The organism is Prevotella koreensis (assembly GCF_003977605.1).
Taxonomy (GTDB): Bacteria; Bacteroidota; Bacteroidia; order Bacteroidales; family Bacteroidaceae; genus Prevotella; species Prevotella koreensis.
In genome coordinates this window covers 1250210-1307880 of sequence record NZ_RYYU01000001.1, presented here as the reverse complement: position 1 = coordinate 1307880, position 57671 = coordinate 1250210, and the positions used below count along the sequence as shown (strand labels likewise).

Genomic DNA, 57671 nt, shown 5'->3' with positions numbered 1-57671 from the left:
CGAGCGTGGATTGGCTATCGCTGCAAAGCGTAGCGACCGCGAAACCTCTAACGGTTGTGTGCTCGTGAAGAGTGTTGATGGCTTCGCTGCCACAATAGCACTCAAGTGTGAGACCGACTTCGTGGCTAATGGTGCCGACTTCATCGCCCTCACACAGTCAATCCTCGATGCTGCAATCGCAGCAAAGGCCAAGACCCTTGACGAGGTTAAGGAACTGGCACTCGCTGACGGACAGAAGGTACAGGAGGCTGTGACACAGCGTTCGGGTATCACCGGCGAGAAAATGGAACTCGACGGCTACCTCATCATTGAGGGAGAGAACGTGGAGGTTTACGACCACATGGGCAAGCACACTCTTTGCACAATGGTACAGACCAACAAGACTGCAGTTGAAGCAGGTCACAAGGTTGCAATGCAGGTTGCAGCAATGAAGCCGGTGGCTCTCGACGAGGCAAGCGTTCCACAGAGCATTATCGACGAAGAGTATAAGGTTGCAGTGCAGAAGACCAAGGAAGAGCAGATTGAAAAGGCTGTTGTTGCTGCCATCAAGAAGGCCGGCATCAACCCGAACCTCGTGGATAGCGCAGACCATATCGAGTCTAACATCGCTAAGGGCTGGCTCACTCGCGAAGAGGCTGACAAGGCTACAGAAATCCGCGAGAAGACTGCTGCCGAGAAAGCGGCTAACCTCCCGGAGCAGATGGTAGAGAACATCGCTAAAGGTCGCGTTGCAAAATTCCTGAAAGAGAACTGTCTTGTTGACCAAGAGTTCCAGTTCGGAGACGGTGACAAGGCTACTGTTTCACAGTGGCTCGCTGCTCAGGACAAGGAATTGAAGATTGTTGACTTCAAGCGTTTCACTCTCGTTGCAGACTGATAACAAGGCGTAATGCCGTGACACGAGGTAGTGAGGGGAGACCGAAAGGCAAATGTCCCTATCATGAATCTGTGTCGTAAATAAAAATATCAAAAACCATATCCTGTTTCGTCAAGAAGCATGGATATGGTTTTTGTCGTTTATGGGAATTATCTTAATCCGCGTCACAGGCGGATTGGTGCGTTTGTAGAAAATGAATATAATTGTGTTTAATCCCAATCGGGCATTAGGACGCTAATTTCCGATTTGTGTTAAAATTTCCATTTAAGTGCAGGTTTTAATGTTTTGTTTCGTAACTTTGCATTATAAGGGGCGGTTATTTCTGCTTTTTTTACCCGAATTGGTCATTATAGCCTGCACAGGTTTTGTTTGATTGTAGGTCAGGAAGCGCGATAATTAATATGATATGGGGAAATAGCAGTATGATTACAGATAAGGGTTTAAGTTCTGATAAATTCTCCCGACCCTCACAGTATAACAAGAAGAAAACTCAAAGGAATGAAGATTTTTGCAGTCGGAATGAACTACGCGCAGCACAATAAAGAACTCGATGGCGCGTTATATATACCAGAAGAGCCGGTGATTTTCACCAAGGCAGATTCGGCATTACTGAAAGACGGTAAGCCGTTTTTCGTCCCCGACCACCTCGGACGCGTGGATTACGAAACAGAGTTGGTGGTGCGGATATGTCGATTGGGCAAGGGTATTCCCGAGCGCTTTGCTCATCGATATTACGATGCGGTGACGGTGGGTATTGATTTTACTGCCCGCGACCTTCAACAACGCCTGCGCAAGGCCGGTATGCCGTGGGAACTGTGCAAGGGATTCGACGGTTCTGCAGCGATAGGAGAGTGGATAGAGAAGGAGAAATTCCTTGATGTCCAAGCATTGCATTTCCATCTTGACATAAACGGTAAGACCGTTCAGGAGGGTTGCACGAGCGATATGTTTTTCAAGATAGACCGTTTGGTGAGTTACATCAGTGAGTTCTTCACGCTGAAAACAGGCGATATGATATATACCGGCACGCCTGCCGGAGTAGGAGCGGTGAGCATCGACGATCATCTCATAGGCTATCTCGAAGACAGAAAGGTGCTGGAGTTTAATGTAAAGTAAAAAAACAGGATATATGGACAAAAGAAATATTCCTTTATATATAAGAAGTGGAATGGCGAGTGTCGTGCTTATGCTCGTCATGCTGGTGTCGCACCTGCCGGCATCGGCACAGACGCGCTTCTTCAATCTTACTGCCGACGAGGTAAAGATAGACTCCTTGCTTCCGTATTTCGGGTATAGCAAAAGTTTGGATGACAACCATGCCGACTCCGTATATAGTGTGGAAATTGTATATCCTGAGTTCTTCGACATGTCGCCGGCCGACATCGAAGCCTATAAACTGATTTCCGACGAACTGCCTCCGGCTATGCCGAAAGTGGAGACGAGTATGACTATGGAGCGCAAGAAGGGATTCCTGAAAGTGGGTTTCATGCCGATAGTCTATCGTGACGGAAAATTCCGGAAACTCGTTAGTTTCATGCTTCGCATAACGTCGAAGCCGATTCCGGAAAATATGCATCGTAACATGGTAAAGAGCAATGTGCCAAAGACAGAACGATATGCCGAAAACTCGGTGCTTTCAAAAGGTCGATGGGCAAAGATAAGGGTAAAGGAGAGTGGCGTGCACCAACTAACGGAGTCGGTGATAAAGCGTGCCGGATTCTCTAATATTGACAAGGTAAAGATATACGGATATGGCGGTGCGCTGCAGAATGAGAAACTCGTGGGCGACGAACTCGTGGCTCTCGACGACCTGAAAGAAGTCCCGACCTGCAATGTCAACGGTCGCCGACTGTTCTATGCACAAGGTTCTGTGAGTTGGGACGAGAAGCATAATCGCGTGCGCAATCCTTATTCTGACTATGGTTATTACTTCATAACGCAGTCTGACGATACTCCGCTGACTGTCTCGGAAGAAGAATTCATAAAGGAGAACTATCCCAAGGGTAAGGATTACAACACTCTTCACGAGATAGATAACTACGCGTGGTATCACGGAGGGCGCAACCTGTTTGAAAACTCACCGATAAGAGAAGGCGAGGAAAAGACATACACCATTTCCCGAAAGGGCAAGTCGGAAAAAGGAATGGTGACCGTTGCCGTCTCTGCGAAAATAAATTCGCTGATTGATATAGATGTCAACGGAACTATTGTGAGTAATTTAAAGGTGAAATTGAAGAACTATGACGTTGCCAATTCCAAAGATACCATATTCTATGTAAACAATCTGCGGGACGAGAACAGAGTGAAGATTATTGTGAAAAGTGGAGGACCGGCGCGTCTTGATTATATCGCAGTGCACACGGACGACCCCGCACCTGCTCCCGAACTTGCCACTGCTACGTTCCCGCAGGCGGAATATGTGTATAACATAACAAAACAAAACCTGCATGCCGACCGCAATATCAATATGGTCATAATAGTGCCGGCATCGGGAAAATTGACGGCTCAGGCAGAACGACTTGCCAAATTCCATGAAGAATACGACAAAATGAAGGTTAAGGTGGTGCCCGCAGACGAACTGTATAACGAGTTCTCATCAGGCACTCCGGATGCCAATGCCTATCGCAGATATATGAAAATGCTGTATGACAGGGCGGAGAATGAGGCCGATATGCCACGCTATTTGTTGCTCTTCGGAGACTGTGCGTGGGACAACCGAATGAAAATAACCGAGTTCAAGTCGTTCTCTGTTGATGATTTCCTGCTCTGTTACGAGAGTGAGAACTCGTTCAGTCATACTTATTGTTACATAGACGACGGATTCTTCTGTCTGCTTGACGACGGCGAGGGGGCGAGAATTTTGGACAATGACATGCACGACATCGCAGTGGGACGCATTCCTGCACGTACTGAAAGCGAAGCGAAGACAGTGGTTGACAAGACCATCAACTATATCAAGAATGCCAATGCCGGAGCATGGCAGAATGAGATTATGTTCATGGGAGACGATGGCGACTACAACGTTCACATGGAAGACGCGGATTATGCGGCAAAACTCGGAGAGAAACTACAGCCCGGAATGGTGGTGCGCAGGGTGATGTGGGATTCATATACGCGACAGAGCAACTCCACGGGAGTATCATTCCCCGGTGCCACTGCCGACATATTGCAGCAGGAAAAACGTGGCGCATTAATCATGGATTACAGCGGACACGGTAGCGCAAGACAACTTAGTCATGAGGGAGTGGTGAGACTTAAGGATTTTAAGGATGCCGACAGTCCGAACCTTCCGCTTTGGATTACTGCCTCGTGTGATATAGCTCCATTCGACGGAGTGGAAGAAAATATCGGTGAAGCGTCGATATTCAACCGCAATGGTGGTGGCGTTGCCTTCTACGGAACCACCCGAACGGTGTTTATTCACAGCAACAAGGTGATAAATCTTGCATTTCTTAAATATGCACTCGGATATAAGGACGGTAAACCTAACACCCTCGGCGAGGCGCAAATGATGGCTAAGAACGAATTGATAAGAAACGGTTCGGACAGAAGTGCCAACAAGTTGCAATACTCATTGCTTGGCGACCCGGCTCTCGCTTTGAAACTTCCAACACTCAAGGCAGTGGTGGATAAAATAAACGATGTGGATGTTTCAAATGGTGTTATGCCGGAACTGAAAGCGGGAAGTGTGGCAAAGGTGGAAGGACATATTGAGCGTGCAGGAGTGGAATATGCCGGATTCAACGGACAGGTGACTGCGACCGTGCGTGACAGTAAGGCTCTCGTGGTGTGCAATACAAAAGATGCCAAAACAGGAAAATCATTCCAGTTCTATGACCGGAAGAAGACTTTGTTCAACGGTTCGGACAATGTTGCCAACGGTAAGTTTGCTTTCTCGTTTGCCGTCCCAATGGATATAAACTACACCGGCGGACAGGGACTGATGAATATCTATGCCATAAACAATGAAAAAACAGAGATTGCAAACGGCAGTACGGAGTTGTTCACGCTCGGAGGAACCGAGAATGTGGGCAACGACTCAATCGGCCCGTCTATCTACTGCTATCTCAATTCGCCCTCGTTCACCAATGGCGGCAATGTTAATCAGACTCCGTATTTCGTGGCACAGATAACCGATAAGGACGGAATAAACACCACCGGCAACGGCATTGGCCACGACCTTGAACTCGTTATAGACGGAGAAATGTCGCTGACATTCAATCTTAATGATAACTTCAAATATGATTTCGGGTCATACACATCGGGAAAAACCTATTTCTCGCTGCCCGAACTTTCTGAAGGACAGCATAAACTGAAGTTCCGTGCATGGGATATTCTGAACAATTCGTCCACTGCCGAACTATCATTCAATGTGGTGCGCGGTCTCGAACCGACACTCTACGATATAAGTTGCACAAACAACCCTGCCTCAACTACCACGACATTCATTGTAAACCATGACTACATGGGCAACAAACTTGATGTCGATATAGACATTTTCGATGTCAGTGGTCGTCATCTTTGGACGCACAGCGACACCGGAGTGCCAACATCGGGCACATATACTATGGAGTGGAACCTCACGGTAGAAGGCGGTCAGCGTTTGAAAACGGGAGTATATCTGTACCGTGTGCGTATCAGTGCCGATGGAAGCAGCAAGGTTTCAAAAGCAAAGAAACTTGTGATAATACAATAAAAAACCGATTAAAGAGTTATAATAAATGATGCGCAAGGAAGTGCGTCACAAAATATCATATCAAGATGAACCGGAAAATAAGAATAACAATCATGGCTATGGCAGTTCTTTTGGCCATTAGTGCGAAAGCGCAAGACAAGAAGAACTTCTTCAATCCCGTGAATACCTCTGTGACATCGCAGAGCATTGCACCCGATGCACGTTCTGCCGGAATGGGCGATGTCGGTGCTGCTACAGACCCGGACGTTAACTCGCAGTATTGGAATCCTGCGAAATACCCATTTACCATAAGCCGTGCCGGAGTGGCGTTGAACTACACTCCGTGGCTGCGCAGGCTTGTTGGCGATATGGATTTGGCTTGTCTTGCAGGCTATTATCGCATCGGCGATTATTCTGCCGTGAGTACTTCGCTGCGTTATTTCTCGCTTGGCGAGGTGATGATGGGTTCTGGTGTAAGTCAAGATGACGGCATGACAATCAACCCATACGAGATGTCTTTCGATGTGGCCTATTCGCTTATGCTCAGTGAAAAGTTCTCGATTGCTGCCGGAGTGCGTTGGATATATAGTGACCTTACTTACGACTATAATGAGGATACCGCTCCCGGTTCGGCTTTTGCGGCCGACCTCGCGCTCTATTATCAGAACTATATAAACCTTGGCTCACGCGAGTGCCAGTTGGGCTTGGGTATGAATATAAACAATATCGGTTCGAAAATCAATTTCGGAGGCGACAATCGCAGTGAGTTCATACCGACAAACCTGCGTCTTGGAGGCTCTCTGATGATACCGATTGACGAGTATAACCGCTTCACTGTTTCTGCCGACGCTAACAAGTTGCTCGTTCCTACATATCCGAAGATAAGGGACGGCGAGTCTAAGTCAGACTATGAAGACCGTGTGCTGCGCGAATACTACGACGTTTCATCAATCAGCGGAATCTTCAAGAGTTTCAGCGATGCTCCCGGTGGCGCATCAGAAGAGTTGCAGGAGATACAATGGAGTCTCGGCGCGGAATATATCTACAATGACAAATTTGCACTGCGTGCCGGCTATCACCATGAGAGTGAGAACAAGGGAAACCGCAAGTATTTCACTGTTGGTGCCGGATTCCGCATGAGTGTGTTCTCTCTTGATGCAGGTTATGTGATTGCCACAGCAAAGAGTAACCCTCTCGATCAGACTCTCCGCTTCTCACTAACATTCGATATGGACGGAATAAAGGATTTGTTCCATCGTCGTTAATATTACAAGAAATATGATACGCGTTGGTTTTGGTTACGATGTTCACCGCCTTGTTGAGGGGCGCGACCTATGGCTTGGCGGCATAAAGTTGCCGCACGGCATGGGATTGTTGGGGCATAGCGATGCCGATGTACTGATACATGTAATCTGCGATGCCCTGCTTGGGGCGGCCAACATGCGCGACATAGGCTATCATTGGCCTGATACTGCTGCCGAGACAGACGGTATTGACAGTAAGATACTGCTCCGAGAAACGATGAAACTCATAGCCACAAAGGGTTATCGTTTTGTCAATCTTGATGCAACGATATGCGCGGAACGCCCGAAACTGAATCCTCATGTGCCGGCAATGAAGCAATGTCTTGCGGCAATCATGGAGACAGACGAGGATAATATTTCTATTAAGGCGACAACAACCGAACGCCTTGGTTTCACCGGTCGCGAGGAAGGCATATCTGCTTATGCCACCGTATTGATAGAAAAGGAATAACTACACAATATCTTTTAGTTGTCGTAAAAATATAGACGACACATTAACGGCAGGTGCAAAACCTGCTTTTTTTGCTCCACAAACCAGCCACACACTACACTATTACAAGCAGAAAGACAAATACCAATTAGGTGTTATCACATATTATGCTTGATTGTTAATGCCCGAATACCTATTAGTGATTAATTATTTATTATTAATAAGTAGTTGTTATATTTGTGTAATAACATATAAATCAAAGGTTTGGTATTCAATTATTGTAAGTTTGTATGTATGTTTCCGGGATAAATATACTATTTTTTAAGTATTGTGAGTGTTTCTAATTGATTTTAACTTTGCAGTCGATATTTAAGAAACATATTATTAATCAATTTTAAAATCAAATGAAAAGTAAGTTATTTGCGGCAATCTTGTGCCTTGGAATGTTTATGTTGGTGTCTTGTGGAGACGATGACGATTCGAATAACAAGAAACCGGATCCAAATCCCGGTACCGAAGGAAATGTTACACCGGACAAACTTCCGGTGAAAACCTGTAAGTTTGTTGTTCAGGGAAGAAAGTTCGAAGGATATGACAAGTGGGTCTATGTGAACCTTGAAACCGGTGAAACTGAGACAAAAGACGATGTAAACGCCAAGCAATGGCGACAGTATGGACCGGATGGAACAGAGACAGACGGTTTTGGAAAATATAACGTAATTAAAGAAACCCCTGCCGGAGAGCCTAATGCTCCTGCCAAGTGGCATCTCGCATTCCATATCTATGAGCCAATGACCAATGGTGGAGAGGTTTTCATGTCAGACCTTACAGACCTCAATTCTATAAAGGGACTGCCGGAAAATGTTACTTGGGTGGCTGATAAGAAAGTATGGCTGATTGGAGATATGACCGGTATGATGACTACACCGACAACCATCGGATATATTGCCGGTTGGGCAAATCCGGAAATGTATAAATGGCATTACAAGAAAGGTATGGGTGAATACTTCATCACCATGTCAAAATCAGACCCTTCAAAGGCTCCTGTTTTCTTCATGAAGTTTAAGGATGGCAGTTATGCTTTGATACAATATAAGAGTATGCTTGATGAAACAGGCAAGAAGAAAGAAATTACTTTCGACTATAAGTTCGTAAAGGCCAAGAAATAATCAGGTAAGTATAAATTCCATTTTCCAACTCACCGGTGTGCGACCGGTGGGTTGGAAATGGGTTTGTAGGTATTGGAAAAGACTGTGATATAAATTGAAAAACATTCAGACATCAGATTATAGTGGTATGAATAAATTACTTTTTCTGCTCGTTGCGTTGCTCGTTACAGTTTCTGTTTCTGCCCATTCAAATGATGAAACCTCCAATCCGATGCGATATGAGGTGACCGGCGTGGTTACTGACGAGAGGGGAAATCCGCTTGCAGGGGCATCTATAGTGGTGTCGGGAACCAACATTGCAGTCGGGACAAATGCCAAAGGAGAGTTCCGAATCGGTTTTCAGCAAAACTGTAAATATGTATTGAATATCAGTTATGTGGGATATTCTGTAAGTAAAGTAAATGTCTCGCCCGCCGATGACGCGCCTATCGTTGTGAAGATGAAACCTTCTGACTTGAGCATTGATGAGGTTGTGGTGACAGGAACACAGCATGAAAGACCGCTGAAAGATGTGCCGGTGATAACGAGAGTAATATCTCGCGAAGAGATAGAAAACATAAATCCCACAGACCTTACGGCTCTCTTAGAGCGTACTTTGCCGGGAGTGCAGTTTAGTTACAACGAAATGAGTCAGGCCACAGAAATCACTTATCAGGGCATGGACAGCAAAGCAGTGCTCTTTCTTATTGATGGTGAGCGTATAAGTGGTGAGAGTGGGGCTAATAATATTGACTATAACAGGTTCAATGTTGACAACATTGAAAGGGTTGAAGTGGTGAGAGGAGCCGCCGCAACATTATATGACAGCCGTGCAATAGGAGGTGTTATAAACATCATTACGAAGAAAAATGTGCGGCCGTTAAGCATAAACCTACATGCAAGATATGCCGGTATAAACGGCGAGTCGTATGCCGTTTCGGCAGGAGTGAACAAGAAACGTTTCTCTTCACTTACGACTTATGGATTCAGAAAACGCGATACTTACGAAATAAAAGACAAAGAAGGAAAAGTACAAGACGTGATAAATCCCGACGGAACGGTTACGCAAATAAAGGCAGAACCTGAAAATACGTCTATATACGGATATAGGATTATCGATGTGGGACAAAAGTTTGTATATCGTTTCACCGACCGTCTCAGTCTTGATTTGCGTGGCTCGTATTATGCGAACACGCGTCCGTCACCGGCAACACGCCGCTATCACCAACGATACGAAGACTTTGTTGTGAGCAGTAGGCTGAAATGGTATGTTGATGAACGTCAGAACATCGAGTGCTCTTTCCTGAAAGATGTTTATTTGAAGAATAATGTGTATGACCTTATCACAATGAAAGAAAAGGTTTATCGCAATATTAATGACGTGTTCAGATTGTATTACGCCGGTACTTTCGGACAACACGCTATCAGTGCCGGCATTGATTTCAGTACCGAAAGACTGAAACACTATTTCATGAAAGATACCGGCGACGTGAAAATGAACTGCTTCTCGGCTTGCCTCCAAGAAGACTGGCGCATCAATGACAAGCTTAATGTGGTAATGGGAGTGCGTGGAGACAAGGGATTGCACTACAAGTTTCATCTCACTCCGAAACTTTCGGTGCTTTACAGGCCGATGAGCACCATCACCTTGCGTGCCAACTATTCGCGCGGATACCGCATCCCGAATCTCAAAGAACTTTACCAAGAGTTCAATATGGGTGGAATAGGAATAATGATGTATGGCAATAAAGACCTTAAACCGGAAATAGGAAGTCAGATTTCAGCATCGGTGGAGTATGATTACAAGTTGCTGAATGTTTCCGTTTCGGCCTATCATAATCGCTATAATAATAAAATAGCGTATGAATATATTGATCCGGGAAAGTCGTATAGCATGCGTTATGCAAATGCTTTCAATGTGAAAACGACCGGAATAGAAGCCACGGCAAACTACAAGACAACGTTCGGTTTGTCTCTTTCGGGTGCATACGCTTACGTGTATGATTATGATAAGCGCGACGGATACAATATGTCGTGGCTGCGTCCGCATAGTGCACGCATCAATGTTCAGTACAGAAAGAAGATCGGAAAGACAACTACATCGCTGGCCTTCAATGGTAACTGGGTGTCGAGAATTACGAGATATTCTTATAATAGTAAAGAAAATGTGTACATAAGAACGATTTATGACCCGCGCACGATATGCTCTCTGAACCTGCGTTCGGAACTACCACGAAGCATAAATGTGGGATTTATGATTGAGAACTTGTTCAATTATAAAGATAAAGCGGTGGATTCGGCAGTTCAGTTGCCCAACAACGGTATAATGTTCGTGGCCACACTGGGCATTAATATCTCTGATTTGCTAAAACTATAACAATTATGAAAAAGAAGATAATAATAGCAACTGTCATCGCGCTTCTCTTGGTTTTGGGCACGGTAGCATGGAATGTATGGCTTGGAAGGACTAAGGTCGCATTCGTGAATTACCAAGCGATAACTCTCGGACATATAGCAAAAGCAATAGATAATCCGATGATTAAAATATCGGATGTGAGTCTTGACAATCTCGATGAGTTGGATGATTACGACATCGTATTGATAACCTCAATGGGGTTGAGACTCACCGAAGAGCAGAGAGAACGGATAAAGGAGATTGCAGGGAACGGAACGCCGGTGCTGTGCACGATGGTTACTAATCCGGAAAATGACTTCACGAATATGGATTCGATTACTGCCGATACATTGAAGCAGTATATCGGCAGTGGCGGCAGGGAGAATTATCATAACATGTTGTTATACTTGCGCAAGTATGTTGACAAGAAACTTATCTATGCTCCTACCCCGAAACCGGTTGTTGAGCATATAACGAAGTTGCTTTTCCATACCGACCCCGATAAGAAAGACGACGAAGACGCGCAGTTTGCATCTGTTGCCGAATATCATGAGTTCCTGAAAAAGAAAGGAATATGGAAAGATAATGCTCCGGGAATAATAATAACCGGACAAATGGGAGAACCAAAAGAACTTATCGAAAAACTGGAAGCAACGGGTAATATTGTGTATCCGCTAAACTCTATTCGACAGTTTATTGACGAAAAACATTGCGACAGCATCAATGTATCGGCAGTAATAAATATGGCGCACGGGCGTTTGGGCGATAATATAGTTATGTTCTTGAAAGAGAAGAACGTACCCCTGTTCTCGCCACTCAACGTAAATCGCCTCGTTGAAGATTGGGAAAACGACAAGATGGGAATGAGTGGCGGCTTCTTATCGCAGAGTGTTGTGATGCCGGAAATTGATGGTGCGCTGCGCTCATTCGCACTTTTTGCCCATTATATAGGGGACGATGGTCTGCGTTATGTGAAACCTATTCCGGAGCGATTGGAAACATTCGTTAAGACGGTGAACAACTATATAGGGCTGAAACACAAGCAAAATAAGGAAAAGCGTGTGGCGATTTATTATTATAAAGGTCCGGGACAGAACGCCATGACAGCAGGAGGAATGGAAGTGGGAGCCTCACTTTACAATCTTCTTCTTAAATTGAAGAGTGAGGGTTACGATGTTTCAGGACTTCCAAACTCTGCTCTTGAACTTGTAAATATGATACAGTCGCAAGGTGCTGTGTTCGGAACATACGCAGAAGGGGCTTTTAATGACTTCATGAAGAACGGAAAACCGGAACTCATAGATAAAAAGCAATATGAGAGTTGGATAAAGAAAACAATCCGCCCGGAGAAATATAAAGAAGTGGTTAATGCCTTCGGAGAATTTCCGGGAGAATATATGAGTACGCCGGATGGCAAACTTGGAATAGCAAGATTGCGCTTTGGAAACGTGGTATTGCTCCCTCAGAACTCTGCGGGAAAAGGTGACGACTCTTTCAAGATAGCACATGGTACGGATGCCGCACCTCCACACACTTACATCGCATCGTATCTGTGGGTGCAATATGGATTCAATGCCGATGTCCTCATCCACTTCGGAACTCACGGAAGTCTTGAGTTTACGCCAAAGAAACAAGTGGCTTTGGGTGCAGAAGACTGGCCCGACCGACTCGTAGGAGCAATTCCTCATTTCTATCTATATACCATTGGAAATGTGGGAGAGGGACTGATTGCCAAGCGTCGTTCGTATGCCGGACTGCAGTCTTATCTCACTCCGCCATTTATGGAAAGCCAATTGCGCGGTACTTATAAGGAACTGGAAGACAAGATAAAGATATATAATGACAAGGTAGGTAAGAATTTGCCCGGAACAGAGAAGGCTTCGCTCGACGTGAAAGCACTCGCCATAAAACTCGGAATACATCGAGACCTTGGTCTTGATAGTGTAAAAGGCAAGCCATATAGCGCCGATGACATAATGAGAATAGAGAACTTCGCTGAAGAACTCGCAATGGAGAAGGTGACAGGGCAACTCTATACCTTGGGAATACCTTACGAACCGGCACGAATAGAGAGCAGTGTATATGCCATGAGCACAGACCCTATCGCTTATTCTTTGTTCGCTTTAGACAAGTTGAAAGGCCGTGCCGACAACGGTTTGCTAAAACATAAGCCGCTTTTCACACAGCGTTATGTAGTTCCGGCGAGAGGTATGGTGGCTCGATTGCTCTCCAATAATCGCCCTGTGACAGACGAGATGCTGTGTCAAATGACCGGAATATCAAAGCAGGAACTCGAAAAGGCGCACGAAATATATCGTTCGCTCACAGAACCAAATAGTTATATGGGGATGGGTATGGGTAATGGCTCGTCAAGTAGCGGTATGCCGAAAGGAGCGGGTATGAAGTCGGGCAATATGCCGAAAGCAATGACTGATGCCATGAAATCCATCTCTAAGAAAGGCTCTCCGAAAGGAGGAATGCCACCGGCTATGATGAAAGCAATGAGTTCTTCGGGCAAGATGAAAGGACAAATGCCTATGGGTATGATGGACAAAAAACAGGAACAGAAATCTTATTCGAAGCAAGACAAGGAGTTTTCGTACGCCGTAATGGAGGTGGAACGCACAATAAAGAATGTTGGAACATATAAGAAAAACCTACTCGAAAGTCCGATAATCGAGTTAGAAAGTATCATCAACGCGATGAACGGCGGTTATACCATGCCGTCACCGGGTGGCGACCCGATAGCAAATCCGAACACTATTCCCACCGGTCGTAATCTTTTTGGCATAAACGCAGAGGCCACACCAAGCGAAATGGCATGGGAAAAAGGTAAGGAACTGGCAGAGAATACTATCGAAATGTATCGCAAGCGTCACAACGACAGCATTCCGCGAAAGGTTAGTTACACGCTTTGGAGCGGCGAGTTTGTAGAGACAGAGGGTGCCACAATAGCACAGATACTTTACATGTTGGGAGTTGAGCCGATAAGAGATGCTTTCGGTCGTGTGTCAGATATCAAACTGATACCATCCAAGGAATTGGGTAGGCCGCGCATAGATGTTGTTGTGCAGACATCGGGACAGTTGAGAGACCTTGCCGCCTCGCGCCTATTCCTAATCAACAGAGCGGTGGAAATGGCTGCCGAAGCAAAGGACGACAAGTATGAAAACCAAGTTTCTGAAGGTTTGAAAGAGTCTGAACGCTTGCTTATCGACAAAGGAGTGTCGCCCAAGGAGGCACGTCAGTTCGCTTCCCGACGCGTGTTCGGTGGCGTTAACGGCAACTATGGAACCGGTATTCAGGCAATGGTGATGAGCAGCGACAGATGGGAGAAACGCTCGGAGGTTGCAGATACTTATATAAATAATATGGGTGCGTTCTATGGAGATGCCGATAATTGGGAGTCGTTCAAGCAATATGCTTTTGAGGCCGCATTGACACGAACCGATGTTGTCATACAGCCAAGGCAGAGCAACACATGGGGCGCTTTGAGTCTTGACCATGTTTATGAGTTCATGGGTGGACTGAATCTCGCAGTAAACCAAGTTACCGGAAAAGACCCTGATGCTTATCTTAGCGATTATCGCAATCATAACAATATGCGAATGCAGGAAGTTAAGGAGGCGATAGGAGTAGAAAGCCGCTCCACAATATTCAATCCTTTCTATATAAAAGAGAAGATGAAAGGCGGGGCAAGCGCAGCGGGTGGCTTTGCAGAGATAGTGCAGAACACTTACGGATGGGAGGTTATGAAACCTAATGCCATAGATAACGAGTTCTGGGATGAGTTGTTTGATGTTTATATCAATGACAAACATAATCTCGGAGTGAAAGACTTCTTCGAGCAGAAGAATCCCGCCGCAATCGAAGAAATAACCGCGGTGATGCTTGAAAGTGCGCGTAAGGGAATGTGGAAAGCCGGGAACGAAAAGGTCAGAGCATTGTCACAGTTACATATTGAACTTGTTAACAAGCACAAACCCTCATGCTCCGGATTTGTTTGTGATAATGTAAAACTGCGCGATTTCATTGCCGAAAACTCTTCAGACAAGACTTCTTCTAAATTATATAAGGATAATATAGAGAAGATAAGAGAAGGACAAGTGAATGGAAAGCAGGGCATGAAGATGAAGAAAGAGACTCTTGGCGATGATGCCGACAACGATAAGAGTGTGCTCAGCAACGTTGTTGTCAGTGTGGTTGCAGTGGTTGTGATTCTGGCATTGGTACTGATAGTGCGTCGAAGCCGCAGACAAAGAGAGACCGAAGACAATCACAAATAATGGAGTCTGTTGTATCTATATTGATGATTTTGGTTTGTTTCAATTTCGTATTGAAACAAACCTTGGTCGCACGAACCACAATGTTTGTGTCTGTTGTTGTGCTGTCGCTCTTCGTTGCACTTGTTTGGAATGTGGCAATAGAGCAATCTAAGACACAGATAAGTGCATGGTTGGCCGACAGTGCTTTGATGCTCGACATCGCTGTGGTGCTGAGTGTTGATGTCATTGTGCAACTTGCATATTGCATTTTTGTTATTCGTGTGCCGCAATACAGATTGGCAAAACGTCGAACACGTATCGTCGGAACTCTCCTTACCATGTTTCCAGGGGTGGCAATCTTCCCTATCGTGTTCGGCATTCTTGTCGAAGCAATATTCACTCTCACCGGAACTTCATTCCAACTCATTGCTTACGGCATGTCGGCCATAATACTTTTGCTCGTTCCTACCGCAGTCTTGTTGTTGCGGAAATTTGTCGGCGAGCGTGAAGTGCGTATCGAAATGCTCTTCCTTTCAGAAGTACTTGTGGCAATGTTCGGCATACTTGCCACTGTTAATGGCAATGTCAAGAACAGCCATTCTAATGACATCGACTGGCTTGCACTGGCCGGATTTTTTCTGTTATTTATAATACTTGCGTCCGTGGGCTTTGCTTCTCATACATTTAAAAACAAAAAGAGAATAAAAAAAAGAGAACAACAGTGATGCTTTGGCAGTCAATATCGGTATCCGATTATATGGCATCGCCTGCCGAAAGGCGGTTCTCATAAATATTGAACATAAAATAAAACGTAAAAATGACATACATATCAGATTTCTTATTTTGGATTTCAACGGGATTGTTAGTGCCCGTAATAATTCTGCTGTTGATTTTCTTTGGGCGTTCATTGGTGCTTATCGGTACGTTCTTCGGTCGCTATATCAATGTTAGAAAGATGCAATACGTAGTGAAAAAAGAATTTGAAACGCTCTCAATCGACAATATTGAAGGTCTTGAAGAACGTCTGCCGAAGAATGACTCCTCGCTTCTGATGGTTTATGCACATCGCATATTGGAGGTAAAAGACAGTAGGGCGAACGTCGAAAGACTGCTGGCACAGTATGAAGTTGAGGCCGACAAGGATATGGGAGTTTCAAAAACACTCTCAAAACTTGGTCCGGTGCTCGGATTGATGGGTACACTGATTCCTATGGGACCTGCTCTTGTAGGTCTGTCAACCGGTGATATTGCTTCAATGGCTTATAACATGCAGGTGGCTTTTGCCACCACTGTGGTAGGTCTTTTCTCCGGAGCGGTGGGAGTGGTGACGCTACAGGTGAAACGGCGTTGGTATATGCAAGACATTATTCAACTTGAGTTCTTGTCGGAGTTGTTGAACAATAAAAACGCAAAAGTATGAGAAAGCGCAGACTCTTATCCGCCAATGAGGACGTTGACCCAATGAGTGTGGTTTCCAATCTCTTTGATGTGGCTATGGTGTTTGCCGTCGCCCTGATGGTTGCTTTGGTAACGCGATACAGCATGACGGAGATGTTCAGCACGGCAAATTTCACAATGGTGAAGAACCCGGGCAAGGAAAACATGGAGATAATAACCAAGAAAGGGCAAAAAATAGAGAGATATACGCCCCAGAAAGACCAAAGTAAAACCTCCGGAACGAGTGGAAAAAAAGTGGGAATAGCATACGAACTCGAAAACGGAGAGATAATTTATGTGCCCGAATGATACAGGGATAAGGGCTTGTATGTAATGAAATAAAGAAGAGATGTGTTTGCTTTGACAGGCATTTATATTTCTATGCGTAATGGACATTGGGTAGGCTTGAATTACCAGCCTACCCAATGTCCATTAATAATATTAGAGAGATTCTCTGCTTACCCAATGTCCATTATACCAGAAAGTACTATTTGCAGGGACAGTAGAGCCAAGATTTCTCGCTTTTATGTTTTTTGCGGACACCAATAATTCCCATAAAAGAAACGCGCTACAATTCTCAACGAACTGTAGCGCATAAAAATATGTTTAACTAAAAAAACCTTTCTGAATGGAAAGGTAACCTCACGGCTCCCTTTGTCATCCTAAACAATCATGAAAAACTTACCTAAATCTAATAACTAAAAACCTAAATTTTTACTACTAACCTAAACAATCTATTAACCTTTTGATGTTGCAAAGGTATGAAGTTTGTGAGATACGTGCAACAAATATATTCATGATATACCTTTTTTCGTGCTTTTCTTGAGGTAAATCAATGTGTTGTGTGCGAAAACAATAGGCAAAATGCTGTTTTTATTTTGTGTTTACGCAAATAAGGAGTATCTTTGTTGTCTGCTAAAAATGCGCCTGCAAGGGTGGGTTACTGTTATGAAGATATTGATAGTGAACACAAGCGATGTGAGCGGTGGTGCCTCAGTGGCTGCCCGCCGACTTGTCGAGGCTCTCAACAATAACGGTGTTGAGGCGCGAATGCTTGTGCGTGAAAGACTCTCCGATTGTTCTTTCGTGACACTGATGCCCGGAAAATGGCAGCAGAAATGGAATTTTCTTTGGGAGCGGTTGCGTATTTTTACGTCAAATCTTTTCTCTCGGAAGAACCTGTTCACGGTCTCTATTGCCAATACCGGTCAAGACATCACTTGCACAAAGGAGTTTCGTGATGCCGACATAATACATCTGCATTGGATTAATCAGGGTATGCTCTCGCTCCGCAACGTTGAGAAAATTCTGCACAGTGGCAAGCCGGTGGTGTGGACTATGCACGACATGTGGCAACTTACTGCAATCTGTCATTATGCACACGAATGTGACAGGTTCACCGCGCAATGTGGCAAATGTCCTTTCTTGCGCTTCAAGCATGAGACGGATTTGTCGCGAAAGGTGTTCCTTATGAAGCAGAAAATGCTCTCCGGAGCCACCGTGCGCTTTGTTGCCGTCAGCACATGGCTACATCGTGAGGCACAACGGAGTTCGCTGCTTGGCGGTCGTGACATCAGTGTCGTTCCGAATGTGTTGTCCCTGTCACGCTTCCGTCTTTTCCCACGCGATGAGTCACGTCGCATCCTTGGCATCAGTCATAAATATGTAGTGATGTTCGGAGCGGCGCGAATAGATAATGATATTAAAGGTTTTCGTTTTCTTCGCGAGGCGTTTCAGTATATTATTGATAAAGGTTTACTGCCCAAAGAAGATCTCTGTTTGATGCTTTTCGGAGGCATAAAAGATGATTCTTTGCTGCATGATTTTCCCGTACATTATTTATATAATGGTTATGTTAAGGGCGATGACACTCTGTCGATGATGTATTCCGCTGCCAACTGTGTCGTTTCATCGTCGCTTTACGAAACATTCGGGCAGACCCTCATCGAGGCATTGGCATGCGGTTGTCTTCCGGTAACGTTTGACAACAGCGGCCAGACCGACATAGTGCGACATCGCGAGAATGGTTATCTCGCACGGTGGAAAGACCCGAAAAGCCTTGCCGAGGGAATAACATGGGCCGCGCTCGACGGAGTTACCGACCGCATGGAATTGCGCCGTGATGTTATGGAACGCTATTCCGAGAGAGTGGTGGCACGTCAGTATATGGATATTTATAAATCAATGAAGTAGGCCTTGAAGATGATTAAATTCAGCATAATTACCATAACATATAATGCCGAGGCGGTGTTGGAACGCACGCTCGAAAGTGTTGCTGCACAGACTTATCCGGAAATAGAGCATATAATAGTGGATGGAGCGTCAAAGGATAGCACCCTTACCATCGCAGAGGAGTATCGCAGGCAGTCGGACGCAGCCCGCAACGGTCATCATGTTCTTATCAAGTCAGAACCTGATAAAGGCATTTACGATGCCATGAACAAGGGATTGGACTATGCATCGGGCACATATATCGTTTTCATGAATGCCGGAGATTCCTTTGCGTCGCCATCAACGCTCGCCGATATTGTTGAAAAGGCGTGCCTCGACGTTATAGAAAAAGAGGGACGCTCACTGCCGGCGGTGCTTTACGGAGATACCGATATATATGATGCCGATGGTAAATTCCTGTGCCACCGACATCTTTCCGCGCCCGAAAAACTATCGTGGCGCTCGTTCCGCAACGGTATGTTGGTGTGTCATCAGGCTTTCTATGCTCGTACCGATATTGCAAAATGTATCAAATATAACCTGAAATACCGCTATTCGTCAGACGTAAACTGGTGTATATGTGTGATGAAAGAGGCAGAACGCTGTTCTCTGTCAATGACTAATGTGCATCAGGTGGTGGCGCATTATCTGCAAGAAGGACAGACAACAATGCACCGTAAAGCCTCTCTGAAAGAGCGATTTGCTATAATGTGCCGTCATTACGGAATGTTCTCTACATTAATTATGCACCTGCTATTTGTCTTCCGCGCTTTGAAAAGAAAATTCTTCGGTTAAAGAAACAACCCCATTGCTTTCCTGAAAGATGTCCTATTGCTGACCAATTTCGCCGATTTTGCCGACCAATTTCGCCCAATTTGCTGACCAATTTCGCCCAAATTGGTTTTAGTATTAATATCAATGGGGTTGCTTGAAAGGAATGTTTTTCGGGTTAAATGATATTAGATTGGACGTAAATACATTTCTTGAAATTTTGTTATTAGGCAAAGTTGCAGTAATTTTGCGGCTGAAATGGCGATGATAAGGATATTACGTGTTATATCGAGACTGCTTGGCGCGGTGATGATACCCATAAGGAAGAACTTGGTTTTCTTCGTTATGATGTATATTCTCGGTGCAGTGTGTATATGCCGTACTTCCGGAGCGCAGAGGAGCACAGGTATTCGAGTTCTGGTGGCACGAACTGCTGGTGGATATATATGTCGTTTGCGTGGTGCTTTCTTTCATTCCCGAAAAAATAAGACGGTGGGTAAGAACGGCGTTTTATGTTGCGGCATACGCTGTTGCCATTGTCGATGTATATTGTTTTGTGAAGTTCGACTCCACGCTGACCCCTACCATGCTACTGCTTGTTGGCGAGACAAACGGTGGGGAGGCTGCCGAATTCCTGCGTTCCTATATTCAGCCTTCTGTTTTGTTCGGTCGGCTTGGTCGGGTTTTCCTTGTCTTGTTGTTGCATATCACTACGGCGGTGTTGCTGTCTGTATTTAAAGAAAGGAAAGAGAAGATGCTCGGCAGACTGCAACTGCTGTGGCGCGGAATCTGCATAAGGCGTTCGCCACTGTTTTATGTTTATCCTTTGTTGTCGCTGTCGCTTATCGTACTTATGGTCTATTCTTTCACATCATGCATGGAAAACAAGCGGGCAGAATTGCGACTTATGACATTTGAAAGCATCGGTGAGGTGGAACATGAACTCACGGAGAAGACCTGTGCCAATTTATACCAACCGTTATACAGGCTCGTTTTCAGCATATATGCCAACAAACTTGCGTCGCAGCAACTGACAAGGCTTATTAAAGGTATTGATGAGGTTAGTGTAGATAGTTGCGATTTCACCTCGCCGAACATCGTACTTGTTATTGGCGAGAGTTATAACCGTCACCACGCACAACTTTACGGGTATGAAAAAAAGACCACTCCGAGACAGGTGCGACGTGAGCGGAGAGGCGAACTGATAAAGATGAAAGATGCCGTTTCGCCTTGGAATCTGACGAGTTATGTCTTCAAGCATCTCTTCTCAATGTATGCCGTGGGCGATAAGGGCGACTGGTGCGACTATCCGCTTTTCCCGGAACTGTTCCGTCGTGCCGGCTATCATGTTACTTTCATTACCAATCAGTACCTGCCAAAGGCAAAGGAGGCGGTCTATGACTTCAGCGGCGGATTCTTCTTGAACGACGAAACGCTGAGTAAGGAAATGTTCGACACGCGCAATACGCGGCTGTATGCTTTTGATGATGGTGTCGTTTCAGAATATGACAATCTGAAGAAGGCCGATAAAGAACATAACCTCATTATCCTTCACCTTATGGGTCAGCATGTGAGATATGCTTCGCGAGTGTCCGAAAAGCAGAAACATTTCCGTAAGGAAGATTATCAACGTAAGGGTTTCTCAAATAAGGAACGTCAAATTATGGCCGATTATGACAATGCGGTGCTCTATAACGACTCCATAATGGATGAGGTGTTGAAACGATTTGAGGACAAGGATGCCGTGGTGATATACGTACCCGACCACGGAGAAGAATGTTATGGAGGTGATGTGCACTTCTTCGGACGCATGCACAGCACCGAAATAAATGCCCGATTGGCTCGCGAAGAGTTTGATATACCGATGTGGTTCTGGTGTTCGCGGAATTTCAGGAAGAATCATCCTGAAATTGTTAAATCCTTAAATTGCGCAGCGAAGAAACGGTATATGACTGACGCACTGCCCCATTCGCTCCTTTCTTTGGCTGGAATACATACTCGATGGTATCGCTCTCGCCTTGATGTGTTGAGGGAAGAGTATGACGAGAAGCGTCCAAGGTTGCTGAAGCATACCACCGACTATGACAAACTGTGCAAGGAAAGCGGTAAGTGACAGTGGCATTTTTTTGAAACAATAAGCAATAATGGATATAAGAAACAACTGTTTGCGCGGAATAGCGATACTCGGTATCATGCTTCATAACTACTGCCACTGGCTTGGTTTTGCGGTAAAGGAGAACGAGTACACGTTCGATGCGTCCAAGCCAATGCAATTCTGGGAGAAACTTACATCGTTCGATCCGGATATTTTCATACACTTCTTTTCATTCTTAGGACATTACGGTGTGCCGATTTTCCTTTTTGTTAGCGGCTACGGACTCGTTAAGAAGTATGAAGGAGCGGCCGTGGGGGATACTTTTAGTGCTCAGCCTCCAACGCAAAATGCTCTGCACATCCCTTTCATGCGCTATCATTTCCTTAAACTTTTTCGTTTGATGGTGGTGGGATATATTGTTTTTGTGGCGGTATATTTTCTGCGTAATGACGACGGTGGGGTAATATATTCTTTCGACAAGGTGCTTGCACAGTTGGGAATGGTGGTTAATTTTGTTTTCAAGCATCCTGATAAAATTATAAAGCCGGGGCCGTATTGGTATTTCGGTCTTATGCTTCAACTTTACGCTCTTTACATTATATTATATCATCGCAGTCGTTCATGGAAGACGCTCGTTGTCACGGTAGTGGCGTGCTGGGCACTGCAATGGGGGGCTAATGCTGTGGATGAGGGATTGCTTAATTATCTGCGTTACAACTTTTTCGGTGCTGTAATGCCGTTTGCTATGGGCATTGCATACGCCCGATGGGGGCGTGAACTGCCTCGTATGGGCTATTTTGCGTTGGCTTTGGTGTCGTCTTTCGTGGTGCTATACGGTGGTTTTTGGTTTCAAGGGTGGCTATGGGTACCGGCGTTTGTAGTTATCGGTGCCGTCAGTACGGTGCGACTGCTCCCCACCAGGCTGCTCAATGCCTTTGCATGGGTAGGTTCGCTCTCGGCGACAATTTTCGTCACGCACCCCATTGCACGCGAAATCATCATCGGGCATTACCGCCGTAGCGAGATATATTCAGGTCTTGTGATTTATGTCTTTACAGCCTTCGCAATGGCTATGTTGCTGCGCTATTTGTTGAAATATATCCCTAAACCAAAGATTTGATAACTTGTATTCGTGTGTCAGTTTGCCTGTGAAATTCTCTCCATGTGCAAAGTTTGGTCGCAATATTCAACCACTGCCGGACGGTGAGTTATGAAAATTACCGTTTTGTCATGTTTGTCGAGTATGTTTCTCAGTAATTGTCGCTCGGTATCAGGGTCGAGTGCGCTTGTTGCTTCATCGAAAAGCATTATGCTTCCACGGCGAAGCAATGCCCGCGCGATGGCAATTCTCTGAGCCTGTCCTTCGCTGAGTCCCCCTCCACTCTCACTGCACACCGTGTCAAGGCCTTTCGGCAGCGAGAAAACAAAGTCGGCACATGACTGTCGCAAAGCACTATTCATATCTTCTTCTGTCGCTTCCACTCGTCCTAATCGGAGGTTCTCTCTTATCGTTCCGCTCAACAATGTATTCCCCTGCGGCACATACACGAAGTTGCATCTTATCAATGGCGACAGTATGTGCTTATTTCCCTTATTATATATGTATGCGTTGCCGGATGTCGGTCGTATCAATGCAAGAATCATTCGTATAAGAGTAGTCTTTCCGGCACCGGTTTCTCCGAGTATCGCGGTGCATGAACCCGGATAGAAATCGAATGTGAGATTCTTTACAACGTCACGTTCTTCGGTGGTATAAGCATACGAAACATTGTCAAGAAGCACGCCGCAAGCCCCCTTCATCTCTATCGGATTGCCCTGTTCTTCGAGAGGATTTTCTTCTAATTCCATGAGTCGTTCGGCTGCGGTGAACACACTGACGAATGCCGGAACGAGTTTCGTAAGCGAGCGGGCAGGCCCTTGAATCTTGGCCACCAATTGCAGGAAAGCCGTCATTCCACCGAAAGAGAGTGTGTTGTTATACATTCTCAAGGCACTCCAAAGGAATGCGATGAGGTAGCCCAGTGCGAACCCGAAATTAAGTATAAGGTTCGAGAAAACCGAGAATTTGGTACGTTTCACAACGTTCTGGCGCAGTTCGCTTTGTGTGTTCTCCAGTCTGTCCACCATCATCGAGTCGCTCTCGAGTGTCTTTATGAGCATTCTGTTCTGTATTGTCTCTTGCAGAATACTTTGTACTTTAGAGTCGCTGTCTCGCACATTGCGCGTCATTTTCCTCATCCTCTTTATGTAAATCTTGCTTACGAGAATGAATATCGGTAGCATTGCGATAATCAGTATTGCCAGCAACTTGTCCATAGAGAAGAGGTAGAAGAATGCACCTAAGAACATAGCGAGTACCGAAAGCGTGTTGGGAATTGTCTCGGTGAGAAATACCACAACGTTATTTACATCGCCTTCGAGCCTGTTTATCACGTCGCCGCTATGGAAATGCTCCTTGCCATGCCATTCCGAGCGCAGTATTCGGTCGAGCATACGTTGCTGCATACGGTTCTGTGCGCGTATTCCGAGGATATTCCTCACCCAAACACTTGCTATGTGGATAACGAAATCGAAGAGAATCAAGATTCCCATAATGGCCACTGCCAAATATGGTGAGCCTTCAATGCTGTGCGAGGCAACATCGATGGCGTGCTGTACGGCCCACACCTGTGCAAGACTGACACCCACTCCGAGTAGTCCGAGCGAAGCGTTCAACACAGCCTGCAGCCTGTTTCCGCGCCATGCCTGCCACAACCAGCGCATTATATCACGCGCCGGGTAACGATTATCCTCAATCTTCAGCAGTTCCTTTATCCTCATGGTAGTTTCTTATCGATAATTAATAAATGAAAACAGACAAGTGAATAACAGTTCAAAACCGTCCCTCTCTCAACGCTCATCGCTCCGCTCGGCTCCGATAGGAGACGCTTTCGAAGCAAAGCGAAGAAAGAACGTTCAACACTCAACGCTCAACCTATTATCCCTTCCCCACATCATCTTCTCTCTCAATGTAGAGTAATAGTTCCTACCTGTGAGGCGCATGATTTTGATGGAATGAGGTGCTCGGCGGATGTTTATCGTTACGCTTTCGGCGCATTTCTCCGAGCGACCGTCTATTGCAATGAGGAATTTGTGCGACCGACTTTTTACCGAGAGGCTTATCTCTGCATTGTCCGGAATCACTATCGGGCGTACGTTGAGACTATGCGGAGCAACAGGTGTCAGGCAGAGAACGCCCGACATGGGTGCCATTACCGGCCCTCCGCTTGAAAGAGAATAGGCCGTTGAGCCGGTAGGAGTCGATACTATCAGTCCGTCTGCTTGATATGTTGTGAGGAACTCTCCGTTTATTGATGCCGTTATAGAGATCATCGAGGCATTGTCACGCTTCAGAACGGCGATGTCGTTAAGTGCGAACGGACTGCCTGTGATTTTCTTTTTCGCGGTCGTTGCCTCAATCACGGCATGCTCTTCGATGTAGAAATCGTTGTTAAAAATTGCTTCGACGGTATTCTCTATCTCTGCTGCGGTGGTGTCTGCGAGGAATCCTAATCTCCCCGTATTCACTCCGATTATGGGCAGTTCGCGTGCTCCTACGCAGTTGGCAGCCTTAAGTAGGGTACCATCTCCACCCATAGATACCACAAAATCGGCATCCAAGCAATCGGACTCGAACACCTCCACGCCGTTTAGTTCAAGTCTGCTGCCGAGTGAAAGATACCTGTGATACTCTTTTTCAATGCTCACTTTTCCGCCACGGCGTGCCACACAATCAAGGAAATCGCCTACCGCCACACTGCTTTTTGGCTGATAGGTGCTGCCGAAGAGTGCAAATCGAAACTGTCGTTGTTGCATATTTTCTGTTGTCTTTTTAAACTTTCGCGGTCATCCTTTTGCCGTGTTGCAATTTTTTTGTATCTTTGCGGTTGGTTATTCCGCCACGGCGTGCGGTTGCCAACTACTTGCAAAGGTAGTGGTTTTTAATTGAAATAAGATAATTCTGACAGTAAAATTGATTCTTATGGCAAAAGTTTTTCAGTTTATGGCAAATGGTTTCGAGGATATCGAGGCTCTTATCCCTGTTGACGTGTTGCGTCGCGGAGGTGTTGATATAAAGACAGTCAGCATAACAGACACAGATGTCGTGGAGTCGGCACATGGCGTGAAGATGCACGCTGATCTCACTTTCAAGGAGGCCGAGTCGATGTTGGATGAGGCCGACCTGCTGATGTTGCCGGGCGGTATGCCCGGGGCGACAAACCTTAACGAGCACGAAGGACTGAAAGCGGCTCTTCTCAGACAAGCAGAGAAGGGAAAGATGATTTCCGCAATCTGTGCCGCACCGTTGGTTCTTGGTGGTCTCGGATTGCTTCGCGGACGGCGTGCCACCTGCTATCCGGGTTTCGAACAGACCCTGACAGGTGCGGAATACACCGCCGAACTCTTCACTATTGACGGAAATATAACCACCGGTGAAGGCCCAGCCGCAGCCCTTCCATACGCATACTCGTTGCTCGAACAACTCACCGATAGTGCCACTTCGCTTGCCGTGGCAGATGGCATGCGCTATATACATCTTATGGAATAGTTTTGATTGCCAGACGAATTCGCATATCAATGACGTGAAGGTTATTGCTCGCCCGGTTTTTTACAAGAGGGTATTCATAATCGAACACGTTTTTGATGGAGTTGTGTTGTTGATTTTATAATCGTTTATGAAGAAATTCTTTTCTATATTGCTGTTGCTCATGGTGTTTTTGCCATGCGTTGCTCAAGAGCCGGCAGCAATAGACATTACATCCGTAACGGATGCTAATGCCAAACCTTTTCATGGTGATGGGATTGATGATGTATTGGAATATACACCCTTCGCCGCCGTTATTGCGCTGAAAGCATTCGGCGTGGAGAGTAAAAGCGAGTGGGGTAGGTTGGCTGTAAATACCGCCGCCTCGTTCGTGTTCACTGCCGGCACTTGCTATGCTATGAAGCACACGATACATAATATGCGCCCCGACCGTACCGACAATCACTCTTTTCCATCAGGACACGCTGCCTTTGCATTTGCCGGAGCAACTCTGATGGCAAAGGAGTATGGGCACGTGTCGCCGTGGATTACCGTCGGAGGATATGCCGTTGCCACTTTTACTGCTGTTGACAGGGTGCGCCGTAACCGGCATAATTGGGGCGATGTCGTTGTCGGTGCAGCCGTCGGAGTTGCTGCTGCTGAGGCCGGTTACTATCTTGGTGGTCTGATATTGCCCGGCCATAAGAATTATTCTTTGTCGGTTTCGCCAGTAGGAATGAATTTGGTGGTGAAACTTTAGGACGTATTGGCAATGTCATACGCGTCACGTTGGCTTCTGTGCCGGTAGGCATTTGTGGGTACGTTGTCGCTTGAGATTTACCTCATACGCCTATATTTCCTTATTGTATATGTTCGGAAACACGGCCTTGGTCATCTGCTCACGCTGCTCTTCACCATTACCGTGTAGCTTATACTTGCTTTCATATTGCATCATGTCATTGCATTTCTCACCCGTTTCCTGCCAAGGTGATGCATCGTAAGCCTGCTATGCACTACTAAACCACCTCGAAAACCACTTTTTTACGTCTTATTTTGCCTTATTGTAACAAAAAAATGTATCTTTGCACAGAATTAAATAACGCGTATGAAGGAAATCCTCCTGCTCATAAGGCCGAAGCAATGGCTGAAGAATGTGTTTGTGTTGCTGCCCGTTTTCTTTGGCGGAGCACTTGCCGACAGCAATATTCTGCTGCAGGCTTTAGCCACATTCGCGGCTTATAGTTTCGTTGCTTCATCGGTATATTGCTTCAACGACATCATTGATGTAGAGGCCGATAGGCAGCACTCCACGAAGTGTCGCCGTCCCATAGCGTCAGGCCGCATCTCAATAACCAAGGCCTATCTGCTCATGGCATTTATGCTTGTCGTTGGAATGGCGATGATGGTGTTTGTCGGAGATAGTTGGTATAAGGTAGCATTGGTACTGACGGGCTATTATATGCTCAATCTTTTCTATTGTGTCCGCCTGAAACATTATGCCGTGATAGACGTTTGCGTGGTGGCTTTCGGATTCGTATTGCGTCTGCTTGCAGGCAGTCTTGCCACGGGTATTCCGCTCAGCAAGTGGATAGTGATGATGACTTTCCTGCTCACCCTCTTCCTTTCGTTCGCCAAGCGGCGCGATGATGTGGTAAGAATGGAACAGACCGGCATAGCACCGCGCAAGAACACCAGTCGCTATAACCTCACTTTCATCAACCAAGCCATAACCATACTTGCCTCGGTGACGATTGTGTGCTATATAATGTACACCGTTTCACCGGAGGTGGTGGCTCGCACCGGCAGTCAGTATATTTATCTTACCACGGTATTCGTGTTGCTCGGACTGTTACGATACATCCAGATAACCGTCGTTGATAAACGCAGCGAAGACCCGACGAAGATAATATTCACCGACCGATTCTTACAACTTGTGGTGCTGGCATGGGCTGTGATGTTCTTCATCACAATATATGTACTCTGAGGATTATGGAGATTTGTGCTTTCGACTTCGACGGAACGCTGACCAAAGGCGACTCACTGCTCGGCATGATACGTCACCGCTGCGGTTTTCTTGGGCTCTTCGGAGTGCTCCTTCTGCACGCTCCGCTGTTGCTGATGATGAAGGTCGGGCTTTATCATAATTGGAAAGTGAAGCAGAAAGTGTTCCGTATGTGCTTCGGCGGAATGACACTCGCAGCCTTCGACGACCTTTGTCGCGACTATGCCGAAACACACATGGGCATGATGAAAGTCGATGGAATGCGGTGCATTGACGATGCCCTGCAACGCGGAAGCAAGGTTGTAATTATCAGTGCGAGCATAGACAACTGGGTGCGACCGTTCTTTCGCCACCGTGATGGCATAGAGATAGCCGGCACAAAGGTTGAGGTGGTCGGCGGAAAACTCACCGGACGCTTCCTGACAGCCAACTGCTACGGCCAAGAGAAAGTGTCGCGTCTGCTGCAACTCTATCCCGACCGCGATACCTATAAACTCGTGGCCTACGGCGATAGTCGTGGCGACAAGGAACTGCTGGCATTCGCCGACGAGGGATATTACAAGGTGTTCTGCGGGAAGTAACAACGATTCTGAAGCCATAAAAGTAGGAAAGAAAATATAAACGACAATGAAGAAATATCTGAGAATGTTGAAAATAAAGAAAGAGGAGATGCCGCTCGTTGGCATACTCGTCCTCCTTTTCACCACGCTCAACACCCTTGTGGTGCGCCGTTTCTGGTCTCAGTTCTCTCCGTTGAACAAAGAATATTGGGACTTGTTTATTCAGAAGTTCGACATTTCGGGCTTCGACCCCATCACCTATTCCGTGCTTTCTAATTGGGACACGCGCTATCAGGTCTATCGCCATCCGTTGCTTGCTTTCTTTGCGTGGCTCCCCTCGCAACTCAATCAGTGGCTGATGAGCGTTCTGGGCATGAATCCTGTGCAGATAATAGTGGCAGTAGGCCTTGTTATATGCCTTGTGTATAGTGCCGTATTCTTGTTCCGCATCTTCCGTGAGATAATCGAACTGAAACCTTTCGACTCCACATTGCTGTCGATTCTGGTATTCTCTTTTGCCTATATAACACTCGCTTACATCTGCCCCGACCACTTCGCACTGTCGATGATGTGTCTTGTCATCACGCTATATGTTGCTGGAAAGAAGATGAAAGGGGGTCGGGAGTTCAAGATATGGCAGACCATCTTGCTGTTCATCATTACCGCCGGAATCACGCTAAGCAACGGACTGAAAACTTACATCGCCGCTTTTTTTACAAAGAAATGGCGTTTCTTCCGACCCACATACTTTCTTCTTGCGGTGGTATTACCTACCGTTGCGATATGGTTTTTTGCCAAGTGGGAGTTCCGGTACTATGTTTTCCCACGCATGCAGAAACGCAATCAAATCAAAGCAATAAATGCTGCGAATGCCGAGCGAAAGGCATATCGGATGTTCTGCGACACCACCTCGATAAACGACACTGTGCGTCGGCGTGCCGTATTTGACTCAATTCAGGCTGTGAAAGAAAAAGAACGGAAGGAAAAAGAAGCCAAAAAACCAATTTTTGCACACTCCGGCAAACCTATGGGTAACGGTGCTTTCACCCAATGGACAGACATTTCCACGTCGCGTTGGGACTCCGGCGTGGAGAATCTTTTCGGCGAATCGATGCAGTTGCACAGGCAACATCTGCTCGAAGACACCCTGCGCAAGCGTCCGGTTATAATTCGTTATGACAGTGTGCTGAACTATATCGTGGAAGTCTTGACCATACTTCTTTTCGTCATCGGAATATGGTGCGGCCGGCGTAGCAAGTTCCTATGGCTGTGTCTTGCCTTTGTTGTTCCGGACATCGCCATTCATTTAGGTCTGGGATTCGGCCTCAACGAGGTGTATATCATGTCGGCTCATTGGCTTTTCGTGTTCCCCGTGATACTCGGTTTCGCTTTCAAAACGATGCAGGGGCGCTATCTCATGTCGCTGCGTGTCATCACTGCGTTGCTGACGGTCTATCTCTTCGTTTATAACCTTTGGCTTTTGGTCGGTTTTCTTATATCCGGCTGAATAATATTATAGTTTGTTTATGGAGTCACTGAAAGAGAAAACCGCAAAAGGATTGTTCTGGGGAGCGATGAACAACACTGTGCAACAGTTGTTTGGATTTGCTTTCGGCATCGTAACTCTGCGCCTGTTGTCACCGCAAGACAACGGTATGATGGCCATTATAGCAGTTTTCTCACAGGTCGCTACGGTGCTTCAAGACAGTGGTTTTCGCTCGGCATTGGTTAATATAAAAGAGCCCTCCCACCGCGATTACAACGCTGTTTTCTGGTTCAATATCATCGTTGCGGTGATTATGTATTTCGTGTTGTTTTTCACAGCACCTCTCATAGCAGACTATTATCATACTCCCGAACTTACATGGTTCAGTCGTTACGCATTCCTTAGCATAATCCTTGCGGGCTTTAACACGGCTCAGTCGGCTTGGCTTTTCAAGAATCTGCGTGCAAAACAGCAGGCCAAGGCGGCCATGACAGCGGTGTTGTTATCGGGCATAGTGTGCATTGTTATGGCGTGGCAGGGTTATGCCTACTGGTCGCTTGCCACACAGGGACTCGTGTTCATCGGTGTATATATGCTCATGAACTGGCACTACAGTCCGTGGCGACCATCGTTAAGTTTCGATTTCAGACCGATACGCAGCATGTTTCGTTTCTCCGTGAAGATGCTCCTGACCACCATTGTGGAGCGCGTCAATGTCAATATAATGAACATTCTGCTGGGTCGTTATTTCTCCAAGCATGATGTCGGCATTTATAACACGGCCTACAACTGGAGTCAGAAAGGCTCGTCGCTCGTGCAGGGTATGGTGGCACAGGTGGCGCAACCGGTGTTCTCCGACCTCCAAGACGACCGTGAGAGACAGTTGCGCGTGCTCCGTAAGATGATGCGTTTTGCCGCTTTCGTGTCGTTTCCGCTCATGTTCGGTCTGTCGCTCGTGGCAGAAGAGTTCATCGTTGTCGCCATAACGGCAAAGTGGTTGGGCAGTGCCATGTTGTTGCGTGTGCTCTCCATTGCCGCCGCTTTCAGTCCGTTGAGCACCGTTCTTTCGCAATATATTGTCAGTCGTGGGCGCAGTGGCATCTATCTTGCCTGCACTGCGGCACTCTGTGTCATGCTTGTCGGCATGATGATAGGGCTTCATTCTCGCGGCATCGAAGTCATGGTATGGGCATATACCGTTCTTTTCGTTCTTTGGTTCTTCGTGTGGCATTTCTTTGCGAGTCGTCTTTCGGGCTATAGCCTGTTTGATATGCTTGCCGATACCATGCCCTTCCTTCTTGCCGCCCTACTTGTAATGCTACTCACGGGCTGGACTACGGCATCGGTCGGGACACTATGGCTTCGTCTTGTGTTGCGCATAATCATCTCCGCCTCCCTCTATTTCGCCCTAATGAAACTGCTTCGTGTGAAGATGCTCGACGAGTGTATAGAGTTTGTAAAACGCAAGATAGGACGAAAATAAAGATTAATATGCCTACAAAGCAAATAAAAGATGTCATGAAGCGATAGAGTGAATATGAGATGGAGAAATAGCACTCTAATAGCCAATTAGGGCTAAAGACATTCAAAATAATTCCCCACTCCAACGTTAATGACAAACCACCAAATCCCGTTTCCTTATCTCCCTTCCTACAATAAGCCTCCTTTTGAAGACCAATTTGGGCGAAATTGCTGACCAAAATGGGCGAATTTGCAAACCAATTTCGCCCATTTTGCTGTGCATAAGAAAACATGTAGGCTTCGGGTGTAGAAAATTTACAAAAGAGAACTACATATGTGAGAAGCATAATATATAATTTAATTATGAACTTATCTATATATGAAATTAAACAAGAGGCTATTTATGTCCAGTAAACATTCGTCGTGTATAAAAGTTAAGAGGAGGATGTGTCAAAACTTCATTTGAATAAACATGAACTTATAAATTGAAACCTGCTCGCTTTTAAAGGCAAAGAAATGGGCCATATCTGCACTCGAATACCGAGTTTGATATGGTTCTTTTATTTTTAAAGTTACTATTTGTGACTTTGGCCTGTCTTTATTTTTGTTTTGACATATCATCCCCTATTTTGTTACTTTTGTTTTACCAATAAAACTTCAATAATGTAGGTAAAAGTAGACAATCACAATGGATATCTGTCCATAATCAGATATAATATTGCTCGATAGGTAAAGAAGCACTTTCCGAATTGGTGGTGAGATATGATTTTGTGAAAAAACTTGAAACTCATCGAATAAGTCCTATGCAAGTTTCATGAATCGCTCGATAATCTTACCCCCAGATACGTATATCTCTAGGACAAGGGGAGAGAATCAAGAAAATAAGAGGAACAATAAAACAAAATTCAATCAACAAAAGAATTTTTGATAATAAAAGAATAAAATATCAGAATAAATAACTAAATTTGCAGTTGAGCACTTTAGTTTTACAACGTACATTTAAAAGACTATGATATTAGAAGAAACCAAGGAAAGGTTGGAACTCTTCCGCGAAATGCAACTGTTTCCAATAGCAAGAGAGTTGGATTTTGAGAATTGGCTTGAAAATTTCACTAACGATGAAGATCGCGAAATTGCAGCCCATGTCTTAAAGTTCTTTATTTACTTGCCTGATAGTATGGTGAACCAATTATTAAGAACAGTGGTTGGAAAATGTGGTTATTATTTTTCGAATAATGATCAGGCTTGGACTCATGATAGTTTTAAGAATTATTGCTGTTATAGTTTCATTCAAGGCGAAGAGAAAGATGATATCACAGATAGCGGGTATATCTTCACACGTAAGTTGCGTGATGAATTGAATATACCAAACAGTCGAATTGTAGGTTTTGAAAAATTATATGAGGTGCTCGAAGAAGAAACGACTCCACAGAATGTAATACTAGTAGATGACTTTGTTGGTTCAGGTGCCCAAACTGATACAGCTTGGAACAGTCATCATTTCGGTAAATTTGACCAAACCTTACGTGAGCTTGTAACTTCTTCCCATCATCGTATAGTCTATGCCCCACTAGTTGCCAATGAAGTTGGTTTAAAAAGAATTGCTTCTAAATGTTTGGGACTTCATATGGAGTATATCTACAAATTGACTCCAGAATATAACCTTCTTAATCCAAATGGAGTATGCTGGAATGGGGACAAAGCAAAATATGATAAGTTCAAAAATTTACTTTTTCACGTAGCAAAAGAAGAGGGAATTCCTATCACAGAAGGGAAACATGTAAATGATATGTTTGGCTTTGGATGTCAAGGCTTAGCTTTGGCTTTTTCTCATGGTATTCCTGATGCATGTCCAGCATTTTTCTATTGGGATACAGACACATGGAAACCATTAAAGAAACGTTCATACCACAGATAAATAATAAAGTTATGACACAGGATCAAAAAATAGCAAAACTCGATGAACTCTTTGGTAGTTTCAGAGCAGAATGGCTGAACGAGAAGATATTCCGATTTTTTACGGCTCCCAGCTATTTCACTGCATTAAAAAGCAATCGCCCATGTGTGCTGATTGGTGGTCGTGGTACAGGTAAAACAACTGTATTGCGAGGTTTGTCATATCAAGGTCAGTATGCTTTGAATGAATATGATATGGAGAGGTTTGATGAAACCCCTTATATTGGCATTTACTTCCGTTGTGATACAAACCACATGCACGCTTTTAGCGGTAAAGGTATTTCCAAAGAAGAATGGGTAAAAATATTTGCTCATTATTTCAATCTAATATTCACAGCTGAGGTTCTTTATTTTCTCGATTGGCATCAAAAACAGTGCCCTGGAGATGAGCTACTCTCTGATTATGCTTGTCGATTGGTAGCAGTCTCGTTACATTTGGGCAATGACGTACATGATTTTAAAAATCTCTTCGAAACACTTGAGGAGGCTATGTACGGATTCCAGGCAGAAGTGAATAATATTGCCGATGGCAATATGCCCAGGCTCTCGATGGCTGGTGATCCCATAAAAATCATCACAGAACAAGCACTCAATTTGCGTCAGTTCCAAGGAAAATCGTTCTATCTATTGGTGGATGAATACGAAAATTTGCTTGATGAACAGCAGCAGATAGTAAATACCTTATTGAAACATACGCCCGAATCATACACCATAAAAATTGGTGTTCGTGAGATGGGATGGCGCGTGCGCTATACGCTTAACGAGCAAGAGTTAGTTAATGATCCTGCTGATTATGTGAAGTTTAACATTGTAGATGAATTTACAGGTGATAATTCTGAAAAATTTGTTTCGTTTGCCAGTGAGGTATGTCAATTGCGCATCAAGGAATTGCTTGAAGAAGAAACTGATGACTATAAGATAGAGGATGCTCTGATTAATTTGTCCAATGAGGACGAAGCCCTCAAACTAGATGTAGGGTCTCATAAGTATTATAAGGATGTATGTGAATACGAACAGGCAAATGAGATTGATTTGGGCATAACACCACTCTATAAATTCTTTCTTGCTTATTGGGCATATACGCATAATGATCTTTTGGAAACAGCTATCAAGGATTATCAGAACCAGAAAGTAGTTTGGAATACCAGGTATGATAACTATCGTTACAGTCTGCTATTTAAGATCCGATCAGGTAGAGGTATGGGGGGGATTCAGAAATTCTATTCAGGATGGACCACTTTTGTAAAGTTGGCAAACGGTAATATTCGCTACTTAATGGAACTCGTTTATCGTTCTTATTATCTATACTTACAATCAAATGGAGATATCAAAGAACCAATACCAGCCGAGATACAAACTAAGGCTGCTCGAAATGTGGGATGGAAGAACCTAACCGAACTGGAGGGAACATGGCAGAATGGTGCTCAGCTTGCAAGGATGGTACAATCTATTGGAACCATCTTTTCGCACATGGCCAAGGAAGGTGACAATATAGCACCAGAAATTGTTCAGTTTGAGATAGAAGGTGAGCGCTCAGAGCGTACAGAAGAGCTGCTTTCAGCAGGTGTCATGAATCTAGCACTTGTGCGAATGGCTGCAAATAAGCAGACTGGTAGAGGCAGTGTGAAGGATTTCATGTATATGTTGCATCCTATGTTTGCCCCATTCTTTATTTACAGTTTCCGCAAGAAGCGCAAGATGGCTATTACCGATGCAGAATTTCTTGAATGTATTGACAATCAGAAAGATGCTGTTGCCAATATTTTGTCAAAGAAAAATATTAAGCTACATTCGGAGAAAGAAGACCCTATACAGTTGACTTTAGATTTTAATGACGATGATCAATAAAGACTATTTATATACCAGGGTGTGGGAAAATCCTAATACGGAGAACCTTGAGCCCGGCTCTCTATATCTGTTTGCCTACGATCCTGAGGACAGAAGTAGATTCTGTGCCAGTACGTTGCAGGCAAACAATCCTGATACTACTTTTGTGGAGTTAGAGATTGATGACCAAGACCAAATGAAGGATATGGCTAGAGATCAAATGGTGTCACTAAGCAGTCCAAAGGAGATAGGTGACTACTTAAAGCAGTACGCTCCAACTGTAATCTATATTGAAGTTACAGGAATGAGCTGTAGGCTAGTGGCACCTGTGATGTTGCGCGCCATCTTAAGTGATATGCAAGTTTGTATTGTATATAGTGAGCCTCAGCAATATCTTTTGAATGAGTTTAAAAAAGTGGGTATCAATGAAGATCTTTCAGAAGTATGTGGAGGTGTAAACCCTTTGCCGGGATTTGCAAAGGTGTTACCACATAGAGAAGATCCTCTCTTTGTGGCGATGCTTGGATTCGAAGGTGGCCGTTTGACTTATCTTATAACAACGCAGCAGCCTACAGCTGAAAGGATACGTCCAGTGATTGGAATGCCTGGGTATAGAATAGACTATCCGTTTGAAAGTTATTGGGGTAACCGTAATTCATTACGTACTACTAAAGCTTGGGAACGTGTGGAATATGCTGAGGCAAACTCAATTGTAGACAGCTATATGACATTGAAGAAGATTTCTGCCGATAATAGAAATCCAGAGATGGTGATTGCACCTATTGGCACGAAACCTCATGCTATTGGTGCTATTCTGTATGCAATTAAGAATCCACTTAAGGTTGAATTACTGTATGATAACCCTAAACGTAGTTTAAGTCGCACTGATGGTGTTGGTCGTATATTGTGCTGCGACGTGACTAAATTGTTTAAAGAGAATTAGTATGTCGGGACCAGATTCTTTTTACACCCCTTCGTTGCTCGCAGATAAATTGATCAGCCTCATTACAGCAAGTCAAGTGAAACGAACTATTGATTTCTGTGTTGGCAATGGAAATTTGCTGAAAGCTGTGGCACGAAGGTATGGTGATATCGAGTTATATGGCACAGATATTTCTGATGATGCTATTAATAAGTTGAAGAGCGACAATCCTGCATGGCAACTAGAGCAATGTGATTTTCGTGATATCGAATGGTTGGAGCGTGTGCATTTTCTGAAAGACAAGAAATTTGATTTAATAGTAATGAATCCTCCGTTTACCTGTAAGGGGAGTATCATCGAGCATATTGAGTTTGAAGGTGAAGAATTTAAAGTGAGCACAGCGATGCTCTTTTTGATGCGAGCTTTGCGTTATCTTGATGAGATAGGTGGAGTGTATGCTATCTTGCCGATAAGTTGCGTATATTCAGAAAAAGATAGCAAGGCATGGAAGTATTTGAAAACTCACTATAATGCATGCATATTAGATAAGTCGGAAAAAGTATATTTTAGCAAGAGTAAAGTGACTCAGGCAGATGCTTCCGTTTCTTGTACGCCTAATATTGTTATGGTATATGTGGGCAATTATGCCGTAAATGGAATTAAAGAGGAGCATTATGCAGATTTCTCATCTTTGCCAGTTTATGATATTATTCGTGGATGCGTGCGTATGCAGAACCCAGCTTACTCTCACAACACAAAAGCAGTTAAATTAATTCATACCACTAATATTAAAATGGGCAAGTTGGTAAATATCAAGAAGGTGTTGCCTGGTACGTCACGACAAGTGAATGGTTGCGGAGTAATAATTCCACGAGTATGCAACCCTAACCCTATGAAGATTACATTGCTTGATGGTACAAGCAAATATTTGCTTTCTGATTGTGTAATTGTACTTCGAACAGCAACCATGGCAGAAGCTGAACAAGTGCGTCAACATATCCTTAATCATTGGAAAGAGTTCGTGAAAATATACAGAGGTACAGGTGCCCAATATACAACTTTGGCAAGAGCTAAGGCTTTGTTTTTGAGCGGTGATGTTAATGTTAACTGTTAAATGAATCAATATGGAAACGGATAAAGTTAAAGATATCGTATAAAGACCGTTTACTAGAACTGACCTTTCTACTGTAGTCAGCATAAAGGTTGGAATAGAAGTAACCAGTTTCAATATACATAGAACCCTATACTATATATTTATTTTTTCATATTCAAAAGAAATTATTGCTGTCCGGTAAAACTTTTTCTCCCAATCTGTGTAAGAGGAATTGCCTTTAATACTACATTATTTGACCTTAAATCCAAGAACAAAATCATTATCTTATAAAAACAAGCACTTTTATAATGCTTACGATTTATAACTGGAATACAAGCCCCATAGAGCTAAAAACGTCTGTATTGCCCTTAGACAAAGGAATTGCAAACTTTCAATTCGCTTTTACCGGACAGCAATAAAAAGAAATAAATATTGATTCCAGATTAATAGCATTTCTTTTATCGTGCTTGTCAACTTATTTTAATTCCGTCAACAAATATAATTTTCATCCTTCACAACTCTTGGTGAGTTAAAATAGGGAGTGCGATTAAACTATATCTGTTAGAAATCGTCATAAAAAAGATATTGAGATTTCCGCAGTGATGTGCCTAAGAAAATAGACCGCAATTTCCTGCCGGGCCTCCATTTGATGTGTGTTGATGAGGTGGTAGGTGAATGTAATAAGTAAATCGCTCGTCATTGTCAATGCCAATAAATTAAAGGCCTTTGGAGGCTTAATGCGTAAAGGAAAGATGATAAAAATAATTATATGAGCAATTATAAGGGAAAACTACAGCAACTGCTTTATCTGATTACCTGTGTCTTGTTGGTTATGGCAGTCAGTATCCGTAGAGACGGTAAGGTGGTGGGACGAGAACTGAAGCAACAACAGGAGGTTTCGTCTAAGACGGATACGATGGTTGTCCTTGATGATGGAACGGTGCGGTTGAATACTACTGAGTTGGGGAAAGACATCATCGGCTACGCAGGCACCGTGCCTTTGGAGATTACGTTGAAAGATGGTAAGGTGAAGAATATCAAGGCTCTGGAAAATTCAGAAACTCCGGAATTCTTTGAGGAGGCATCGGTACTTCTTCCTAAGTGGAATGGATATACCATAGAAGATGCTCAGAAGATGAAGGTGGACGACGTGTCAGGTGCAACGTTCACCTCGAATGCCATTATCGGAAATGTACAGCGCGGACTTCAGTATGCAGCAAAGAATCCTGTAAAGAGTTCAATATGGTCAGATTTTGATTTTTCTGTCAAGGCAATAGCAGGGCTGATTGTGGTGCTTTTAGCCTCAATCTTGCCCCTTTTTGTTAAGAACAAACGGTATAGGATAAGTCAGCAAATCCTTAATGTAATTGTGCTTGGCTTTTGGTGTGGCACGTTCCTGAACTACACATCGATAATCAGTTACATGTCAAACGGCATGAACGTGATGACGCTCATCGTGCCGGTAATTATGCTTATAACGGCTTTCGTGTATCCACTCTTTGGCAAGAAATCATATTACTGTACGCATGTGTGTCCGCTCGGTTCGTTGCAAGAACTTGCAGGGAAATGCGTTGGATATAAAGTCAAGATGAAGCCAACTACTATCAAACGCTTGGATATGTTTCGTCAGATACTTTGGGCGATACTCATGTTATGTTTGTGGACAGGTGTTTGGTTCGACTGGATTGATTACGAACCGTTCTCAGCCTTTGTATTCAAGTCGGCCTCATGGGTTGTCATTGCCATTGCTCTCGTCTTCGTGGCACTCTCCACGGTGGTTATGCGGCCTTACTGCCGCTTTGTCTGCCCGACAGGTTCGCTCTTTAAATATAGTCAACTTTCAAATTCAAAAAACAAAAAATAAAAGATATGAAGACTTCAATGATTCTCAATGTAGTACTCGCTATTGCACTTGTGTTTCTCTGCTATATGCTTGCAGTAAATGGGAATGACAAAGGTAAGGATGTGGAAACCTCTGAGGTGGTGCTCAACAATATTCTTAACCGCACATCTGTCCGCTCCTATCAGGACAAGCCTGTTGAAAAGGAGAAGATAGAAAAGTTGCTACGTGCAGGAATGGCAGCCCCTACTGCAGTAAACAAACAGCCGTGGCATTTTATTGTTGTTACGGATAAGAATCAGTTGCAGAAACTTTCTGAGGCCAATCCTTACGCCGAAATGGCTGCCAAGGCTCCGCTGGCTATCGTGGTCTGTGGCGACATGGACAAGGCACTTGAGGGTGAAGCGCGTGAGTTCTGGGTTCAAGACTGCTCGGCAGCCACGGAGAACATTCTTTTGGCAGCAACAGGAATGGAACTGGGCGCCGTGTGGACCGGCACCTATCCTTCAAAAGAACGGTGCGCTGCTGTGGCTAAGGTGCTCGGATTGCCGGAGTCATTAATTCCGCTGAATACCATCGTTATAGGCTATCCTGATAAAGAGGTAACTCCTAAGGATAAATGGAAGAAGGAAAATATCTCATACAATATGTACGGGGAAGAGTAATTAGAGAAGAATATAAACTCTAACACCGGCTCATAGTGCCCTTACCGTTCTTGGCAAGACCGGCAAAGACCTTGCCGGAAACACCGTCTTACATTGTGACATACAGGAATCATCGTAATATCAATGAACGTTATGACAATACACTTGCCGAAGGCATAGAGTTTCCTTGAGCGAAATGAAAAACTTTGTCCTTGGTAATCATCGCTTAGTCGTTTTGTAAGTTATTGATTCTTAACTATAAAGTTGCAAAAAACTAACGAGATTACCAATTGTTATAAGGACTTTCTTAACCCGAACTCACGTATTGTTAATACAATCAGTTGTATTCCACTATTCGGCAACGAACGATTCATTCGAAGAGAGTACTCTGAATGAAAATATCTTGACTAATCTTTCCATACGCATTCGATTTAGAATTGTTGATTAGTATAATAGCAAAGTCAACCGTCATTTCATTAGCCTCTTGTAAAAATCTTCTTTGTAGATATTACTGACACCGATTTCATATTTTCCGATGAATACGTCGTTGGTGTCGAACGATTCTATTTTCTCTAAGTTCACAACATAGGATTTGTTGATGCGGAAGAAAACAGACGGAGGCAGAAGTTCATGGATAGTACGCAAGTACATCTTGGTAATGATGCGTCGATTTTCTGTTTGTATGATGACATAATCCTTTAAGCCTTCTATAAAGAGGATGTCGTCATATCTGATTTTGAAATATCTACGCTCTGATTTCACGAAGAAGAAATCCACATCTGCCTCCACACTTTCTTTCTCTGCATTGATGAGTAGGGTGTGATAGGCAGAAACCTTTTCCATTGCTTTACGGAAACGTTCTTCCTCGATGGGTTTGACGAGGTAATCGGTAGCGTTTACCTCATAGCTGTCCAATGCGTATTCTGAATAGGCTGTGGTAAAAACGACAAGTGTTTGTTGTGGGATTTTACGGGCAAAATCAAGCCCGTTTGTCCCAGGCATCTCGATATCAAGGAATATTAAATCCACAGGATTATCTTTTATGTATTCAGTCGCAGATTCTGCAGACTCAAAATTGCCGACAAGTTCCAGCATTGGACTCTTGCGTACCAACCTTTCCAATCCTTCTCGGGCGATAGGTTCATCATCGACGATAATACATTTTATAGGTTCACACATAAGCATACAGTATATTTATTTTCTTCTTCCGTAATGGATAAGGTATAAGACTTTCCGAATAGCAATTCTAGTCTCCGTTTGATGTTTTTCAACCCCAAACCTCCGTAATGATTCGATGTACGAGAAGCGGCCTTGGTGTTTTCGCACTGGAAGTGCAGTTGGTTTTCGGATGCGGTAAACGTGATGTGTATGTTTGTCTTTCCTTTGACTTCAACACTATGCTTGACTGCGTTTTCTACAAAGGGAATAAACAGTAATGGATATATAGATATATCTTCCACCACGCCCTCTGTCTTGATTTCGTAATACAAGTTTCCACGACGTGTACTTTCCAGTTCCAAATAGTCATGCAAGAAGGAAATTTCATTCCGTATCAGAACTTTTTCTTGCGAGGATTCGGACAACTGATAGCCCAACAAATTTTCAAGCCGGGAAAGAATGGCATATGCCAGTTGTGGTTCTTGCTCTGCTTTAATGTTGGCATTATTGAGCGTGTTGAAAAGAAAGTGCGGATTTATCTGGCTTTTCAGTTGTTGCAATTCTGCTTCTGCCGTCGTCTTTTCCAATTCCGATACTCGACGGCTGTTTTCAGCCCAGCAACGAAACAGTGGTACTACTGAAGTAGAGGCTATCGTCAATCCCAACAATAACATATTTCCCGCGATATTGAAACAAAGAGAGGTCAGCCTGTAACTTTTGGGAACATCGTACAGGGTGTTTTGCACCAGTATGATAAAAAGCATCAACAGAAATACGCACAAACCAATGAAAGCGAAATATCCTGACAACTTATTACGCAACAGGAAACGAGGAACCAGCAGGCGGGCGTTGGTATATACGGTGCAGGTGAAGACAATGAAATATGCCATCCATTCGTAAAACCTTGCATTCGTGAGCCGTCCATGTACACTGCCAGTGTTATAGACCATTTCCATTGTCAAGACAACTATAATGCAAAGTAAAAGCAGGTTTCCCATTCTATGGAATCCTCCTGTTTGGATTTGTGTTCCAATCTTTTTATTTATCTCTTTCAATAATGCCATTCGATTCTTTATGTTTATTAATTCCCAAAAACTTTATCGGAAAATTTCTTGGAAAGTTTAGGAACTTTTCAAACTCGTTTTGTGTGAAGCGTTTTCTGGTCTTCTTGAGATGGTAAAAATGCGCTTACCCGTTTTGGGAGGATTGCTATTGTTTGTACAGGTACAGACAAGCGTGTCAGCGCATATTTCAATCTCAATTTCCATTCGGTCTTTTCCCGGTGAATTGAATAGATGTTCTTCTACAAACGATAGTAACGTCAATGGAGGAATAAAACAAATACCAGTCCTCATTTGGCAAGAGAGTGTGAAATCGGTGAGAGTCCCGCACTTCTTTTCCAAATTCAGGTAGTCTTTAAGGATTTTGATTTCGGAATTGAGTGGTACAACCGGATTGCTGCAATCGTATAGGCGATAGCGTACAATCCGGCTCAGTGTCAATAATAGCGGAGATACTTCCGGAGGTTCGGTCAGGCATAGTTCAGTTGCTTTTTTCAATTTAGCCAAAAGAAATTCCGATCCGATATTGTTTCTCAAATTTTCCAACTCAACGGTTAGCCTGCGAGTTCCGATTTGTTCCTCCATCTCAGTCATTTGAATCCAATGTTTATAAAAGACGATTACAGTAATACTCGTCACCGACAATGTCAGTACCGAGAAATCGGAGAAGAAATCGACTGCTTTATTGCGTCCGTCAGAAAAAAAAGAATATGGACCGAAAGGTATTTGATACTTAAAATGAATGTAATACTCCAAGCCGATATTCGCTATCACGAATGTGAATATTGCAGCGAGCAAGACAGTTGCATATTGCACATACCTTTCTTGTTGTAGCAATTTAGGAATGAAGATGTACATATTCAGATATATCAGCAACAGATAAGCTACTATATGCGCAAATATAATACCACAAACATTTCCGCCTCGAATCTGTTCTCCATAGGTAATAAAAATATGGTTTGTGGAGATAATGCCGATGGAGATGATAAGCAGGAAATGGCGAGTCCATCTGTATTTCTTCTCCATAAGAAAATCATATAATACGCTTTGTTTCTTTCTCTCTTGCATTTATATACTATTACTTTTTTGCCAAGTCTTCCATTATTTCAAAACACAATGCGTCTACATTTTTCGCATGAGGATGCAGAAAAGAAACATTGGAAAGAATAATGACTCCACTCTTTTCATTCATATCGAATACCATAGAGGAAGAAAAACCGCCCGTACCACCATTGTGCCAATATAAATCGTTTCCGTTATCTGCCTTTACGATATGCCATCCAAGTGCTACGCTAAGTTTGTCGTTTACTTTGAAAGTCGGTTTTCTTGTCATTGCAAGTTCTTTGTTGCCCATATCAAATTGAGCCTCTAAAAAACATGCCATATCGTTTGCAGAAGAAAGAATGCCACCGGCTCCTAAAAACACATCCGAATCCCATATCCAATTGCCGATAGGAACACCTGTGAGGCTTATTCCTTTGACAAGACCGGTTTCTACTAATCTTGCATCTGTATATGAATTATTCATTTTGTACTTTTTGAAGATTTTATTGGAAACGAGTTCCGTGAAACTGCATTTTTCCATTTGACATAACGTATATCCCAACAAACCTGTTCCCAAATTTGAATACAGATATTCTTTCCTATCGGAAGAACAACATAATTGCAACTGATTTCTGAGGTAATACTCTAATTCAGAGTCGCTGTATTTCTGAAAAGGATTTTCCCGCTCTGCTTTTGTACTGTCTGCCAGAAACTCTGAAAGTTGCAAATTGGAGGGATTTTCTCCCAATCCGGATGTATGATTTGACAGGCTTTCAAAAGTTATCCGCACATCATCCTTGAACGTATAAGGGTAAAATTTGTTTATGTCGTCTGTCTGTTTAATCTTCCTTTCAAGTATTGCATCGGCAAGTAATGTCGCCGTAAAAACTTTTGAAATCGAGCCAATCTCAAAAACCTTATCTTTGTTCTCAATATTTTTAATCGTGTCATTTTGCTTTATCATTCCATAAAAATGGGATATCCCATTTTTTATGAGCACGATGGATAGTTGAGTTTCATTAGACAAATCCTTTGTCTTTTCAAATATTTTTCGCGTCAGGTTTTCTCTCAAACCAGTTAAATCATTTACGACATTCTGTGAAAAAGTTATTCCATGTCCAAACAGGGTTATCAAAAGGAATAGCGCGATTTTTATTGTCATATAATCTTATAATGTATTAAACGTTATACTTGAGCATTTATTATAATCCGTATCGGATACCTATTGAAAAATAGGGAGATACACCGAAATGTGGGTAGTTGTCTTTGCTGCTGAAGAAAGCCTTCAATGTCCGTGAACGAAAATAAGTTTCTCTTGATGCGACAATTCCTCCGACAATAGGGATAGAAATATATTGCCCAATTCTGAACTCTGGTTGAATACCTATATAACCATACTGCATCACGAAATACTTCTTACTGCAGTCTTTCTCAACTGCAGCCATAAGTCCTTTGGATTCCGCATGTATTCCCAAATTGAAACTCTTGCTAAGTTGTGTACTGATTTCTGCCTCGAATGTATTATACATGGATAATTTGAATTTGTATTTTCCCTCTATTTTCCAATCCAGATATAAGGACGGAAAAATCATTGGATACCCCAGCGCATTATTCAACGCGATACCGGCTCCCCAGTCCAAATTCTTGTTTGCGTGTCTGATAAATAATACACCTCCCTGACCGAGAAATGAACTGCCTGACAATTTATTCAGATTAGAGGTGTACACTCCTGCTCCTAAAATGGCAAGTATAGACCATTTCTCATTAAGTGGTCGCAGATGCATAACTCCCATTTGAGCATTCATAAGTTCTTTCTCTGTAAAATCCGATGGCATTTCTTTATTTTTCATGGAAGCGTATGTACCACCCAAAGCAACAATCCAAGCCGTCAGTCTCCCGTTTTCATTCTTTCTTACATATAAAGGAAGTCTCGCTGAGCCTTCAAAGGCTTGCAAGTTTCCTTCACCACCGATTTTATTACCATTCTCATCTTTATATACAGACGGAGCAATATATTCTGACTTTAATTGAATCTGGGCAAACACATTCGCTCTTGCCGAAAGTAGGAATAGCATAAAAGTACACACTCTGAGCATTTTTTGTTCCATAATAGTCTTATTTCGACACGAAGATATGGTATAAAACAATCAGGTTTCAAGAAAATAGACAAATTGTAGGTTTTCAACATACAAAATGGGATATTTGAATATACTAACATTTTTTCTTCATACTTAGTTCCTACATCCGTGTTTGCTATAATACACAATTAGTGGAGGAGAAAGTGTCTTCTTCTCAAAAAGTTTGCTGATTATACATTTTCGGAAGAACTTTGCCTATGGAGAAGGATTACAAAATGATAGCATTGTTAATGGAGTCAGAAACTATACTTTACTTTTAACCACGCTTCTGAGTTCTTACCATACATGGCAAACTTTCCTTTGTCGGCATGGAAATAGTCGTAGCCGGCGGTGAGTTCTATATCGTCGTTGAGAGAATAGGAAGCGGAAAGTCGGTTGAAAATACCGCCGTTTGCCACATCGATGTAGGCAAAGGTGGAGAGTTTCAGTGTGTTGTGCAGCAGTTCTTTCGAGAGCCTTGCTGTGGCAAGTCCGGCATTGCGATAGACGGAGAGCACTGCGAGATTGCCCGATGTGTATTTATGGCAATACTGCACGCTGATGTTCCAGTCGTTACCCGGATACCAGTCTACTCCTGCAAGGGCGTTGAGGGTGTTGCGTCGCACGGCATTCTGCCCCAAACCACTTCCTTGTGCCTCGCCTATGTACTCGGCAACTTCGGCACGGAGGACAAACTGACCGATGGGCAATGAACAATCGGCACCCAACATCGTCATACGGCGGTACTGTCCGTTGATGTGAAGCGTCCTTCCATCGTCCGAAAGGGCAGGACAAAGGACTGGCAGTTTGTTCCACGTCCGCAAGGCACTCACGGAGAAGTCTATTCCGCTGAGATTGACGGTTACTCGTCCGCCAAACTCCATATTCCTGATTTTCTTCTCCGGTTTGCCGCTTTCCAAGTCGGTGGTGTAGGGTAGTGGCGCAGATGGCAGGCGTATCGCCCACGGATTGCGCTCGTCTGTCGGCAACACAAAGAAGTCAACCACAGGATTGCATACTGCTTCAAGGGTAACCGGACCTGTAGTGTATTTTGCGCGCAACCCATTGACGGGCATGCGAATGTCGTCGTAGTCTTGTGCGAGGAACTCGGTATAGTCGAACGGCGACACGCAATCGGTAACGCGCAGTGCATCCGCCACGCCCCATACGACAATCTGCCGCCCCACGCGCAGGTCGAAGTTGCCCTTTACATAAGATAGATAAGCCTCGCGCAATTCCAATCCCGTGCGTTCTTTCAATATTCCGTTGTAGGTAGCGTTCAGGGATAGGAAGAGCGAAGCCGCCCCTTTCTCGAGTTTCAGTTCTCCCCGCGCCCGAGTCCGCGAAGCCATCCAGTCCGCACGTCCTTCCGTCCTGACGGCATGGTAGGTATCAAGAAAACCTTTTACCTGCACCTGCAAAGCGGTGTTATCGTCCGATGCTTCTAACACTTTCTGCAGAGTGCATTCGGAACTGACGGTGTCGCTATCGGTTGGTAATGTATTATCAATTTGGGCTGCTGCCTGCGCCGAGAGTATCGGCACAAGCAATAGCATACATAATCGCATCGGTTTCATATCAGAGTCCTTTCTCCAATTGGGAAACGGTGAAAAAATTAGGCGATACCTTTACGTTGAATTTCTGATTGTACATACGGATAATGGTCTTGTGTCCCGTCTGTACATTCTCCATCTGCATAAAGTGCATCGTCCAGAAGCCCTGCACTTTCTCTATGTCGGAAATAGTGAGCCTACGGTGCAGTTTGTTCAGCTTGTCGTAGTATTCCGCCTTTACCGCCATCAGGCAGTCCTGCCGAATCCATGTAACCCGACGTGCATAAATTTCATCCTTGTCATTAGGCACCGACTCTATCACCCAACATTTGTGGCCGCCCAACATTTCTTCACGCAGAAGCGTATGCTTCTCTTCGTCCACGCTACGAGTGCTCATATCGTTGTAGGTAAAGTCGCTGCCCATGAAGTAATCGGTTTTCGACGACTTTCCGCTGATGCGCCTCGTCTTTTTCATTGCCGGAAGATAAAGCCACTTATCGTCCGTCTTGGCGGTATTGTCGTAGTCCCAAGTGAGAAATCCCGTACCCTTCACGTCGCCGGGATAGGTGAAGAACATGATTTTCTTCGTATCATTGCCTATGTCCATTGCCCACGATTCGAGTTTTCTCACACGCTTATGACCGCTCTTCTGTATGAGCGTCATTTCGATGGTGGCAGAACGTGTGTCACCGTCTGCACGGTTTCTTACTTTCTGCATGATGTCTCTGCCCGACAGCCCTGCTGCCTGCGTGCCGCAAACCGCCAGCATGGAGATGAGCAGCAATGTGAAATGTTTTGTTTTCATATCGTTTTGTTTTTTTTATAGTGATTATCGTTACTGAGGAAGTTCGTTTGCCGTTCCAGAGGAAGTCCGTTTGTCGTTGCCGAACACACGGAGATACTTGAAAAGAATGGGCGTGAGGAAGAGGTCTGCCAGCAGCGCCGACATCATACCGGCAACAGCCAGAATGCCCCAATTGCGCATCTGTGTGCCATCTGAGAAGACGAAGCCTGTAAACGTAGCCGATATGACGACTGTGGACATGACGATGGCGAGCCCTTCGGTGCGGAAGGTTCGGTTGATGGCTTCTGCATAATTGCCGCATCTGTCGTATGCCACATGGCTGTGGTTGATGAAGTGAATGGTATCATCGACGGCAATACCCAAGACCATCGGAATGAGCGAAGCAGTCATCATATCGAGCGGATAGCCCAGCCACCCCATCATACCGCCCACTATGATGGCAGGGGCAATGTTCGGTATCATACCTACAAGCCCCACTTTCCAGTTGCCGAAGACAAGCACGAGTATAACGCCTATTACCAATACCGACAACAGCATCGACCACATCTGCCCGCGCTCCACATACTGCTGCATCACGGTGAACTGTGGTATGCTGCCTACCACCGAGACGTGTGCGCCGGGAAAGAGTTTGCGTGCCTCCGCCTCCAAGTCATTCATTTCCTTTTCCGCCTCGTTGGAGTTGTAGTCTTTCATCTCCAACTGCAACCGCAGCCGCTTGTAGTCGTAGTCCATCCAGTATTCCGACTCCGTACCGCCCGCATTCTCATAGAGCAACAGCAACTGCGCCACCATATCAGCATTGTCGGGAATACGGTAGAACTGCTGCTTGTTGCCGTTGAGCGTGCAGTTCATATCCTTCACGATGTCGGTGATGGAATTGTGGCGTTTCGTCAGTCTGTAGCCGCCAGCAATCTCCGCCAGTCGGTCGAGTTTCTGCAAATTCTCCGGCTTCTTGGCATCGTTGTCGTGCGGCAAGGTAATCATAAGGTCGTAGGAATATATCGAACCGAGGTCGGTTTCGCAGAGGTCGAGGAATTTCTTGACGTAGGGAATCTTCCGTCCCATCGTCTTTTCGATGTCGAACGCCGGTTCGATGAAGAAGAGTCCGATACCGCAGAAGATGGTCAGCACAACCGACGACGCGACAATGGAACGATGGTTGCGCATCACAAAACTGCCGAACAGTTCGAATCGTTTTCCGATATATCCTTCAAAACTCTTCGACATATCGGTGGCAGGCTTGCGATCCTTGCCGAACGACAACAGAATGGGGGTGAGCAGCAGGCAGGTGAGCAGCACGGCAAGCAGACAGAGCGAGGTGTTGATGCCGATGGCTCGCATCGGTACTATCTTCATTGACAGAAACGTCATCATGGCAGCCACGGTGGTAAGCCCCGACAGTAACACTCCCCAACCGGTTTCGCCTACGGCTTCCTTGATTGATTCCCTGCGCTTGCCTGTTTCTACGAACTGCGTCTTGAAGAAATTGTACAGGTGAATGTTGTAGGCGATGGAGCAGGCAAAAGTCAATATCACGGCAATCATTGTCGTGGTCATGTCGATGTAGATGCCCGTCCAGCCGATGATGCCGAAACTGATGAGCAGTCCGAACACGGATGTGAGCAGTGGTGCAACCACGCCACGCAGCGAACGGGTTACGATAATCATCACAACGATGGAGATGATGAAGGCAAAGAGGAACAGCCGCCCCAGTTCGCTTTTGAGATAAACGAATTTCTCGTAGCCCAGATAGGGCATTCCCGCGGCATTGGGCGACAGTTCGGCATATTTCGCCTTCCCGATGATGTGTCCCGCTTCTTTGCCCGTAATCATGTCGGGCGCAATGTCGCTCGTCTTTTTCCACACGCTCTCTTCGGGGAACGGGCGCAGTTTCACCATAATCCACGTCATCGTACCGTCGTGCGACACCATCTTCTTTGCCAAATACGGTTTGCTGTATGCTTTCTGCCGGATTACATTCAGCGAAGCGGCATCAGAGGGTATTTCGTCGGGAACGATCTGTTCGATGGTCATACCCTCCTCCGTGCCTGCGGCAAACTCAATGTCGGTGAGCGACGTCACCTTGTCGGCATACGACAGACTGTCTTTCAGTTCGTTGCTCAGTTCGCGAATGAGCGTCAGGCTGCGTTGGGAGAAGATGTCCTTGTTCTTCACCAGCACCGCCACATAGTAGTCGTTGCCGAAGATAGACTTGAATTCATTGGTCTTGAGCAGCATCGGGTCGTCGCCCACGAAATAGTCGTCGAACGAGGTTTTCATCACGATGCGCTTCGCCCCCACAAACGAGAAGGCGACGATGACTGCGAACAACACGCCGACCACAAGACGGTGGCAGAGTATCCGGTCTGCCAACTGCTTGAACTTACTGTTGATTTTTACGATTTTCATTGTTGTTTTATCTTTATTGTTATTATTATCTCTGATCTGTTACCGGGAACCTTTAAGACTCATGGCATTGAACACGTTTGTCCAACCCATTGGACACGCCAGTCCAACTCATTGGACAAACGTGTCCAAGCCGCACGGTCACCATACACGTCGTAAGCCATATACTGTTGCTGTTTTCCATAATCCTTCGTGAGCGATTGTTGTAGATGTTTCTTCATTACTGTTTTTTCTGTTGCAGACGAACCATGCGGGCGAACTCGCCGTTACGAGCCAACAGTTCGTCGGGCGTGCCCTGTTCGCTGACCGTGCCGCCACTAAGCACCACTATGTGGTCGGCATTGCGAACGGTGCGCATACGGTGTGCGATGATGATGACAGTCTTGTTGCGCACCAGTTCGGAGATGCCCGCTTGTATTTTCGTCTCGTTCTCGGCATCAAGGCTTGCGGTGGCTTCGTCGAGAAGTATGATTGGGGCATTCTTCAGCAGGGCGCGGGCAATAGAGATGCGCTGCCGTTCGCCACCCGAAAGGGTTTCGCCGTTTTCGCCTATGACGGTATCGTAGCCTTGCGGCATTCGGCTGATGAAGTTGTCGCACTGCGCCATTCGGGCAACGTGGCGCACTTCCTCGTCTGTGGCGTCGCGTTTGCCGATGCGTATATTATCGGCTATGGAGGCATTGAACAGCAATACGTCCTGAAAGACGATGGAATAGTGTTTCAGCAGCGTTTCGGGATCAATCTTCGAGATGTCGTTCCCTCCCACAAGAATTTGTCCGTCATCGATGTCCCAAAAGCGTGCGGCAAGTTTGGCAGTAGTGCTTTTGCCTCCACCCGACGGTCCTACGAGTGCGGTAACGGTGCCTTGACGTGCGGTGAACGATACATTGTGCAGCACTTGCTTCTCGGTTTCGTATGCAAAACTTACGTTGCGGAACTCGATGTCATGGTTTTCGATTTGTACGTCTGCACGTCCCTCCTGCGTAGGCATGCTTTCTATTTCCTTCATGCGGTTGATGCGCACGTCGAGGAAAGAGAGCAGTGCAATGTAGTTGCACACTTCGATAATGGGATTGTAGACCATTGCTGATGCCAAGAGGTAAGCCAAGTAGGTGAATACCGACACTTCGCCCTGCTGCAACAGCCACGCTCCCACCAATATAACGGTGGGCATGCCGAGTTTGAGCAACATTCCGGCGAGGTTGAGGAAGGCACCTGCCACGAGTTCGCCGCGCACAAGTTCGCGTTCGTAGCCCTTCAGCCGCTTGTCGAAGCTGCGGCAGTATGCCTGTTCGCCACTGTACGACCTTATTTCCTGCATACATTCCAGTCCTTCCTGTATCTGTTCGGTTACGCCACGCTTCACTTTATAGTGCTGAACGAAGGCTTTGTGGAGCTGACGGCGCGACAGCAGCAGTACGGTTACGGCGAGCGGAACGACCCAAAAGAGAGCTAAAGCCAAGTGCCAGTTGTAGGAGAACATACCCACGGCGATGATGACGACGCTCAGAGCCGACGCAAACAGTTGGGGAACAGCGTGCGAGAAGGTTTGCTCGAGCATCGTGCAGTCTTCCATCACGGTAGAGGTGAGGTCGGAAAGGTTGCGCTCGCCGAAGAAAGCGAGGGGCAGTCGACGCAGTTTTTCTGCCACTCCGATGCGGCGTTGCGCACTCTCGTTGTAGACGGTGGTGTAGGTGCTGTCGTACTGTCGGAGGGCTATGAAGAACATAAGCACCGCCAAGAGCAAAGCCACAAGCACATAGAACCACAGCGTGTGCGGCTCGGTGGAGGGCTTGGCGTCGATGTACTCCATGAGGAAGAAGAACAAATAGGTGGGCGGCAGCATCAATGCGAGGTTCATCAATGTAGAGAAGGCGATGCCTTTCCGCAAGTCTTTCGCTCCTTTTTCGGTGAGGGCGAACCGTTGTTGAAGATATTTTATCATAGTCTTGTATCCTTTCTGTTTAGGTTTAGGTTTATAGTTTCCATGCCACCGACTTTTGGTATTCGTTCCACATCTTATAATATAATGTGGCTTGCTCCATGAGTTGTCGGTGGGTGCCCTGTTCGGCTATTCTGCCCTTGTCCACCACGACAATGTTGTCGGCATCCTGCACGGTGGTCAGTCGGTGGGCTATCATGAGCACGGTTTTCCCGCAAGTAAGGTGGGCAAATGCCTGCCTGATAAGGTGCTCGTTTTCGGGGTCGGCAAAGGCTGTAGCCTCGTCGAGCACCACGATGGGCGCATCTTTCAGAATGGCACGGGCAAGCACTATGCGCTGCTGCTCGCCGCCAGAGAGGTATGTTCCCTCCGCTCCTATCACGGTGTTCAGCCCCTGTGGCAGCCGCTCGATGATTTCCCGACTCTGCGAGAGGTCTACGGCACGGTTCACCTGCTCGATGGTCGCATCGGGATTGCCGTAGCGTATGTTCTCCAAGATGGAGGTCTTGAACAGTCGGGTGTTCTGAAACACGAACGACACGTTGCGCATCAGCGTTGCCTTATCCATGTGCCGAACGTCCACACCGCCTATTTTCAAACTGCCTTCGCGTACGTCCCAGAAGCGTGGAATGAGCCTTGCGATGGTTGTCTTGCCGCTTCCGGACGCTCCCACCAGCGCAACGGTCTTGCCTTGCGGTATGTCGAGGTCGATGTGGCTTATGGCATCGTGCTCCGCCGCTTCGTATCGGAACGACACATTGCGCAGGCTGACGTCGAAGGCTGCCGCTTTCTCGGGCTCGGAACTCTCTGAAAGCGGCGGCGTGGCGGTGAGTTTCTCCAATCGGTCTACCGCTTCGTTTGCCAGAAAGAGGTTCTGACTGAGGTGCATGGCTTTCATTACGTTGGCTGCGATGATGGGTGCGATGAGCACATACAGCACCATATCGGAAACGATGATGGCCGTTTCGCCGCCGTGCCCTATCAGTATGATGCCCGTAGGCACAAGCAGAAAGGCGAAAGCATTGATGGCTATGGTGTAGGCAGACATGGGCGTGCGCCACAAAAGGGTGTACCTGATGACGAGGTCGCGGTAGTTGATGATGCTGTCGTGAAAGCGTTTGAACGAGAACACCGTCTGTTGGAAGACCTTCACAACGGGTATTCCGCGCACGTATTCCACAGCTTCGGCACTCATTTTCTCCTGTGCGTCGAGGTACATACGCTGGAAATCGTTGTTCTTAGGGTTCATCATGTAACCCATGATGCCGAAGGCGCACACTATCGGCACCATTGCGGCAATGCCCAACTGCCAATCTACGGCAAGCAGAAGGACTATAATGCCTATCGGAGCCACCACGCTGCCTGCCACATCGGGCAGTATGTGTGCCACGAAAGTGTGGGTCTGGCTCGAATCTTCGTCTATTATCTTGCGCATGCGCCCCGTGTTCTGCGTGTCGAAAAAGCCCAATGGAACACGCATCAGTCGTTCCATGGCAGTGCGCCGCATATTGGTTTCGATGCGGAAAGCGGAAAGATGCGAGAGCATGAGGGCGGCAAAATAGAGCAAAACATTCGCCATCGACACCGCGAACGCCGCAATGGCATAGTCCCATACGGGCGTATCGGCAAGGTTTCCGTCGGCAGTGAGCAGCGTGCGCACCACCAACCACAGGAAAATAAAGGGTACGAGCGACAGCAGTCCGTTCACTGCCGACAGCACAACCGAGCAGGGCAGCAACGGCTTGCGCCCTCCCATGTAATGTCCTAAGCGTTTCAGAATTCTAATCATCTTCTTATATATATATTAAAAGGTTATTGTTTCTAAGGTTTCATCAGTTCTCTCCACCCTGCCATACTGTAAGCGGCATACTGCTCGAGTGCACGGTTCACCTCGCTTTCGTCGTAGTCCTCGTGCTCCACAAGTTCGCAGAAGATGTTTACCCACATGGAACTCGCAATATGCAGGAAGAAGGGCGATATGTCGATGTTGATGTGCGGATAGCGCACTTTCATCAGTCGCAGGTATTCCATGCCTGCTCTCAACTGGTGTTCTGCTATTCTTTCCTTGTACCCCGCAAGCGATGTGCCTTCGGCATTGAACAGCAACAAGCGAAGTTCGGGACGGTAAAGCCTCACCATTCTCTTCATTTCACCGATGTATTCGTTCTGATAATCGAATGTGTCGAACACCTCAATGCATAGGTGTCGCTCCTCGTTGTGCGACAAGATGTAGCGGTTCAACTCGTCGAGCAGCGGTTGCAGCACAGCACAAAACAACTCGTTCTTGCTGCGGAAGTAGTTATACACGTTACCCACGGCAATGCCCGCACGCCGCGCCACCGTGCGGATAGACGTGCTGCGTGCGCCGTGAGCGATGAATTCCTCGCGTGCTACGGCAACGATACGCTGCCGAATGTCGTCTTTTAGTTTCTGCATACGCCTATGAATATGTTAAATAATGAACCAAGTTCTGTTTTGTTCATAAAAAAATCGCACCGTTCAAGGAAAGAACGGTGCGTTTTACTGAATGGGACTTTGTTTCCATATAATATATGACTTTTATTTTTAATCATACGCTGAAATTTATTTAGTTGTTGCAAAAATACTAAGGATGTCACAATTGCACAATACCCAAAAATTAGTATTTTACGCGAGTGCAGGATAATCTCCCTCAAAAATACTCCTGACTGTATCGTTTTTTCCACATATTATGGTAATGCTTCCGGAATCCGCCTGGCAATTTCCGCAGATTACGAATTCTTATGATGAGTCCTTTTTCCGAACTCACGTATAAGTGACATGATCTTGATACAGATGCCAATGAGATAGCCTTCCCGGTGCAAAACAGGCGAGATTGCTCTGCAAATTGGGCGAAATTGCTGACCAAAACAGGCGAAATTAGTTTGCAAAATCGCCCATTTTGCTGTGCATAAGAAAAAATATCTTATTGCAACTAATGGCGTAATGGACATTTGGTAGGCTGAAAACATCTCGAATGTCCATTACCCTGACAACTACTACAAAGGGGGAATGCTGTGAAAGAGAAAGGATTGAGATGTAGTAGTTTCTTCGGATTTATGGTAATATGCTGTAACTACAAATGCCTTACTTCTTCCACTGCCTTTTAAACCCAATTGGTCATTAGAACGCATTTACTTAGATTTGCTTTTGATGTAGTGCTTCCTTACTGCTTTAGTCCGCTTGCCGACATCTGCGCAGCCATTACATCTCGCCGTAGTCCGCTACGCCTTCGATGAAACGTCAGCACGTCTGCTCAACAATCGAACAAAATCAGTCAAGGACTATAATGACTGCATTCTATGTTTCCCACCAAATAAAATCTTGTTTTTAACGTTACTTTTGGGTTTATTATTTTCGTAACTATTTTCCTTTCATCTTCTTCATGACTGCCGCCATTTCGCGGGTGCATTGTCTTATGTTGTAAACCTTTTCGGCAAGTTTTCTTCCTCGCTCTCCCATTCTTTTGGCCTCTTCCGGGTTCTCGGCAATGAAACGTATGGCGCGTTCCCAGCCCGCCACATCGCCATAGTCTATGAGTAGTCCGCAACCTTCGGCCTCAATGTCCATCGGCATTTGCGGGTTTCGCGAGCATATTATGGGTATTCCGAGTGCGAGTGCTTCAACCACAGTGGTCAGTCCCACGGTATAGTTGGTGGGTTGGCAGCATATCACTACGCATGCCGAGCGGTTCACCTCTGCTGTAAGTTTGTCTATCATAAGGCGATTGTTGAAAGTCACCATTATGTTTTCTCGGCGTTCTATGCTGCCGATTATTTTTTCATAGTCGTTGCCAAGATATTTTGTTATTGAGAATATGCGCAACGGAAGGGCTGTGTTGTTGAATGCACTGATAAGGGTAGGCATGTCGCGGCGTTCCATTCCCGACGATATAAATCCGCTACGCTGTTCCCGATGCTCGCGCATGAAACGGTCGTAGTAGTCGATGTCGGCTCCCCAGTGCGCCACACTAATCCTTTCCGGACGGCATTTCACCGAGCGTTCCGACATTTTCGCTATTGTTTTGGAAAACATGAAAAGATGGTCGATACCGCGGTAATACAGTCGCGAAACATATTCTCGCAACAGTCCGCGTGCTTTGGTTATCGGTTGGTGATGCCAAATACAGATGGGGTGGCGGTATATGCCAATTGCACGGAGCATGATGAGCAGTTCGAGACCTCTGTGGGACGAACCGTAAAGCACGTCATATTGTTCGCGACAGCGCATCACCTGCCATGCCACGCGCACCATGCGGCGCAGTCTGTTGTTCTCCTGCCGGTGCTTGTGCATCACTGTTTCTATGCCGTTTTCTGCAAAACACGTTGCGCCATACAGCAAATGAGAGGGGTATCGCCCGCATTTCCATTCGTTTATGATGTGCTCTGCGTCTTGAGTGTGGTAGTAGTATATCCGCATTTTGTCGTTTACAATCTCCATCCGAAGGTCTGATATTCACATGAATATCTTTATTCAGAATGACATGTTTCATCACTTTGCTGCAAAAATAACATAATTTTATGGAACGGCAAAGCGAATAATGAAAATAAAAACTTAACTTTGCATCTTGTATGAACAGGACTTATAATACCGGAGAAACCGACGAGAGCCTGCGCAGTGAATATAACCCGGAAGGCTCAACGATGCGTAAGGCACAGATGCGCATGCTCGACATGCTGTTGTATCTGCAAGAAGCGGGACGCAAGTGTGGTGCTCGTCCGCGCCTTGACGGTGGTTCGGTGCTTGGCAGTCTGCGTCATGGCGGGTTCATTCCGTGGGACGATGATGCCGACGTGGTGGTGAGTAGGGAAGACTACAAGAAGATTGTGGATTATCTTGAGCAGCACCCCCACCCGCAATATGTGGTGCAAACCAACCGTACCGACAAGGGTTATTATAAGGAATGGGCCACGTTGCGCGACCTGAACAGCGAGTATGTCTCGCTGGAACCGGTGGGAAGTCGCGACTGGAGGTCGCATCAGGCCTTGAGATACAAGGGCTTGCATATCGACATCTTCCCTTACGAACCTTATGTTATACCATGGATGCAGCGGTTGGCGGCAAAACTTTCGTGTGTGGTGAACTTCGATTTGGCAGGCCGTTATCCCATGTTGGCACAAGGAGGTTATATGTTCCTTCACAACATTGTGTTCCCGGTGTTCCGTATTACGGGAAGAATATTCGGCTCTCGCGACTGCTTCATGCACTCATACGGCGCGTGGTTCTACGAACAAAATCCGCGTGACGCGATGCTTCCGCTGAAGCCTATCGTATTTGAGGGGCACACATTCGACGGACCGGCAGACCCGGAAAAACTCTGTAGGATAGCATACGGCAACTATATGGAACTGCCGCCACGCGACAAAAGGAACAGACATAACACGGAGATAAAAATATGGTAGTGAGGCGGAGAATGCCGCTCTTCATACCACAAACCGAAAAAAAAAGGAAAAAGACCATGAACATCGCAGCAATATTCGCAGGCGGCTCGGGTGTCAGGATGCACACGAAATCGCGCCCAAAGCAGTTTCTTGAACTCAACGGAAAGCCGATAATAATATATACGCTTGAACTTTTCGATAATCATCCGGAGGTGGATGCCAT

At 45.3% G+C, this 57671-nt stretch carries 44 protein-coding genes and 1 pseudogene (2 of these 45 running past the window's edge); 29 read left to right on the top strand and 16 right to left on the bottom strand.

Going from position 1 to position 57671, the window contains the following annotated elements; translation table 11 throughout:
- From tsf to EHV08_RS05515, 15 genes are all read left to right on the top strand, one after another.
- Window positions 1-877, top strand: partial view of a translation elongation factor Ts gene (gene tsf / locus EHV08_RS05585; RefSeq protein WP_126678437.1) — the 3' portion only. It extends 122 nt beyond the left edge of the window; only the last 877 of its 999 coding nucleotides appear in the window; the start codon falls outside the window, past its left edge; the stop codon is at window positions 875-877.
- A 498-nt stretch (window positions 878-1375) separates the two neighbouring features.
- Entirely contained in the window at window positions 1376-1993 is a 618-nt protein-coding gene (locus tag EHV08_RS05580) for a fumarylacetoacetate hydrolase family protein (RefSeq protein WP_126678436.1), read from the top strand.
- 52 nt (window positions 1994-2045) lie between these two features.
- Window positions 2046-5573: a type IX secretion system sortase PorU gene (porU, locus tag EHV08_RS05575; protein WP_126679430.1), complete on the top strand. Its 3528-nt coding sequence runs from the start codon at window positions 2046-2048 to the stop codon at window positions 5571-5573.
- Window positions 5574-5638: 65 nt separating this feature from the next.
- Window positions 5639-6817 (top strand): type IX secretion system outer membrane channel protein PorV, encoded by a 1179-nt coding sequence (gene porV / locus EHV08_RS05570; protein WP_126678435.1) that lies wholly within the window; start codon window positions 5639-5641, stop codon window positions 6815-6817.
- A 13-nt stretch (window positions 6818-6830) separates the two neighbouring features.
- A complete protein-coding gene (gene ispF / locus EHV08_RS05565) occupies window positions 6831-7307 on the top strand; it encodes a 2-C-methyl-D-erythritol 2,4-cyclodiphosphate synthase (protein WP_126678434.1) in 477 nt (158 codons plus the stop codon).
- Window positions 7308-7690: 383 nt separating this feature from the next.
- Window positions 7691-8455 (top strand): HmuY family protein, encoded by a 765-nt coding sequence (locus EHV08_RS05560; protein WP_126678433.1) that lies wholly within the window; start codon window positions 7691-7693, stop codon window positions 8453-8455.
- Window positions 8456-8582: 127 nt separating this feature from the next.
- Window positions 8583-10811 carry a TonB-dependent receptor gene (locus EHV08_RS05555; protein ID WP_126678432.1) on the top strand — a complete coding sequence of 743 codons (2229 nt, stop codon included), beginning with the start codon at window positions 8583-8585 and terminating at the stop codon, window positions 10809-10811.
- Between the two features lie 5 nt (window positions 10812-10816).
- Window positions 10817-15115, top strand: coding sequence for a cobaltochelatase subunit CobN (locus tag EHV08_RS05550; RefSeq protein WP_126678431.1), 4299 nt, complete (start codon window positions 10817-10819; stop codon window positions 15113-15115).
- 50 nt (window positions 15116-15165) lie between these two features.
- Window positions 15166-15819 carry a hypothetical protein gene (locus EHV08_RS05545; RefSeq protein WP_126678430.1) on the top strand — a complete coding sequence of 218 codons (654 nt, stop codon included), beginning with the start codon at window positions 15166-15168 and terminating at the stop codon, window positions 15817-15819.
- Window positions 15820-15911: 92 nt separating this feature from the next.
- Window positions 15912-16514 (top strand): MotA/TolQ/ExbB proton channel family protein, encoded by a 603-nt coding sequence (locus EHV08_RS05540; RefSeq protein ID WP_126678429.1) that lies wholly within the window; start codon window positions 15912-15914, stop codon window positions 16512-16514.
- Window positions 16511-16840, top strand: a complete 330-nt coding sequence (locus tag EHV08_RS05535) for a DUF2149 domain-containing protein (protein WP_126678428.1) — start codon at window positions 16511-16513, stop codon at window positions 16838-16840. Before EHV08_RS05540 ends, EHV08_RS05535 begins: the two co-directional genes overlap by 4 nt.
- A 639-nt stretch (window positions 16841-17479) precedes the next feature.
- Window positions 17480-18724: a glycosyltransferase gene (locus EHV08_RS05530; RefSeq protein ID WP_126678427.1), complete on the top strand. Its 1245-nt coding sequence runs from the start codon at window positions 17480-17482 to the stop codon at window positions 18722-18724.
- Between the two features lie 9 nt (window positions 18725-18733).
- Window positions 18734-19537, top strand: coding sequence for a glycosyltransferase family 2 protein (locus EHV08_RS05525; RefSeq protein WP_126678426.1), 804 nt, complete (start codon window positions 18734-18736; stop codon window positions 19535-19537).
- A 337-nt stretch (window positions 19538-19874) separates the two neighbouring features.
- Complete coding sequence (locus EHV08_RS05520) at window positions 19875-21626, top strand: phosphoethanolamine transferase (RefSeq protein WP_317125822.1); 1752 nt, start codon at window positions 19875-19877, stop codon at window positions 21624-21626.
- Between the two features lie 31 nt (window positions 21627-21657).
- Window positions 21658-22728 carry an acyltransferase family protein gene (locus tag EHV08_RS05515; protein WP_126678425.1) on the top strand — a complete coding sequence of 357 codons (1071 nt, stop codon included), beginning with the start codon at window positions 21658-21660 and terminating at the stop codon, window positions 22726-22728.
- A 17-nt stretch (window positions 22729-22745) separates the two neighbouring features.
- Here the strand turns inward: EHV08_RS05515 and EHV08_RS05510 are convergent, their stop codons facing one another.
- On the bottom strand, window positions 22746-24428 hold the full coding sequence (locus EHV08_RS05510) for an ABC transporter ATP-binding protein (protein ID WP_126678424.1): 1683 nt from the start codon (window positions 24426-24428) through the stop codon (window positions 22746-22748).
- Between the two features lie 135 nt (window positions 24429-24563).
- On the bottom strand, window positions 24564-25463 hold the full coding sequence (locus EHV08_RS05505) for an NAD kinase (RefSeq protein ID WP_126678423.1): 900 nt from the start codon (window positions 25461-25463) through the stop codon (window positions 24564-24566).
- Between the two features lie 166 nt (window positions 25464-25629).
- Between EHV08_RS05505 and EHV08_RS05500 the strand changes: the two genes are divergently transcribed.
- The 12 genes from EHV08_RS05500 (at window position 25630) to EHV08_RS05440 (ending at window position 39984) form a co-directional block, all read left to right on the top strand.
- Entirely contained in the window at window positions 25630-26196 is a 567-nt protein-coding gene (locus tag EHV08_RS05500; protein ID WP_126678422.1) for a DJ-1 family glyoxalase III, read from the top strand.
- 127 nt (window positions 26197-26323) lie between these two features.
- Window positions 26324-26932, top strand: coding sequence for a phosphatase PAP2 family protein (locus EHV08_RS05495; RefSeq protein WP_238988016.1), 609 nt, complete (start codon window positions 26324-26326; stop codon window positions 26930-26932).
- 345 nt (window positions 26933-27277) lie between these two features.
- Window positions 27278-28156 carry a decaprenyl-phosphate phosphoribosyltransferase gene (locus EHV08_RS05490; RefSeq protein WP_126678421.1) on the top strand — a complete coding sequence of 293 codons (879 nt, stop codon included), beginning with the start codon at window positions 27278-27280 and terminating at the stop codon, window positions 28154-28156.
- 5 nt (window positions 28157-28161) lie between these two features.
- Window positions 28162-28755, top strand: a complete 594-nt coding sequence (locus EHV08_RS05485) for an HAD family hydrolase (protein WP_126678420.1) — start codon at window positions 28162-28164, stop codon at window positions 28753-28755.
- A 46-nt stretch (window positions 28756-28801) separates the two neighbouring features.
- Window positions 28802-30241 carry a DUF6080 domain-containing protein gene (locus EHV08_RS05480; RefSeq protein ID WP_126678419.1) on the top strand — a complete coding sequence of 480 codons (1440 nt, stop codon included), beginning with the start codon at window positions 28802-28804 and terminating at the stop codon, window positions 30239-30241.
- 19 nt (window positions 30242-30260) lie between these two features.
- A complete protein-coding gene (locus EHV08_RS05475) occupies window positions 30261-31703 on the top strand; it encodes a lipopolysaccharide biosynthesis protein (protein WP_126678418.1) in 1443 nt (480 codons plus the stop codon).
- Window positions 31704-32690: 987 nt separating this feature from the next.
- Complete coding sequence (locus EHV08_RS05465; RefSeq protein ID WP_126678417.1) at window positions 32691-33599, top strand: phosphoribosyltransferase-like protein; 909 nt, start codon at window positions 32691-32693, stop codon at window positions 33597-33599.
- Window positions 33563-35485 (top strand): ORC-CDC6 family AAA ATPase, encoded by a 1923-nt coding sequence (locus EHV08_RS05460; RefSeq protein ID WP_158676053.1) that lies wholly within the window; start codon window positions 33563-33565, stop codon window positions 35483-35485. Before EHV08_RS05465 ends, EHV08_RS05460 begins: the two co-directional genes overlap by 37 nt.
- A complete protein-coding gene (locus EHV08_RS05455; protein ID WP_126678415.1) occupies window positions 35475-36407 on the top strand; it encodes a hypothetical protein in 933 nt (310 codons plus the stop codon). The genes EHV08_RS05460 and EHV08_RS05455 overlap by 11 nt, the downstream gene beginning before the upstream one ends.
- A gap of 1 nt (window position 36408) precedes the next feature.
- Window positions 36409-37500 (top strand): methyltransferase, encoded by a 1092-nt coding sequence (locus EHV08_RS05450; protein WP_126678414.1) that lies wholly within the window; start codon window positions 36409-36411, stop codon window positions 37498-37500.
- Between the two features lie 748 nt (window positions 37501-38248).
- A complete protein-coding gene (locus EHV08_RS05445; RefSeq protein ID WP_126678413.1) occupies window positions 38249-39343 on the top strand; it encodes an FMN-binding protein in 1095 nt (364 codons plus the stop codon).
- A 5-nt stretch (window positions 39344-39348) separates the two neighbouring features.
- Window positions 39349-39984 (top strand): nitroreductase family protein, encoded by a 636-nt coding sequence (locus EHV08_RS05440; protein WP_126678412.1) that lies wholly within the window; start codon window positions 39349-39351, stop codon window positions 39982-39984.
- Window positions 39985-40006: 22 nt separating this feature from the next.
- On the opposite strand, the pseudogene EHV08_RS11650 reads toward EHV08_RS05440, so the two are convergent.
- From EHV08_RS11650 to EHV08_RS05375, 14 genes and pseudogenes are all read right to left on the bottom strand, one after another.
- Window positions 40007-40148 (bottom strand): annotated as a pseudogene (locus EHV08_RS11650) (transposase); the annotation flags it as partial.
- Window positions 40149-40431: 283 nt separating this feature from the next.
- The gene (locus tag EHV08_RS05430; RefSeq protein ID WP_203227077.1) at window positions 40432-41130 is read right to left on the bottom strand and encodes a LytR/AlgR family response regulator transcription factor; all 699 of its coding nucleotides are present in this window, start codon (window positions 41128-41130) and stop codon (window positions 40432-40434) included.
- Window positions 41127-42185 (bottom strand): sensor histidine kinase, encoded by a 1059-nt coding sequence (locus tag EHV08_RS05425; protein WP_126678410.1) that lies wholly within the window; start codon window positions 42183-42185, stop codon window positions 41127-41129. Before EHV08_RS05425 ends, EHV08_RS05430 begins: the two co-directional genes overlap by 4 nt.
- Window positions 42186-42242: 57 nt before the next feature.
- On the bottom strand, window positions 42243-43250 hold the full coding sequence (locus EHV08_RS05420; RefSeq protein ID WP_126678409.1) for a histidine kinase: 1008 nt from the start codon (window positions 43248-43250) through the stop codon (window positions 42243-42245).
- Window positions 43251-43260: 10 nt separating this feature from the next.
- Window positions 43261-44388: a serine hydrolase domain-containing protein gene (locus tag EHV08_RS05415; RefSeq protein ID WP_097646720.1), complete on the bottom strand. Its 1128-nt coding sequence runs from the start codon at window positions 44386-44388 to the stop codon at window positions 43261-43263.
- Between the two features lie 40 nt (window positions 44389-44428).
- The gene (locus tag EHV08_RS05410; protein ID WP_126678408.1) at window positions 44429-45334 is read right to left on the bottom strand and encodes a DUF6268 family outer membrane beta-barrel protein; all 906 of its coding nucleotides are present in this window, start codon (window positions 45332-45334) and stop codon (window positions 44429-44431) included.
- Window positions 45335-45600: 266 nt separating this feature from the next.
- The gene (locus EHV08_RS05405; RefSeq protein WP_126679428.1) at window positions 45601-46911 is read right to left on the bottom strand and encodes a DUF1302 family protein; all 1311 of its coding nucleotides are present in this window, start codon (window positions 46909-46911) and stop codon (window positions 45601-45603) included.
- 10 nt (window positions 46912-46921) lie between these two features.
- Window positions 46922-47701, bottom strand: coding sequence for an outer membrane lipoprotein-sorting protein (locus EHV08_RS05400; RefSeq protein WP_126678407.1), 780 nt, complete (start codon window positions 47699-47701; stop codon window positions 46922-46924).
- 30 nt (window positions 47702-47731) lie between these two features.
- Entirely contained in the window at window positions 47732-50110 is a 2379-nt protein-coding gene (locus tag EHV08_RS05395; protein ID WP_126678406.1) for an efflux RND transporter permease subunit, read from the bottom strand.
- A 59-nt stretch (window positions 50111-50169) separates the two neighbouring features.
- Window positions 50170-50328 (bottom strand): hypothetical protein, encoded by a 159-nt coding sequence (locus tag EHV08_RS11425; protein WP_158676052.1) that lies wholly within the window; start codon window positions 50326-50328, stop codon window positions 50170-50172.
- Window positions 50328-52052, bottom strand: a complete 1725-nt coding sequence (locus EHV08_RS05390; protein ID WP_126678405.1) for an ABC transporter ATP-binding protein — start codon at window positions 52050-52052, stop codon at window positions 50328-50330. Before EHV08_RS05390 ends, EHV08_RS11425 begins: the two co-directional genes overlap by 1 nt.
- 31 nt (window positions 52053-52083) lie before the next feature.
- Window positions 52084-53838, bottom strand: coding sequence for an ABC transporter ATP-binding protein (locus tag EHV08_RS05385; RefSeq protein ID WP_126678404.1), 1755 nt, complete (start codon window positions 53836-53838; stop codon window positions 52084-52086).
- A 32-nt stretch (window positions 53839-53870) separates the two neighbouring features.
- The gene (locus EHV08_RS05380) at window positions 53871-54485 is read right to left on the bottom strand and encodes a TetR/AcrR family transcriptional regulator (protein WP_126678403.1); all 615 of its coding nucleotides are present in this window, start codon (window positions 54483-54485) and stop codon (window positions 53871-53873) included.
- A 945-nt stretch (window positions 54486-55430) separates the two neighbouring features.
- Complete coding sequence (locus tag EHV08_RS05375; RefSeq protein WP_126678402.1) at window positions 55431-56507, bottom strand: glycosyltransferase family 4 protein; 1077 nt, start codon at window positions 56505-56507, stop codon at window positions 55431-55433.
- 131 nt (window positions 56508-56638) lie between these two features.
- Here EHV08_RS05375 and EHV08_RS05370 point away from each other — a divergent pair, with 131 nt between their 5' ends.
- Window positions 56639-57469: a LicD family protein gene (locus EHV08_RS05370; RefSeq protein WP_126678401.1), complete on the top strand. Its 831-nt coding sequence runs from the start codon at window positions 56639-56641 to the stop codon at window positions 57467-57469.
- Between the two features lie 56 nt (window positions 57470-57525).
- A protein-coding gene (locus EHV08_RS05365; protein ID WP_126679427.1) for an IspD/TarI family cytidylyltransferase crosses the window boundary here: on the top strand, window positions 57526-57671 show its 5' portion. Its footprint extends 574 nt past the window's final position; the window shows 146 of its 720 coding nt (coding positions 1-146); it begins with the start codon at window positions 57526-57528; the stop codon falls past the right edge of the window.

Bases quoted from the DNA above. Each gene is read 5' to 3' on its own strand.
- EHV08_RS05485 (WP_126678420.1), top strand. From the start codon at position 28,162: ATGGAGATTTGTGCTTTCGACTTCGACGGAACGCTGACCAAAGGCGAC.
- EHV08_RS05515 (WP_126678425.1), top strand. From the start codon at position 21,658: ATGGATATAAGAAACAACTGTTTGCGCGGAATAGCGATACTCGGTATC.
- EHV08_RS05535 (WP_126678428.1), top strand. From the start codon at position 16,511: ATGAGAAAGCGCAGACTCTTATCCGCCAATGAGGACGTTGACCCAATG.
- EHV08_RS05530 (WP_126678427.1), top strand. From the start codon at position 17,480: ATGAAGATATTGATAGTGAACACAAGCGATGTGAGCGGTGGTGCCTCA.
- EHV08_RS05420 (WP_126678409.1), bottom strand. From the start codon at position 43,250: ATGCAAGAGAGAAAGAAACAAAGCGTATTATATGATTTTCTTATGGAG.
- EHV08_RS05540 (WP_126678429.1), top strand. From the start codon at position 15,912: ATGACATACATATCAGATTTCTTATTTTGGATTTCAACGGGATTGTTA.
- EHV08_RS05495 (WP_238988016.1), top strand. From the start codon at position 26,324: ATGAAGAAATTCTTTTCTATATTGCTGTTGCTCATGGTGTTTTTGCCA.
- EHV08_RS05580 (WP_126678436.1), top strand. From the start codon at position 1,376: ATGAAGATTTTTGCAGTCGGAATGAACTACGCGCAGCACAATAAAGAA.
- EHV08_RS05400 (WP_126678407.1), bottom strand. From the start codon at position 47,701: ATGAAAACAAAACATTTCACATTGCTGCTCATCTCCATGCTGGCGGTT.
- EHV08_RS05475 (WP_126678418.1), top strand. From the start codon at position 30,261: ATGGAGTCACTGAAAGAGAAAACCGCAAAAGGATTGTTCTGGGGAGCG.
- porV (WP_126678435.1), top strand. From the start codon at position 5,639: ATGAACCGGAAAATAAGAATAACAATCATGGCTATGGCAGTTCTTTTG.
- EHV08_RS05425 (WP_126678410.1), bottom strand. From the start codon at position 42,185: ATGGCATTATTGAAAGAGATAAATAAAAAGATTGGAACACAAATCCAA.
- EHV08_RS05510 (WP_126678424.1), bottom strand. From the start codon at position 24,428: ATGAGGATAAAGGAACTGCTGAAGATTGAGGATAATCGTTACCCGGCG.
- porU (WP_126679430.1), top strand. From the start codon at position 2,046: ATGGCGAGTGTCGTGCTTATGCTCGTCATGCTGGTGTCGCACCTGCCG.
- EHV08_RS05505 (WP_126678423.1), bottom strand. From the start codon at position 25,463: ATGCAACAACGACAGTTTCGATTTGCACTCTTCGGCAGCACCTATCAG.
- EHV08_RS05375 (WP_126678402.1), bottom strand. From the start codon at position 56,507: ATGGAGATTGTAAACGACAAAATGCGGATATACTACTACCACACTCAA.
- EHV08_RS05415 (WP_097646720.1), bottom strand. From the start codon at position 44,388: ATGACAATAAAAATCGCGCTATTCCTTTTGATAACCCTGTTTGGACAT.
- EHV08_RS05440 (WP_126678412.1), top strand. From the start codon at position 39,349: ATGAAGACTTCAATGATTCTCAATGTAGTACTCGCTATTGCACTTGTG.
- EHV08_RS05490 (WP_126678421.1), top strand. From the start codon at position 27,278: ATGAAGGAAATCCTCCTGCTCATAAGGCCGAAGCAATGGCTGAAGAAT.
- EHV08_RS05395 (WP_126678406.1), bottom strand. From the start codon at position 50,110: ATGAAAATCGTAAAAATCAACAGTAAGTTCAAGCAGTTGGCAGACCGG.
- EHV08_RS05480 (WP_126678419.1), top strand. From the start codon at position 28,802: ATGAAGAAATATCTGAGAATGTTGAAAATAAAGAAAGAGGAGATGCCG.
- EHV08_RS05500 (WP_126678422.1), top strand. From the start codon at position 25,630: ATGGCAAAAGTTTTTCAGTTTATGGCAAATGGTTTCGAGGATATCGAG.
- EHV08_RS05450 (WP_126678414.1), top strand. From the start codon at position 36,409: ATGTCGGGACCAGATTCTTTTTACACCCCTTCGTTGCTCGCAGATAAA.
- EHV08_RS05380 (WP_126678403.1), bottom strand. From the start codon at position 54,485: ATGCAGAAACTAAAAGACGACATTCGGCAGCGTATCGTTGCCGTAGCA.
- EHV08_RS05460 (WP_158676053.1), top strand. From the start codon at position 33,563: ATGGAAACCATTAAAGAAACGTTCATACCACAGATAAATAATAAAGTT.
- EHV08_RS05385 (WP_126678404.1), bottom strand. From the start codon at position 53,838: ATGATTAGAATTCTGAAACGCTTAGGACATTACATGGGAGGGCGCAAG.
- EHV08_RS05555 (WP_126678432.1), top strand. From the start codon at position 8,583: ATGAATAAATTACTTTTTCTGCTCGTTGCGTTGCTCGTTACAGTTTCT.
- EHV08_RS05445 (WP_126678413.1), top strand. From the start codon at position 38,249: ATGAGCAATTATAAGGGAAAACTACAGCAACTGCTTTATCTGATTACC.
- EHV08_RS11425 (WP_158676052.1), bottom strand. From the start codon at position 50,328: ATGAAGAAACATCTACAACAATCGCTCACGAAGGATTATGGAAAACAG.
- EHV08_RS05525 (WP_126678426.1), top strand. From the start codon at position 18,734: ATGATTAAATTCAGCATAATTACCATAACATATAATGCCGAGGCGGTG.
- EHV08_RS05390 (WP_126678405.1), bottom strand. From the start codon at position 52,052: ATGATAAAATATCTTCAACAACGGTTCGCCCTCACCGAAAAAGGAGCG.
- EHV08_RS05370 (WP_126678401.1), top strand. From the start codon at position 56,639: ATGAACAGGACTTATAATACCGGAGAAACCGACGAGAGCCTGCGCAGT.
- EHV08_RS05560 (WP_126678433.1), top strand. From the start codon at position 7,691: ATGAAAAGTAAGTTATTTGCGGCAATCTTGTGCCTTGGAATGTTTATG.
- EHV08_RS05455 (WP_126678415.1), top strand. From the start codon at position 35,475: ATGATCAATAAAGACTATTTATATACCAGGGTGTGGGAAAATCCTAAT.
- ispF (WP_126678434.1), top strand. From the start codon at position 6,831: ATGATACGCGTTGGTTTTGGTTACGATGTTCACCGCCTTGTTGAGGGG.
- EHV08_RS05550 (WP_126678431.1), top strand. From the start codon at position 10,817: ATGAAAAAGAAGATAATAATAGCAACTGTCATCGCGCTTCTCTTGGTT.
- EHV08_RS05410 (WP_126678408.1), bottom strand. From the start codon at position 45,334: ATGGAACAAAAAATGCTCAGAGTGTGTACTTTTATGCTATTCCTACTT.
- EHV08_RS05405 (WP_126679428.1), bottom strand. From the start codon at position 46,911: ATGCGATTATGTATGCTATTGCTTGTGCCGATACTCTCGGCGCAGGCA.
- EHV08_RS05465 (WP_126678417.1), top strand. From the start codon at position 32,691: ATGATATTAGAAGAAACCAAGGAAAGGTTGGAACTCTTCCGCGAAATG.